Annotated in this window: 51 protein-coding genes and 1 pseudogene (1 of these 52 running past the window's edge); 44 read left to right on the top strand and 8 right to left on the bottom strand. The window is 67.1% G+C overall.

The annotated features are described in order from the left end of the window. The 11 genes and pseudogenes from ABZ827_RS26330 to map form a co-directional block, all read left to right on the top strand. A pseudogene (locus ABZ827_RS26330) lies at positions 1–1,273 on the top strand (MFS transporter) (its annotated part extends 137 nt beyond the left edge of the window); the annotation flags it as partial. Between the two features lie 24 nt (positions 1,274–1,297). Then, complete coding sequence (locus tag ABZ827_RS26325) at positions 1,298–2,353, top strand: carboxypeptidase-like regulatory domain-containing protein (RefSeq protein ID WP_357242047.1); 1,056 nt, start codon at positions 1,298–1,300, stop codon at positions 2,351–2,353. A 294-nt stretch (positions 2,354–2,647) separates the two neighbouring features. Further along, positions 2,648–3,046 (top strand): 30S ribosomal protein S8, encoded by a 399-nt coding sequence (gene rpsH / locus ABZ827_RS26320; protein WP_069161946.1) that lies wholly within the window; start codon positions 2,648–2,650, stop codon positions 3,044–3,046. Between the two features lie 15 nt (positions 3,047–3,061). After that, on the top strand, positions 3,062–3,598 hold the full coding sequence (rplF, locus tag ABZ827_RS26315) for a 50S ribosomal protein L6 (protein WP_357241927.1): 537 nt from the start codon (positions 3,062–3,064) through the stop codon (positions 3,596–3,598). 2 nt (positions 3,599–3,600) lie between these two features. After that, entirely contained in the window at positions 3,601–4,008 is a 408-nt protein-coding gene (rplR, locus tag ABZ827_RS26310) for a 50S ribosomal protein L18 (RefSeq protein ID WP_357241924.1), read from the top strand. Positions 4,009–4,054: 46 nt separating this feature from the next. Continuing rightward, complete coding sequence (rpsE, locus tag ABZ827_RS26305; RefSeq protein ID WP_357241921.1) at positions 4,055–4,699, top strand: 30S ribosomal protein S5; 645 nt, start codon at positions 4,055–4,057, stop codon at positions 4,697–4,699. Between the two features lies 1 nt (position 4,700). Continuing rightward, on the top strand, positions 4,701–4,880 hold the full coding sequence (gene rpmD, locus ABZ827_RS26300) for a 50S ribosomal protein L30 (protein ID WP_357241918.1): 180 nt from the start codon (positions 4,701–4,703) through the stop codon (positions 4,878–4,880). A 1-nt stretch (position 4,881) separates the two neighbouring features. Continuing rightward, the gene (gene rplO / locus ABZ827_RS26295) at positions 4,882–5,325 is read left to right on the top strand and encodes a 50S ribosomal protein L15 (protein WP_357241915.1); all 444 of its coding nucleotides are present in this window, start codon (positions 4,882–4,884) and stop codon (positions 5,323–5,325) included. Positions 5,326–5,489: 164 nt separating this feature from the next. After that, the gene (gene secY, locus ABZ827_RS26290) at positions 5,490–6,815 is read left to right on the top strand and encodes a preprotein translocase subunit SecY (protein WP_357241912.1); all 1,326 of its coding nucleotides are present in this window, start codon (positions 5,490–5,492) and stop codon (positions 6,813–6,815) included. Continuing rightward, positions 6,812–7,372 carry an adenylate kinase gene (locus ABZ827_RS26285; RefSeq protein ID WP_357241909.1) on the top strand — a complete coding sequence of 187 codons (561 nt, stop codon included), beginning with the start codon at positions 6,812–6,814 and terminating at the stop codon, positions 7,370–7,372. Before secY ends, ABZ827_RS26285 begins: the two co-directional genes overlap by 4 nt. Positions 7,373–7,416: 44 nt before the next feature. Next, positions 7,417–8,217 carry a type I methionyl aminopeptidase gene (gene map, locus ABZ827_RS26280; RefSeq protein ID WP_357241906.1) on the top strand — a complete coding sequence of 267 codons (801 nt, stop codon included), beginning with the start codon at positions 7,417–7,419 and terminating at the stop codon, positions 8,215–8,217. An 86-nt stretch (positions 8,218–8,303) separates the two neighbouring features. Here the strand turns inward: map and dtd are convergent, their stop codons facing one another. Continuing rightward, positions 8,304–8,747 (bottom strand): D-aminoacyl-tRNA deacylase, encoded by a 444-nt coding sequence (gene dtd / locus ABZ827_RS26275; RefSeq protein ID WP_357241903.1) that lies wholly within the window; start codon positions 8,745–8,747, stop codon positions 8,304–8,306. A 266-nt stretch (positions 8,748–9,013) separates the two neighbouring features. Here dtd and ABZ827_RS26270 point away from each other — a divergent pair, with 266 nt between their 5' ends. From ABZ827_RS26270 to ABZ827_RS26235, 8 genes are all read left to right on the top strand, one after another. After that, positions 9,014–9,343: a hypothetical protein gene (locus tag ABZ827_RS26270; protein WP_357241900.1), complete on the top strand. Its 330-nt coding sequence runs from the start codon at positions 9,014–9,016 to the stop codon at positions 9,341–9,343. A 37-nt stretch (positions 9,344–9,380) separates the two neighbouring features. Continuing rightward, positions 9,381–9,881 carry a YbaB/EbfC family nucleoid-associated protein gene (locus ABZ827_RS26265; protein WP_357241897.1) on the top strand — a complete coding sequence of 167 codons (501 nt, stop codon included), beginning with the start codon at positions 9,381–9,383 and terminating at the stop codon, positions 9,879–9,881. A 15-nt stretch (positions 9,882–9,896) separates the two neighbouring features. Continuing rightward, the gene (locus tag ABZ827_RS26260) at positions 9,897–19,124 is read left to right on the top strand and encodes a hypothetical protein (RefSeq protein WP_357241894.1); all 9,228 of its coding nucleotides are present in this window, start codon (positions 9,897–9,899) and stop codon (positions 19,122–19,124) included. Positions 19,125–19,235: 111 nt separating this feature from the next. Then, positions 19,236–19,727 (top strand): DUF6301 family protein, encoded by a 492-nt coding sequence (locus ABZ827_RS26255; protein WP_357241891.1) that lies wholly within the window; start codon positions 19,236–19,238, stop codon positions 19,725–19,727. Then, positions 19,724–20,164 (top strand): hypothetical protein, encoded by a 441-nt coding sequence (locus ABZ827_RS26250; protein WP_357241889.1) that lies wholly within the window; start codon positions 19,724–19,726, stop codon positions 20,162–20,164. Before ABZ827_RS26255 ends, ABZ827_RS26250 begins: the two co-directional genes overlap by 4 nt. 120 nt (positions 20,165–20,284) lie before the next feature. Next, positions 20,285–21,853, top strand: coding sequence for a hypothetical protein (locus ABZ827_RS26245; RefSeq protein ID WP_357241886.1), 1,569 nt, complete (start codon positions 20,285–20,287; stop codon positions 21,851–21,853). A 276-nt stretch (positions 21,854–22,129) separates the two neighbouring features. After that, positions 22,130–23,938 carry a hypothetical protein gene (locus ABZ827_RS26240; protein WP_357241884.1) on the top strand — a complete coding sequence of 603 codons (1,809 nt, stop codon included), beginning with the start codon at positions 22,130–22,132 and terminating at the stop codon, positions 23,936–23,938. Next, positions 23,935–24,732: an ESX secretion-associated protein EspG gene (locus tag ABZ827_RS26235; RefSeq protein WP_357241881.1), complete on the top strand. Its 798-nt coding sequence runs from the start codon at positions 23,935–23,937 to the stop codon at positions 24,730–24,732. Before ABZ827_RS26240 ends, ABZ827_RS26235 begins: the two co-directional genes overlap by 4 nt. A 19-nt stretch (positions 24,733–24,751) precedes the next feature. Here ABZ827_RS26235 and ABZ827_RS26230 read toward each other — a convergent pair whose 3' ends face one another. Next, positions 24,752–25,090 carry a hypothetical protein gene (locus tag ABZ827_RS26230; RefSeq protein ID WP_357241878.1) on the bottom strand — a complete coding sequence of 113 codons (339 nt, stop codon included), beginning with the start codon at positions 25,088–25,090 and terminating at the stop codon, positions 24,752–24,754. Positions 25,091–25,965: 875 nt separating this feature from the next. On the opposite strand from ABZ827_RS26230, the gene ABZ827_RS26225 reads away from it, so the two are divergent. The 9 genes from ABZ827_RS26225 (at position 25,966) to ABZ827_RS26185 (ending at position 31,435) form a co-directional block, all read left to right on the top strand. Beyond that, positions 25,966–26,319: a hypothetical protein gene (locus ABZ827_RS26225; RefSeq protein WP_357241875.1), complete on the top strand. Its 354-nt coding sequence runs from the start codon at positions 25,966–25,968 to the stop codon at positions 26,317–26,319. 38 nt (positions 26,320–26,357) lie between these two features. After that, a complete protein-coding gene (locus ABZ827_RS26220; RefSeq protein ID WP_357241872.1) occupies positions 26,358–26,645 on the top strand; it encodes a YbaB/EbfC family nucleoid-associated protein in 288 nt (95 codons plus the stop codon). A 97-nt stretch (positions 26,646–26,742) separates the two neighbouring features. Continuing rightward, positions 26,743–27,060 (top strand): type VII secretion target, encoded by a 318-nt coding sequence (locus ABZ827_RS26215; protein ID WP_357241869.1) that lies wholly within the window; start codon positions 26,743–26,745, stop codon positions 27,058–27,060. Next, a complete protein-coding gene (locus ABZ827_RS26210; RefSeq protein ID WP_357241866.1) occupies positions 27,057–28,496 on the top strand; it encodes a hypothetical protein in 1,440 nt (479 codons plus the stop codon). Before ABZ827_RS26215 ends, ABZ827_RS26210 begins: the two co-directional genes overlap by 4 nt. Before the next feature lie 36 nt (positions 28,497–28,532). Then, on the top strand, positions 28,533–28,865 hold the full coding sequence (locus ABZ827_RS26205) for a PE family protein (RefSeq protein ID WP_357241864.1): 333 nt from the start codon (positions 28,533–28,535) through the stop codon (positions 28,863–28,865). 34 nt (positions 28,866–28,899) lie between these two features. Beyond that, complete coding sequence (locus ABZ827_RS26200) at positions 28,900–29,892, top strand: PPE domain-containing protein (protein ID WP_357241861.1); 993 nt, start codon at positions 28,900–28,902, stop codon at positions 29,890–29,892. Between the two features lie 6 nt (positions 29,893–29,898). Beyond that, entirely contained in the window at positions 29,899–30,690 is a 792-nt protein-coding gene (locus ABZ827_RS26195; RefSeq protein WP_357241858.1) for an ESX secretion-associated protein EspG, read from the top strand. 84 nt (positions 30,691–30,774) lie between these two features. Further along, on the top strand, positions 30,775–31,083 hold the full coding sequence (locus ABZ827_RS26190) for a WXG100 family type VII secretion target (RefSeq protein WP_357241855.1): 309 nt from the start codon (positions 30,775–30,777) through the stop codon (positions 31,081–31,083). Between the two features lie 52 nt (positions 31,084–31,135). Next, entirely contained in the window at positions 31,136–31,435 is a 300-nt protein-coding gene (locus ABZ827_RS26185) for a type VII secretion protein EsxR (protein ID WP_357241852.1), read from the top strand. Between the two features lie 92 nt (positions 31,436–31,527). Here ABZ827_RS26185 and eccE read toward each other — a convergent pair whose 3' ends face one another. Further along, entirely contained in the window at positions 31,528–33,318 is a 1,791-nt protein-coding gene (gene eccE / locus ABZ827_RS26180) for a type VII secretion protein EccE (protein WP_357241848.1), read from the bottom strand. Between the two features lie 138 nt (positions 33,319–33,456). Here eccE and eccB point away from each other — a divergent pair, with 138 nt between their 5' ends. Continuing rightward, positions 33,457–34,959, top strand: a complete 1,503-nt coding sequence (eccB, locus tag ABZ827_RS26175) for a type VII secretion protein EccB (RefSeq protein WP_357241846.1) — start codon at positions 33,457–33,459, stop codon at positions 34,957–34,959. 45 nt (positions 34,960–35,004) lie between these two features. On the opposite strand, the gene eccA is transcribed toward eccB, so the two are convergent. Further along, complete coding sequence (gene eccA, locus ABZ827_RS26170; RefSeq protein ID WP_357241843.1) at positions 35,005–36,843, bottom strand: type VII secretion AAA-ATPase EccA; 1,839 nt, start codon at positions 36,841–36,843, stop codon at positions 35,005–35,007. Positions 36,844–37,122: 279 nt separating this feature from the next. Here eccA and eccD point away from each other — a divergent pair, with 279 nt between their 5' ends. The 3 genes from eccD to eccCa are packed head-to-tail and all read left to right on the top strand — an operon-like array spanning position 37,123 to position 44,129. After that, the gene (gene eccD, locus ABZ827_RS26165) at positions 37,123–38,610 is read left to right on the top strand and encodes a type VII secretion integral membrane protein EccD (RefSeq protein WP_357241840.1); all 1,488 of its coding nucleotides are present in this window, start codon (positions 37,123–37,125) and stop codon (positions 38,608–38,610) included. Beyond that, positions 38,607–40,016, top strand: a complete 1,410-nt coding sequence (gene mycP, locus ABZ827_RS26160) for a type VII secretion-associated serine protease mycosin (RefSeq protein WP_357241837.1) — start codon at positions 38,607–38,609, stop codon at positions 40,014–40,016. Before eccD ends, mycP begins: the two co-directional genes overlap by 4 nt. Before the next feature lie 45 nt (positions 40,017–40,061). Continuing rightward, positions 40,062–44,129, top strand: coding sequence for a type VII secretion protein EccCa (gene eccCa, locus ABZ827_RS26155; protein WP_357241835.1), 4,068 nt, complete (start codon positions 40,062–40,064; stop codon positions 44,127–44,129). 70 nt (positions 44,130–44,199) lie between these two features. On the opposite strand, the gene ABZ827_RS26150 is transcribed toward eccCa, so the two are convergent. Continuing rightward, positions 44,200–44,814 carry a GNAT family N-acetyltransferase gene (locus ABZ827_RS26150; protein WP_357241832.1) on the bottom strand — a complete coding sequence of 205 codons (615 nt, stop codon included), beginning with the start codon at positions 44,812–44,814 and terminating at the stop codon, positions 44,200–44,202. Positions 44,815–44,817: 3 nt separating this feature from the next. Next, a complete protein-coding gene (locus ABZ827_RS26145) occupies positions 44,818–45,624 on the bottom strand; it encodes a GntR family transcriptional regulator (RefSeq protein WP_357241829.1) in 807 nt (268 codons plus the stop codon). Between the two features lie 171 nt (positions 45,625–45,795). On the opposite strand from ABZ827_RS26145, the gene ABZ827_RS26140 reads away from it, so the two are divergent. Then, positions 45,796–46,296 carry a DUF4254 domain-containing protein gene (locus ABZ827_RS26140; RefSeq protein WP_357241826.1) on the top strand — a complete coding sequence of 167 codons (501 nt, stop codon included), beginning with the start codon at positions 45,796–45,798 and terminating at the stop codon, positions 46,294–46,296. A 58-nt stretch (positions 46,297–46,354) separates the two neighbouring features. Here ABZ827_RS26140 and ABZ827_RS26135 read toward each other — a convergent pair whose 3' ends face one another. After that, on the bottom strand, positions 46,355–49,054 hold the full coding sequence (locus ABZ827_RS26135; RefSeq protein ID WP_357241823.1) for an AAA family ATPase: 2,700 nt from the start codon (positions 49,052–49,054) through the stop codon (positions 46,355–46,357). A gap of 318 nt (positions 49,055–49,372) precedes the next feature. Between ABZ827_RS26135 and infA the strand changes: the two genes are divergently transcribed. The 9 genes from infA (at position 49,373) to ABZ827_RS26090 (ending at position 55,337) form a co-directional block, all read left to right on the top strand. Then, positions 49,373–49,594, top strand: a complete 222-nt coding sequence (infA, locus tag ABZ827_RS26130) for a translation initiation factor IF-1 (protein ID WP_003418601.1) — start codon at positions 49,373–49,375, stop codon at positions 49,592–49,594. Between the two features lie 105 nt (positions 49,595–49,699). Continuing rightward, positions 49,700–49,813, top strand: a complete 114-nt coding sequence (gene rpmJ / locus ABZ827_RS26125; RefSeq protein WP_025347279.1) for a 50S ribosomal protein L36 — start codon at positions 49,700–49,702, stop codon at positions 49,811–49,813. A 189-nt stretch (positions 49,814–50,002) separates the two neighbouring features. Further along, positions 50,003–50,374: a 30S ribosomal protein S13 gene (gene rpsM / locus ABZ827_RS26120; protein WP_030522614.1), complete on the top strand. Its 372-nt coding sequence runs from the start codon at positions 50,003–50,005 to the stop codon at positions 50,372–50,374. A 10-nt stretch (positions 50,375–50,384) separates the two neighbouring features. Next, positions 50,385–50,798 carry a 30S ribosomal protein S11 gene (gene rpsK, locus ABZ827_RS26115; protein ID WP_357241821.1) on the top strand — a complete coding sequence of 138 codons (414 nt, stop codon included), beginning with the start codon at positions 50,385–50,387 and terminating at the stop codon, positions 50,796–50,798. A 22-nt stretch (positions 50,799–50,820) separates the two neighbouring features. Then, positions 50,821–51,426 (top strand): 30S ribosomal protein S4, encoded by a 606-nt coding sequence (gene rpsD / locus ABZ827_RS26110; RefSeq protein ID WP_357241818.1) that lies wholly within the window; start codon positions 50,821–50,823, stop codon positions 51,424–51,426. A 96-nt stretch (positions 51,427–51,522) separates the two neighbouring features. After that, a complete protein-coding gene (locus tag ABZ827_RS26105; protein WP_033244293.1) occupies positions 51,523–52,581 on the top strand; it encodes a DNA-directed RNA polymerase subunit alpha in 1,059 nt (352 codons plus the stop codon). 50 nt (positions 52,582–52,631) lie between these two features. Beyond that, entirely contained in the window at positions 52,632–53,141 is a 510-nt protein-coding gene (rplQ, locus tag ABZ827_RS26100; protein ID WP_357241815.1) for a 50S ribosomal protein L17, read from the top strand. Positions 53,142–53,336: 195 nt separating this feature from the next. Continuing rightward, entirely contained in the window at positions 53,337–54,158 is an 822-nt protein-coding gene (truA, locus tag ABZ827_RS26095) for a tRNA pseudouridine(38-40) synthase TruA (RefSeq protein ID WP_357242044.1), read from the top strand. Positions 54,159–54,509: 351 nt separating this feature from the next. After that, positions 54,510–55,337 carry an LLM class F420-dependent oxidoreductase gene (locus tag ABZ827_RS26090; protein WP_357241812.1) on the top strand — a complete coding sequence of 276 codons (828 nt, stop codon included), beginning with the start codon at positions 54,510–54,512 and terminating at the stop codon, positions 55,335–55,337. A 30-nt stretch (positions 55,338–55,367) separates the two neighbouring features. Here the strand turns inward: ABZ827_RS26090 and ABZ827_RS26085 are convergent, their stop codons facing one another. After that, a complete protein-coding gene (locus ABZ827_RS26085; protein ID WP_357241809.1) occupies positions 55,368–55,709 on the bottom strand; it encodes a metal-sensitive transcriptional regulator in 342 nt (113 codons plus the stop codon). A gap of 119 nt (positions 55,710–55,828) precedes the next feature. Here ABZ827_RS26085 and ABZ827_RS26080 point away from each other — a divergent pair, with 119 nt between their 5' ends. Both ABZ827_RS26080 and ABZ827_RS26075 read left to right on the top strand, forming a co-directional pair. Beyond that, positions 55,829–56,638 (top strand): S-methyl-5'-thioadenosine phosphorylase, encoded by an 810-nt coding sequence (locus ABZ827_RS26080; RefSeq protein ID WP_357241806.1) that lies wholly within the window; start codon positions 55,829–55,831, stop codon positions 56,636–56,638. A gap of 89 nt (positions 56,639–56,727) precedes the next feature. Next, the gene (locus ABZ827_RS26075; RefSeq protein ID WP_357241803.1) at positions 56,728–57,294 is read left to right on the top strand and encodes an NAD(P)H-dependent oxidoreductase; all 567 of its coding nucleotides are present in this window, start codon (positions 56,728–56,730) and stop codon (positions 57,292–57,294) included. Positions 57,295–57,671: the final 377 nt, after the last annotated feature.

Below are 57,671 nucleotides of genomic sequence, written 5' to 3'. Positions count from 1 at the left end.
ATCGAATGCGACCTGGGTGGTGACCGCGAGCCTGCTGGCCAGCGCGGTGACGACGCCGGTCGCCGGCCGGCTCGGTGACCTCTACGGCAAACGCGTGGTCCTGGTGGGCTCGGTGGTTCCGCTCGTCATCGGTTCGGTGCTGTGCGCCCTGTCCTCGTCGTTGTGGCCGATGCTGGTCGGTCGCGGTCTGCAGGGGATGGGCGTGGGCCTGATCCCGGTCGGTATCGCCGCCCTGCGTGATCTGCTGCCGCCGGCGAAACTCGGCTCCGGTATCGCGCTGATCAGCTCCTCCCTCGGCGTCGGCGGCGCGCTCGGTATGCCGCTGGCCGCGGCGGTCGTCGAGTACAGCAGCTGGCAGTACCTGTTCTGGGGTATCGCCGTGCTCGGCGCGATCGCGGGCCTGTTGATCTTCCTGGTGGTACCGGCGACCCCGCCGCGTGCCGAACGCGGCCGATTCGATGTGCTGGGCGCGATCGGCCTCGGCGCCGCACTGGTCTGCTTGCTGCTCGCCGTATCCAAGGGTGCGTCCTGGGGCTGGACCAGCGTCACCACGATCTCGCTGTTCGCCGCCGCCGTGGTGGTGCTGCTGCTGTGGGGTTTCTGGGAGCTGCGCTCGCGTGATCCGCTGGTCGATCTGCGGGTGACCGCCCGGCCCCGGGTACTGCTGACCAACGCCGCCTCGATCGTCATCGGTATGTCGATGTTCGCGCAGGCGCTGATCTTCCCGCAGCTGCTCCAGCTGCCGGAAGCCACCGGCTACGGCCTGGGCCAATCGATGGTCGCGATGGGTCTGTGGATGGCACCCGGCGGTCTGACCATGATGCTCACCTCGCCGCTGAGCGCGAAGCTGTCCGCGCTCGCCGGTCCGAAGATCACTTTGACCGTCGGCTCGGTCATCATCGCCCTCGGCTACGGAGCGTCGGTGCTGATGATGGGGGAGCCCTGGGGTCTGATGCTCGGCGCCATCATCATCAGCCTGGGCGTCGGTTTCGCCTACGGCGCCATGCCCGCGCTGATCATGAGCTCGGTGCCGATCACCGAGACCTCGGCCGCCAACAGCTTCAACACCCTGATGCGCTCGATCGGCACCTCGGTGGCCTCGGCCGCCATCGGCGCTGTCCTCGCGCAGATGAGCGTCAGCTTCGCCGGCGGGACCAGCGTCCCGACCGAGGACGGGTTCCGGGTCGGCATCCTGATCGGCTGCGGTGTCGCGGTGGCGGCGGCGCTGGTCGCGCTGACCATTCCGACGGCCAAGCGCGCTGCCGCGGCGGCGGTCGCGGGCGCACGGTCCGACGAGGTGAAGGCCGAAGCGCATGCGGCGGCCGAAGCGGTTCCTGCCGCACCCGCGGGACTTTCGGCGGAAGCCGAGCAGGTGGTCGACGATGCCGTCGCGGTGCCGCCGGTCACCGGGGACGCTGTTCCCACCCCGGGTCCGCGGCACGCCGCTCCCGAGACCCCGGCCGTCGCTGCGGCGCATCGCAACGGTGCGAGCGAGCCCGCGGCGCAGCCGGCCGGTAGCGGATCGGTGCTGTTCGGGCGGGTATCCGATGCCCGGGGTACCGCGGTGGCGGGAGCGACCCTCACCCTGATATCGCCCACCGGCCAGCAGCTGAGCCGGGCGCGCTCGGGTGCGGACGGGTTCTACGAACTGGCCGCGCCCGAACCGGGGTCGTATGTGCTCATCGCTTCGGCCGAGGGGCGGCGGCCCGATGCGTCGACCGCGGTCCTCGGCAGCAACCCGGTGTCCTACGACGTCGAACTCAGCGCGCTGACCGGTTTGGAAGGCGCCGTCGTGCGGATGGGAGACGGCCACCCGGTGTCCGGTGCGATGATCACCGCGCTGGACCTGCGCGGCGAAGTGCTGGCCGCGGGAGTTTCCGACCACACCGGGCGTTTCGAACTGACCGGTCTGCCGGAAGGTGATTTCACGATCGCGGTGAGCGCGTTCGGTTACCACCCGACCGCGGTCTCGGCACAGGTCAACGGCCGGGACACGGCCCGCCTGGAGGTGCCGCTGCGCCCCGGTGTGCGGGTAACGGGTGTGGTCAACGGCGGCGGGCGTCCGCTGGCGGCGGCGCTGGTGACCCTGACCGATTCGCTGGGCAATGTGGTCGAGAGCCGGACCACGGACGCCGACGGCTCCTATGTCTTCGGCAACCTCGCCGAGGGCAGCTATACGGTCGTCGCCACCGGCTACGCGCCCTCGACCGCGCAGGTACGGGTGGGCGAGCACGATATCGAGGGGATCGATCTCGAACTGCACGCCGGCTCGGCCGAAACTCCCGCCGAGCCCGAGGACCGGGAAACCGAACAGTTCGGCGAACTCCCGGAGGTGCACAAGACCTCCTGGTGAGTAGGTCTCCTGTGCGCAGAACGGAACAGGGCCCCCGGAGCAGCTGCTCCGGGGGCCCTGCGTGTTCGATGTCCCGGGGCCCGATTTTGTTGTATCGGAGCCAGCTCCTACACTAAACCGGTTGCCAGGGCATATCTGTGTCCGTGGGTGGCCCCGCGAGGGCCCCCGGGCGATACGAACTCATCCGGCGGTGACTGCCGTCCGGACCAGCCGAATTGCTGTAGGCCCACGGGTCGCGTCTGTGACGCGGGTGTTGTATGGGAACCGCAGCGAGAAAGGTGTCGAGGTCGAACTATGACCATGACCGATCCGATCGCAGACTTTCTGACACGTCTGCGCAACGCCAACTCGGCGTACCACGATCAGGTGAAGGCTCCGCATTCGAAGCTCAAGGCGAATATCGCCGAGATCCTGAAGCGTGAGGGCTATATCGCCGATTACCGCACCGAGGACGCGACCGTGGGCAAGGCCCTCGTCGTCGACCTCAAGTACGGGCCCAGCCGGGAACGCAGCCTGCAGGGTCTGCGGCGCGTCTCGAAGCCGGGTCTGCGCGTGTACGCGAAATCCACCAACCTGCCCAAGGTCCTGGGCGGCCTCGGCGTGGCCATCATCTCCACGTCGACCGGTCTGCTCACCGACCGCCAGGCGGCCAAGCAGGGAGTAGGCGGGGAAGTCCTCGCCTACGTCTGGTAAGGGGAGGTACGGACAATGTCGCGTATCGGTAAAGATCCCGTCGTGATCCCCTCGGGTGTCGAGGTGACCATCAACGGCCAGGACGTCGCCGTGAAGGGCCCGAAGGGTCAGCTCGCGCTGACCATCTCCGAGCCGATCACCGTCGCGCAGGAAGACGGCCGCCTGGTGGTCTCCCGCCCGGACGACGAGCGCCGCAATCGCTCCCTGCACGGCCTGACCCGGACCCTGATCGACAATATGGTCGTCGGTGTCACCAAGGGTTACGAGAAGAAGATGGAAATCTTCGGCGTCGGCTACCGCGTGCAGCAGAAGGGCAGCAACCTCGAGTTCGCCCTCGGCTACAGCCACCCGGTGCCGATCGAAGCGCCGGAAGGCATCACTTTCGCGGTGGAGTCGCCCACCAAATTCTCTGTATCCGGGATCGACAAGCAGAAGGTCGGCCAGATTTCGGCGGTTATCCACGGCCTGCGCAAGCCCGACCCGTACAAGGGTAAGGGCATCCGCTACGCCGGTGAGGTCGTTCGCCGCAAGGTCGGAAAGACGGGTAAGTGATCATGGCGCAAACCGAGAACCAGAAGGCCAAGCGTATTCCGCTGGGCAAGGATGCTTCGACTCGCCGCCGGCTGTCCAAGACGCGGCGTCATTTCCGCCTGCGCAAGAAGATCGAGGGCACCAGCGTTCGGCCGCGGCTGATCGTGCACCGCTCCTCGCGGCATCTGCATGTGCAGCTCATCGACGATTCGGCCGGTCACACCCTGGCCTCGGCCTCGACCATCGAGGCCGATGTGCGGGCGGTGGACGGCGACAAGACCGCCAAGGGCAAGAAGGTCGGCGAGCTGATCGCCGCGCGTGCCAAGGCCGCCGGTGTGGAGGCCGTGGTGTTCGACCGCGGTGGCCACGACTACCACGGCCGGATCGCGGCGCTCGCCGACGCCGCTCGGGAAGGCGGGCTGAAGTTCTGATGATCAACATGACTGCACACACCAGCGTGAACGGAAGGAACGTCTGATGCCGGGACGTCAACGGCGTGACGGCGGAAACGGACCCGCCGGACAGAACCCCAATGCCCCCGAGGGCGGCCGCGACAACCGTCGTGGCGGCGGCGACCGCCGCGGCGATCGTCGTAACGATCCCGCCGAGAAGAACCAGCTCGAGCGGGTCGTAGCGATCAACCGTGTCTCCAAGGTGGTCAAGGGTGGCCGGCGCTTCAGCTTCACCGCCCTGGTCATCGTGGGCGACGGCAACGGCCTGGTCGGTGTCGGCTACGGCAAGGCCAAGGAAGTTCCCGCGGCCATCCAGAAGGGCGTCGAGGAAGCGCGTAAGGGCTTCTTCCGGGTCCCGATGATCGGCTCCACCATCACCCACCCGGTGCAGGGCGAAGCGGCGGCCGGTGTGGTCATGCTGCGTCCGGCTTCCCCGGGTACCGGTGTGATCGCCGGTGGTGCCGCGCGTGCCGTTCTGGAATGCGCGGGCATCCACGACATCCTGGCCAAATCGCTCGGTAGCGATAACGCGATCAATGTCGTCCACGCGACCGTGGCCGCGCTGAAGATGCTGCAGCGGCCCGAAGAGGTCGCCGCGCGTCGCGGTCTGCCGCTCGAGGACGTCGCTCCCGCGGGCATGCTGCGTGCCCGTGCCGGACAAGGAGTCTGATATGGCAGATCTCAAGGTGACCCAGATCAAGAGCTCGATCGGCGCCAAGCAGAATCAGCGGGAGAGCCTGCGGACCCTCGGTCTGCGGGGGATCCGCAAGACGGTTATCCGGGAAGACACCCCGCAGAACCGCGGTCTGATCAATGTCGTGCGCCACCTCGTAACTGTTGAGGAGGTCTGACATGACCATCAAACTGCACCATCTGCGCCCGGCCCCGGGCTCCAAGACCGATAAGACCCGCGTGGGTCGCGGTGAGGGCTCCAAGGGTAAAACCGCCGGCCGCGGCACCAAGGGCACCAAGGCCCGCAAGAACGTGCCTGCCGCGTTCGAGGGCGGCCAGATGCCCATCCACATGCGCCTGCCGAAGCTGAAGGGCTTCACCAACCCGTTCCGGGTGGAGTACCAGGTCGTCAACGTGGGCGCCATCGCCGAGCTGTTCCCCGAGGGCGGCACTATCGGCAAGGACGAATTGGTCGCCAAGGGCGCGGTTCGTAAGAACCAGCTGGTCAAGGTGCTCGGCGAAGGGGATATCTCCGTTGCCGTGCAGGTCAGCGCGGACAAGTTCTCCGGCTCCGCCAAGGAGAAGATCACAGCCGCCGGTGGCACCGCCACCGAACTGGGCTGACGTCCGCCATTTCGAAGACAGGACGCCGGACGAGTGCAGGCTCGTCCGGCGTCACTGTTAGAGTTCAAGTGTTGTCTGCCAAGACCCGTCATGGGTTCGGCGATTCCGACCGGGACACGCTGAAAATTTCCATGGCCTGACCATGTCGTTCGCCAGGAGGATCTGTGCTTTCCGCCTTCGTTACGGCCTTCCGGACCTCGGACTTGCGGCGGAAGATTCTCTTCACGCTGGGGCTGGTCGCGTTGTACCGGCTCGGTGCCGCGCTGCCCTCGCCGGGCGTCGACTACAAGGCGGTCCAGGAGTGTATCGACCTGGTCTCCGGCGGTGATTCCGCCGGGATCTACCAGCTCATCAACCTGTTCTCGGGTGGTGCGCTACTCCAGCTGTCGGTGTTCGCGATCGGCATCATGCCGTACATCACCGCGAGCATCATCGTTCAGCTGCTGACCGTCGTCATCCCGCGGTTCGAGGAACTGCGCAAGGAAGGCCAGGCCGGCCAGACCAAGATGACGCAGTACACCCGCTACCTATCGGTCGCGCTGGCGATTCTGCAGGCTTCGGGCCTGGTGGCGCTGGCCGCCCAGGGCAAGCTGTTGCAGGGCTGCCAGCAGGATATTCTCGCCGACACCAGTGTCTTCGGCATGATCATCATCGTCCTGGTGATGACCGCGGGTGCGGCCCTGGTGATGTGGTTCGGTGAGCAGATCACCGAGCGCGGTGTCGGTAACGGTATGTCGCTGCTGATCTTCGCCGGTATCGCCGCCCGTATCCCGAGCGAGGGTAAGAACATCCTCGACAGCCGCGGCAACCTGGTGTTCGCGCTCGTCTGCGTGGCCGCGTTCGCCATCATCATGGCGGTCATCTTCGTCGAGCAGGGGCAGCGCCGGATCCCGGTCCAGTACGCCAAACGCGTCGTCGGCCGCAAGATGTACGGCGGTTCGTCGACCTATCTGCCGCTGAAGGTGAACCAGGCCGGCGTCATCCCGGTGATCTTCGCCTCGTCCCTGCTGTATCTGCCGAACCTGATTGCCCAGCTCACCGGGTCCAGTACCGCCGAAGACCCCAGCTGGTGGCAGGAGATCATCCAGAAGTACCTGGTGAACCCCGGTAACCCGGTGTACATCGCGATCTACTTCGGCCTTATTGTCTTCTTCACCTACTTCTATGTCGCGATCACCTTCAACCCGGAGGAACGCGCGGACGAAATGAAGAAGTTCGGCGGCTTCATCCCGGGCTACCGCCCCGGTAAGCCGACGGCCGACCATCTGACCTATGTGCTGAGCCGTATCACCCTGCCGGGCTCCATCTATCTCGGTATGGTCGCCGTCCTGCCGAACCTGTTCCTGGATATGGGTGGCTCCGGCGGCGGTACGCAGAATCTGCCGTTCGGTGGCACCGCGGTGCTCATCATGGTGAGCGTCGGCCTGGACACCGTGAAGCAGATCGAAAGCCAACTCATGAATCGCAATTACGAAGGGTTCCTCAAGTGAGAGTCGTACTACTCGGGCCGCCGGGAGCGGGCAAGGGCACCCAAGCCGTGCTGCTATCGGAAAAGCTGGGGGTACCGCATATCTCTACGGGGGATCTGTTCCGCGCGAACATCAGCGAGCAGACTCCGCTCGGTGTCGAGGCCAAGCGCTATATGGACGCCGGTGAGCTGGTGCCCAGCGATGTGACCAACCGGATGGTGCGGTCGCGAGTGGGTGAACCCGATGCTTCGCGCGGTTTCGTTCTCGACGGCTATCCGCGCACCGTGGACCAGGCCGACGCGCTCGCCAAGATCCTCGACGAACTCGGTAGCGAACTCGACGCGGTGCTCTGCTTCGTGGTGTCCGAGGACACGGTGGTCGAGCGGATGCTCTCCCGGGGCCGTTCCGACGACAACGAGGAGACCATCCGGACCCGGCTGCGCGTCTACCGCGACGAGACCCAGCCGTTGCTGAACTACTACGACGGTCTGGTGGTCTCGGTGGACGGAGTCGGCGAGGTCGAGGAGGTCAACTCCCGGGCCCTCGAGGCGTTGGGCCGTAATGCCACGACCGGATAACTCGGTTCGCGGTGCCGGCATCGATCCTTCGATGAAGGAGAGCTGTGGTCTTCGGTCGCAAGAATAAGAAGGTCGTCCCGTTCCGGACCGCCGGCGAGCTGGATGCCATGGCGGCGGCCGGGGCGATCGTCGGTCGCGCGCTGGTGGCGGTTCGCGCCGCGGCCGCACCCGGAGTCTCCACTCTCGAACTGGACCGGGTCGCCGAACAGGTGATCCGGGACGCCGGTGCGGTTCCTTCCTTCAAGGGCTACCACGGGTTCCCGGCGTCGATCTGCGCATCGGTGAACGATCGCGTGGTGCACGGTATCCCGGCCGAATCGGAGCTACTGGCTCCGGGCGATCTGGTGTCCATCGATTGCGGAGCGATCCTGGACGGCTGGCACGGTGATTCGGCCTGGACGTTCGGGGTGGGCGAACTGTCCGAGGCCGATCGGCTGCTCAGCGAGGCGACCGAGAAATCGATGTTGGCGGGAATCGCCGCGATGGTTCCCGAGAATCGGCTCACCGATATCTCGCATGCGATCGAGCTCGGCACCCGGGCCGCGGAATCCGAGCACGCTCGCCCGTACGGCATCGTCGACGGGTACGGCGGTCACGGCATCGGCCGCGAAATGCATCTGGATCCATTCCTGCCGAACGAGGGGGAGCCGGGTAAGGGGCCGCGTCTGGTGATCGGTTCGGTGCTGGCGATCGAGCCGATGCTCACGCTGGGTACCTCCGATACCAAGGTGCTCGACGACGATTGGACCGTGGTGACCACCGATGGTTCGCGGGCGGCGCATTGGGAGCATACGGTCGCGGTGACCGAGGACGGGCCACGTATCCTCACGCTGCGCCCTGAATAGGCCTCCCCGAGATCGGTCCGGTTCCGGTACCGCGGTGACGGGGCACCGGCGATAGTCACACTGTTCCGGTTGTTCTCGTGTGGATCTCAGAGTTCCACCATGAGAGTGACGGGACCGTCGTTGGTCAGCTCCACACGCATATGCGCTCCGAAACGACCCTGCGCGACGGATGCTCCGAACGTGCGGAGAGCCTCGGTGAAAATCGCTACCAGCGGTTCGGCCACCGGGCCCGGGGCGGCCGCGGACCAGGACGGGCGTCTGCCTTTCCGGGTTTCGGCGTACAGGGTGAACTGGCTGACCACCAAGATGGGTGCGCCCAGATCGGCGGCGCTGCGTTCGCCCTCGAGAATGCGCAGGCGCCAGATCTTGTCGGCCAAGGCGCGGGCGGTATCCGCGGTATCGCTGTGGGTCGCACCGACCAGCGCTACAAGACCGTGGGGGACATCGTGTTCGGCGGGATCGATATGCCCCACGATCTCGTCGCCGACGAGCACGCGGGCCGAGGTCACTCGTTGCAGTAGTACACGCACAGCCTCGATCATGCCGCGAGCCCGCCGATGGGCGGCCCGGGGCCGGTCGTTCTCAATTGTGGGAATTCGGTGGGGGTGGGCCGCCGCGGAGGTGCGGTATCTTCGACGGAAGCCGTGTTCTCCCGGTTCGGTTGTGAAATGTGCACGACCACAGGAGAGAAGCCCAAGTTAATCTTCGCGTCACGTCCAGTTGGTTCTCGACTGTCATTGTCGGACCAAATACACTCGTGGTGCGATGATTCGCGCCACCGGGAGGAGTGGACGCCATGGGCGACGGACAGAATGTCGAGTACAACGAACAAGCCTTTCGCCGTGCCGGAGCGAAAACCGGTGCTGTTCGGGACAAGATCCAAGGGGTGATCGACACCCTGGAAAGCTCGATCGCGTCACGCGGGGCGCCCTGGGGGACAGACACTCTCGGCGATACCTTCGCCAACGGGCAGAACGGTAACCCCGGCTACACCACGGCCCGCGACAACCTGGTCGAAGGCGCGGGGAACGTGGCGGGGACGTTCGGGAGCTTCCACGACGGTCAGATCGAGAGCGCGGATCTACTGCGCGATATGGAAGACGGCAACCGCGACGGTCTGCGCTGATCGAGTCCGGTGAGGCACTGAGGGGGCAGAGGCGACGATGACCAACGAACAAGCCAAGGCCGAGCTGGCGGCAATCCTGGACGGTGTGCAGGAGCAGATGCGCACTATCGCCGAACTCCAGCAGCGACGGGCCGAACTCACCGCGACCGCTGCCGCCCGCGGTAAGAAGGTCAAGGTCACCGTCAACGCCGACAACAAGGTGATCGACGTCAAATTCGCCTCGAATGTAGACGAATTGAGCTACTCCGAGATCGCCAAAGCCGTTATCGAAGCGGCCCAGCGGGCGTGTACGGAGGTAGCCCGGCAGACCGCCGGGCTGATGGCCCCACTGGAGAACCAGCGGGCCCAGCTGCCGAAGCTCTCGGACCTGGTCGAGGATCTGGCAGGAGTCGAGATTCCGGGTTCGGTAGAGGCGCCCACCACCCGGCCGAACAGCCTCGGTAGCCAGATGGTTTCCGATGGCAGTGCCGCGCCGCGCACCAGCATGCGGGATCTTCCGCGCGGTCGAGGCGGTTCGGCCACCGACTCCAGCTGGTGAGCCGGGTAACTCGAGATGATCGAACTGCCGGGGTGGGCCCAGAGTCTCTCCCTCATCGCCGGCGTGGAATGGCCCACCGGCGACGAAGACCAGATGTGGGGACTGGGCGAGGATTGGCGTACCGCGGCATCCGCACTCGAGGATATCGTTCCCGACATCATCGAAGCCAAGGACGCCTCGATGGAGGCGTATCCGCAGGGTGACGGTGTCGAGGAGATGATCAAGGCTTTCGACAGCCTCATCTCCGGTGACGGTTCCGACAAGGATCAGTCTCTCCCCAAACTGGCCGAATACTTCAAGAACATAGGCGATTCCGCCTACAACACCGGCACCGAGATCGAATACACGAAACTGATGTACATCTCGTCGCTGGCGTTGCTGGCGGCGGAGCTCGCGGCGGCACTGATCTGGCCGCCGACCGCGCCCCTGGTCCAGGGGGCGGCGATCGCCATGACCAGGGTCGCCGTCCGGATCCTCGGGCGGCGCGTGGTTCAGGCCATCGCGCGAGCCCTGACCAAGCTGGTCGCGAACCGGCTGGTGAACTTCCTGCTTCGGCACGTCGCGATAGACACGATCATCGGCACGCTGCAGGAACTGGGTATCCAGCAGTACCAGGTGGATTCCGGACACCGGAAAGAAATCAACTGGGATCAGGTCGCGGTCACCGCCGTGAGTTCGGCTGCCGGCGGTGCCGCCGCGGGTCCGTTCGCGGATATGCTCGGCCGCCGCCTGGACAATCTCCTCGGCGGATTGGACGGCAACGGGAACCCGCTGCCGCTGACGATGCCTCAGCAATACCTCAAAGCGGGTATCACCGGAACCGGTGCGGGCCTGGTCGGCGCGTTCGCGGGGCTCGGTGCCGCGATCCCGGCTCAGATCGTGGCCAGTGCCACGGGGGAGAACGCGGTGAGCTGGGGGGAGGCGGCGAGTCAGGCCTACTCCTCGCTACCCAGCCAGTTCGGGCCGCTGATGTTCAGTGCCGGCGCGTCCAACGGATTGATGACCGGCCTGGGCAAGTTCGGTGCGAACCATGCCTACAGTTCGCTCGGCGTCGGTACGTTCAACTCGGATCACCAGTCGTTCACGTCTCGGTTCAACGATGTCCTCACCGGTCCGGGGCCGGGAATCGGTGGTCTCCCACCGGGAGCGGGTGGTCCCGGTATCGGTAACGGGCCCGGCGCGAGTCCGGACGGCTCCGGGGCTTCAGATGGTTCCGGGGCGGCCGGTAACTCGTCGGGATCGAGATCGACGACGCCGGCCGCTACGGGACAACCGGGCGATTCGGCTCCGGCAACCGACTCCGCAACAGATACCGATGGGCAGAACGGCGGAGGCGACCGCTCATCGACCGGCGGGAACGATCCCGGGGCCGCCGGACCCGCGGATAGATCGGTAACCGGTGGTCACCATGACGTCTCGACCACCGGTGACGCCGGGCAGACCGGTGACTCGCAGCAACCGAGCCGATCGGAAACGGAAACTTCGAGCGCGGCCCGCGAATCTGCCGGTGAGAGCGAGGGAACCTGGAACGAGACTCGTGCGGGCCTGCCCGAGGAATCCCTGGAGAGCCGACCGCAGCCGGCGGAGGATCCGGGTATCGCGGCCGGCCGGCAGGACAGCGTGGTGGATGAGAGTACGGCCGCGCCACGCGCCGACGAGGGGCCGTCCGAGCTGAGCGACCGGACTGCGGAATCCTCCAGGGCCGGAACCGATCCGGCTGCCGGCGCGCCCCTCACGAACACGACCGGTGCGGTGGTGGCCCCGACGGCCCCGGGAGCGCCGGCAGCCACCGGCGTGCCGCCCGGTGGTCCGGCCGCCGCCGGCGCCGCCCCGGCGACCGGCTCCGGACCGGCGGCTTCCGGACCGGCGAATTCATCTGCGGCCCCGGCCGATACGAGGAGTTCGCCCGCTCCGCCACCTGGTGATCATCGGCCGCAGACAGGGGGCGCCGATGGGAACTCGGGCCGTCCGAGGTCCGGTATGGGTGAGCGTGCGGGCCTTTCACCTCGTACCCCGTACCCCGGTACCGACGGGGGGCTCCGTGCAGGACGGACGGACCCCGGGCTGCCCGGGTCCGATGGTGCCGATCGAACCGGCGAGGGACGGCAGCCGGATGCTCCGCAGCAGGAATCCCGGGCGGGTGATCGTGACGCCGGGATCGGTCCCGAGGATGTGGTGCCGGTACCCGTTGCGGTCGGCGAACCGGCGGCGGCGACCTCCGATCGAGGTACCGGGCCTCGCGATACATCCACGCCCGGTGAATCTCGCGGCACCCGTCCCGAAGGAGAGCAGCAGCGTAACCCGGCCCGCGACGAGGAGATTTCGCGCGACGATCCGGTTCGGAGCCCGGATGAGCCGGAAACCGCCCCGGATCTGCGCAACCGCGGAGAATGTGGGCGGCTGACTCTCGAGGAGATCCAGAGCGAGTCCGGCAGCGACCGGATCACACCTCCCCGGGATCCGGTCGGTCCCGGTGGTATGACCCGTTCCGAGTTGGAGGCGGCCGCTGGTGGACGCCTGTACGACTATCCGGGGGTGGGCGAGGATCACCCACGACACCAGGGCGTGGCGGACGAACTGCTGCGGATGGCCGCGCGGATGGATCCCGACGACGTCGCTGAAGGGCGCGGTCCCCGGGCGCTGGTCGTGGATGAATACGCGAGCCCGGTGGACGAGCACGGGGTCGGCGCGCATGCCTATTCGCTCACGGTGCGAATGGATCCGGAGACCGGCGAATACCGGATCGAGGTGTCGGACCCGGCAGCGGGCCAGCGCAAAGGGTTTCCGCCGGATATCCCGGCCGACCTCCGGTCGGTGTCGGCGATCCTGTTCGACGGTGCGGGTCATGCGGTACGCCCGGGACCGGCCGACGTTCGTGTGCGCCCCGCCAATGAACGCTACCTGCACGCCGGAGACCAAGACTACGGCGACAACCGCCGGCCGCATGAAACCCCCGACGAGTTCGTGGCCCGGACGCGTGCCGAACGAGCCGATATCCGGGCCCAGCTGGAGACCAACCGGGCGCAGTACCTGCGCGGGCGCGCCGACGGTCTCGACGCCGCCGGTCGGACGAACGATGCGGCGGTCTACCGGGATCGTGCCGAAGTGGCCGAATCGAGCGCGGGACGGTACCGGGGCGAGGCCGACCGTCTGTGGGAGGCCGTGGGCGGGCGCCCGGAGGGCGATGCCGGGCATCGCTACCCGTTCGGCGAATCCAGGTTGCCGTCCGACGAGTCCGGTCCACGGATCGGGCGGCTGACTCCGGAGGAGATGTTCCGCGGCGAAGACGGCGAGCTACACGGTGAAGATGATCCCCCGGGGACGTTCCGCAGTGCAGACGGTGCGCTGCACAAGCCGGGAGACCCGACAGGGACCTACCGCGACGAGTCCGAGGGCTTGCTGCACCGGCCAGGTGATCCCGAGGGGACCTACCGGGACGACGATCCGCCGCACAAAATGCACCGGCCGGGCGACCCGCCGGATACCTCCCGGGACCGGAACAACGACCTGCACGGCCCGGACGGGTTGTATGCCACGCAGGGTAAGACGGCCGGAAACAGGTTCGAAGCCGATCGGGGACCCTGGGCTCCCTACAATATCGACGATACGAACTCCACGGCCGAGCGGAGACAGGCGTGGGAGGAGGCGCTGCAAGCCCGCGACGCGGCGATCCGCGATCGGAATACTGCGAGAAACAACGCCAGGGCCCATGCTGACGAGTTCCTGAGGCTGGCCCGGCAGTACGGTATCGATACCCCTCAGCGGTCCGACGGCTCGCCGGGTAATCGGTATCACTCCGCTGACGACGTCATCAATCTCTCGACGAGCCGGCTCAGGAACGAAATCGACCGCATGCTCGCGGAAACCGAGCGTCGCTCACCCCAGGATCTCGCGCAGCGAGATGACTTTCTCGACGAACTTCGCCAGCTGTCGGGGGAATTCCACGATCTGGCGCCCAGACTGAACAAGACGTCGGAAGACATGGGCGAAGCGGCGGCGATAGCGTACGCAGTCGATACCGACCAGCGGCCCGAGGCGGTCCTGCTCGTCCCGTTCAAGGATGCCTCCCATGGGAGAGACACTGTCGACGTCGCGTCCTTGGTGCCGGGAACCGGCGGGCGTCCGCCGAAACTGGTTGTGGTCGAAGCCAAAGGCGGATCGGGCTGGCCTCTCAAATCGGCGGATGTGTACGACCCGCGAACCAGTTCGATCGAACGGGCACAGCAGGGTTCTCCCGAATATCTGCGGAGAACCCTGAACCTCGATCAGAATCTGCGGCGGCTGCTCACCGAAACGCCGGAAGATATGCGTGCGCGCGGTGTTGTTCCCGAGAGCCCTGAAGGTCAGGCGCTGATCCGGGCTCGGGAAGAACTTCTGAAAGCGCACCGAGATGGCACCCTGGAGATCGAATACCACCTGGTACACGCGAACGAGAAGGGAGAGATCCGGGCCGCCCGGTTCGACCTGAATCCATCCGATCCGCCCGGTCGCGCGCCGGTCGCGATGGACCGTATCGGCGGAATCGCCAGGGACACACGTATCGGCAGCCGGCCGGCAGATCCACCGCCTACCGGACCGTCGCCGGACCGGGACGGAGTGGCGCCCGAGAGGGCGGCCCGGGACGAGTCGCGTTCGCCGGAACCGCTACCGGACGATACCGGCGACCGGCACCGAACCGGATCAGCGAACGAACAGGGTCCATCGGAGCGCGAACAGATAACGGGCGAGTCGCCGTCCGATGTCGCGAATCGCGCGGACGAGCGAGTCGAAAACGCGGACAACTCGGACGATTCGCCATCGGAGGGTTCCGATTCCGCTCCTGGGCCTGGTCCCCGGCGGGAGGATTCTTCGCTGCCGCTCGGTGAGGCACTGGCCGATGCCATCGCATACCGCGACGAATTGTCGGGCCGGATAGCCGAAATCGCGCGCGGTCTGCGCACCGAGGCAGGCCAGGACGCATGGGAACCGGGCCGGATCGAGGCGACTGTCCGGGATCTCATGGGCCGTGATCTCGATGCCGAGGACAGCCGCCGGGTGGAAGAACTCGCCGAACTCATGCCCCAGCTGATTCGGGCCGACGAACAAGCGCGGCTGTTCGCCGACCGAGTCGAATACGACCGATTGCTGCACGAACGGCAGACTCTCACCCGGGAGCGGGAATTCCTTCGCGCGAAACTCACCGACCGCGCGCGCAACCTCGGTCTGGAGGAGCCGGGCAGCTGGGCCGGCCGGGATCCGGACGCGCGGGAGGAGGCGATTCTGGGGCTCGAGGTGCAGACCCGTATCGAAACCGTCCAGCACGCCGGCGGTATGGACGAAGCGCCCCATAGTGATCGCCACCCGGTGCGCGGTCAGGAACAGGAAGTCCGCCGGACACTGCTCGAAAAGCTTATCGCCGACAGCGAACGATTCGACGATCTCACGAACGAGCTTCGCGAGACCGATGAGCGCATCGCGACTATGGACCGGGCCGCCGAGGTGCTGGGCCGGCCGCAACCCGAGGATGCCGTCGCGGAGCTGGAACGGCTGGCGCGCGACCGTGCCGCCGAACTACACCGGATAAAACCCCGGCGGTCGATGCGTGACGATCTGGCCGGACGACTGGACGTGGGTGATCCGGACGAATCACTGGCTCCGGACCGGTTGGACGATACGGTGGCCGGTTTGCGGGAGCGGGCCGAGCGGGCACACGCCGAAGGCCGTCTCTCCGCGGGCGATCTCGCGGCCACGCTCCGCGACCTCGAGGGATTGACGGATGCCGCACGCGATGTGAACGCCGCGCACAACCGGATCGGCCGGATTCAGGACGATATGACCCGGGTGGCAGGCGTGTGGCGGGCACTGGCCGAGGCCGAGGGCGGCCGGATGGTGACCGACCGGGTGGGCCTGGTGGAGGGCGACGAACCCCGCATAATCGTGTACGGCCCGCGTCCGGATCCGGCCGATCCACGGGGGGATCACGACGCGGCGCTGGCCGACGCGCTGCGTCGCGATTCCGCCGCCGCGCAGGCCATGGTGCGTCCCGAGACGACGGTCGAATACCGGCGGGTACTGGCCGACCGCTCGGACGACTGGCGGGTCGAGGAAATGGATCCGCCGGAGGTCGAGCATCTGAGCACCGGCTGGGTGGCCGGCCGCCGGCTCGATATCACCACCTGGCGTGACAGTCACGGCACCGTGCACACCGTGGATCCGACCCGGCCCGACTGGAGTACCGGGCGCGACGACTCCCCGCCCCCGAAGAAATTCACGCCCAAAGACCCTCCCGACGGTGTCAGCGGCTGGGCGATGGAGGACGTCGTCAACGACATCACCCTTCCTACCGATGATGTTCCGGCGGGGCAGATTCCGGAAAGCACCCTGCCGGTCAACGCCCCCCAGGCGCCGCAGCAGTACGACACTTCCGGCGTCGACCCGAAGGATATCTTCAGCCAGCACTGGGGGACGGACTCGTACAACATCGTGCGGCTACTGCTGATGGCGGCGCTGGTGCCGAAACACCCGGCGGTCAAGAGCTGGATCCAGCGGCACCCCGAGATCGGCCGGTGGGTACAGGAGCGTCCGTGGTTGCAGAAGCTTCCGCCCTTCGGCACGGTCTTCCGCGACTACGAATGGTTCGCGCCACCGGAACGCGATGTCCAGCCGCTGCACCGCGGCTGGGAGATGAGCGACCACGCGCCGCCGCAGGCCGGCGCGGAAATCCCGGAAGGTTTGCGCCGCCAGTGGGAGCGGGATATCGAGTCGTGGCGCGAAGTCCAGCAATGGGCCGATACCGAATACGATCGTTTCCGCGGCGACGACAGCGATATCGACCGTATCGCCGAGGGGATCGACCGGCACCGGCGGGCCGAGCGGGAGGCGGCGGCCCGGGAGGTCGTCGATACGGTCCGTGAGCGCTTGGTCCGTGAACTCGGCGGAATCGATCCGAACGGTGACGTGCCCGCACAATTGGCGCGTATCGAAACCGCGATCGATCGGGTGGCCGGCGATCTGGCGGACCGGTTCGAGTCCGCGGATTCCGGCGCGATCCGCGATACCGTCGAGCAGATCCGGGAAATGCTGCTGGGCGTGGTCGATCCCGCCGAGATCGGGCCGGGCGCGGATCCGGACGAGATCGTCCGGCCGGTCGACCCCGACGCGATCGTCGATCAATTGGCCCCGCATATGCGAGTCGAGGTCCCCGAGTTCTCCCGGGACGATCTGCTGCGGATCAAGAACCACCTGATGCGCGACGAGCACCGGGTTCGTGACTACACCGACCCCGCAGCGGGTTTCGTGATGCGGCCGATGGATCAGCTCGCCGATGTCGCCGAGGCATGGAACCGGCTGCAGGCCGGTGAGCCGCTGCCGCAGGACTTCGTACTGCTGCGAGATGCGTCGATCGAAGCCCAGTACCTGGCCGACCATCCGCTGGCCACCTGGAAACAGGCCAATGCCCACGCGATCCGGCGCGGCTACCACTGGGACGCGGACCGCCCGCCGCTGACCGATTGGCGGGCCGGTCGCCGGTACGCCCCGGAACCGGTACAGCGGCAACCGCTACTTCCCCCGGAACCGGGACCGGCTCCGCCGCCCGGCCCTGATCCGGCCACCGGACGGCCTCCCGCGGCAGGCTCGGCAGGCGACGGCACACCCCCGGAGCCACTCGGGCCCGCCGGACCTCCGTTATCGCCGGCCCCGGAAGAGTCCGGAGAGTCCCCCGGGGACGGGGGCGGCGAATCCGCGCACAGCAGCGTCCGGCCCGAGCCACGCCCGGCCGACGACCTCGACGATCCGGACGGTCAGGACGCGGCCTCGTCCGACCGGATGGATCGGACGCTGCCGGCCGACGAGGACGACCCGCGAGTGGACTCGGACAACCGTGTGGAGCCGCCGCTGCCGGACCGCGCCGAAGTCGCGTCCGGGGGCGATGCGGGATCGCGAGTCGATCGTGGTGGTACGGCACCGCCGGACGGCTCAGACCCGGCGCGGGGTGCCGGCGGTTCGGCCCCACCGCTGCGGGGTTCGTCACTGCGCTCGCACATCCCGCATCCACCGCACGACTACGAAGCGGAAATGCCGACTGCGTACCGGTACGAACGGAAACCGTGGCCGGTTCCGCCGATTGCGGCGCCCGACCGTCCGGAGCCGCCTGACCAGCCCCAGCCGCAGCCGCCGCAGCCGCAGCCGCAGCCGCCGCAGCCTCCTGTTCCGCCGGAGCCTCCTGTTCCGCCGGAGCCGCCTGTTCCGCCGGAGCCGCCTGTTCCGCCGGAGCCGCCTGTTCCGCCGGAGCCTCCTGTTCCGCCGGAGCCTCCTGTTCCGCCGGAGCCTCCTGTTCCGCCGGAGCCGCCTGTTCCGCCGGAGCCTCCTGTTCCGCCGGAGCCTCCTGTTCCGCCGCAGCCGCCTGTTCCGCCGGAGCCCCCGGTTCCGCCGCAGCCGCCTGTTCCGCCGGAGCCCCCGGTTCCGCCGGTGCCGCCCGTTCAGCCGGTGCCGGAGCGGCCGCAGCCGCCGGAGTTGCCGCAGCCTCCCGTACCACCTGGGCCGGGCCTGCCCGATATGCCCGGGTTGCCCCCTTATTCGGCCCCAGAGAGGACACCACCTGGGTATCCGGAGCCTCCGGCATCGCCCTACCCTGTCGCGCCCGGTGCCTCACCGGTTCCGCCGTCGCACTGGTCCCCGGGTCCACCGTGGCCACCGAGCGGGCCCGGATCGCCTCAGTGGCCGGCTCAGGATCCCGGCGGCTCGATGCTTCCACCACCTGTGCTTCCACCGCCGGTGCTGCCCGGCCCAGGGCCACAGCAGCAGGGAAGTCGGCACAACCGCGTCGGTTCGAACGGCGGAGCCATCGGAAACGGTCATGCGGGCGGGCCCGCCGACAATCCGGGATTGGTCGTAGGACCCTTCTCCGGACCGGGTGTACCGGCCGAATTCGATCCGGAAACCGGGGCACTGCGGGCGGGCCACGGTCTGGGCGGTGCCCGCAGCGGTGTTTACGGCGACCTCGGCGGAGTATCTGTCGTGTTCTACCGAGGGCACGACGGGCGGCTGGGGTTGCGAGTCGGTGAGCGCAGCGTTGTGTTCGAGGGCCCGGTCGAGGTGGATTGGGGCCAGGTCGCGTGGCGGACCATCCGGTTCGCGGTTACCGTCGGCGGCGAGACACTGGCGGAGCTGACGTACCGCGCATTGCCGCCCGAGATGGATCTCGGCGCGTATATCCGCGATGTGCTCATGGACGGCGAGCATCGCGAAAGGGTCTTCACGTGATTCGAATATCCGCCGAGACCCCGGCGCCGACCCGGCAGATCGCGGAAATCCGCCGTGAGCGATGCGGCATATGATCCCGGCTGGACAGGCAACGAACTGCAGGGAGGACTCATGACGGAGTGGCGTACTTTGAGCAGCCCCGAACTCGTCGAGCTGGTGGGCAGGCTGCGTGCGCTCGAATGGTCCTGGCGGCTGGCGGACGCGGACCAGGTGGCGACCGAGCTGGGCTGGCAGATCGAACGCGCCAGACCGGTCGCGGTTGTCCTCGATACCGGATTCGGCCCGGGGAGCGGCCGGATCCGCGGTTATGACGGTGTGGCTACCGAGATCGAGGCCAGGGTTACGTCTTACACCACCGACGATGATGCGGGCCGCGATCGTACCCGTGCGGCTTTCGCCGAGATGACGGCGGCGCTCAGCGCGGAGTTCGGAGCACCCACCAAGCGGATCCCGGGCGCTGCTCCGCGGGTGCGATGGGCCGGACCGGCGACGACAACGGTTCTCCGTGACTCCGGGGTCTCGGTGGCGCTGCACCTGATGACGAATGAGGCGCTCGCCCGCGAAGACCGGGCCGAAGAGCTGGAGCAACAGGAGCTGTTGTGACCGAATGGCCGGAATTCTCCGCGGGGTTGTCCAGGCATCTCGCCGGTCTGCCCGCGGGCGCGATATTGACGCTGGTGGAAGCCGGAGGATCCAGGTACGCGCAGTTCCGGCAGTTCGACGACCGGCTGTATGCCGAACTCGTCGGAGATGAGTGGCTCGGCCCGGGGAAGCGGGCCGGTGATTCGGGTGCCCGGCTGCTGGTCGAAGCCGGATGGCAGCGTCCTGATCCAGATCACACCGACAACTGGTGGATCGAATATCCGTGGCCGTTGACTCCGCTGCGGTACCGGGAGTTGGTGTCCATGGTGTTGATCGGATTGCGCGACGTTTTCGCGGTCGCCGAGCCGGCCGATCTCGTCTACAACGCATGGAATGTCGAGGACGGGGACCGGGAGTTGGTGCTACCCGGACTCGGTCTCCGCCGGGCCCCCACATGAGGGGCCGCGCACGAAGTCTCCGCAGGAATCGGCCATGAGTAAATCCGAGTATCACGAAGCCGGTGCCGACTCTGCTGCCCCGAGGGGCATTCGGTGCGCGGAAGAGGGGAGTTCCACGAAGTGAGCAGACCAGGCGACGAACCGCTGGACCGGCGATCCGAAGATCCGCAACAGTCGCAGCCCGCGGGATCGTCCGAGGCCACACCCGACGACGCGCCGCCGTCCGCCGCCCCTGAGAATCCACCGGAACCCGACGAGGACGCACCCGACGTGAGCTTTACGCCGGATGCGTCCTCGAATATCACGGAGCAAGCCAGGTCTCTCATGCACCAGGTCGCCCGCAAATTGGTCGCCGAGGGGCCGCCCGGCTGGCAACGGGTGGACGTGGCGTTCGCGGCGACCGTGGTCGCGAGCACCGGCACCGCCTTCTATACCGACGAAAACCAGCAGCTGGTGGCGCGTACGACCCCGTCGCAGGAGATCATGACGTTGGTCCGCGACCATCGGCGCCTGTCTTCCGGATTCGGCGACGGGCCCTGGTGGCGCCTGCTTTTCACGCTCACCGGTGAAGGCCGTATCGAGGTCGACTACGACTTCGGCGCCGAACCGTTCCCCGAAGACCAGCTCTTCGGTCCCGAGGCGTACCGAGCCGACCTCGATGCCTATCCGCGCGAGAAATTGCCGATCTGGCTGGCTGCCCATATTCGTCACGCGGGCCGGCAGCTCCGCCCACCGGAGGTGGCCGCCGCCCGGGCCCGAGCGGATCGGGAAGCCGGTATCAGCCCGGTGACGGACGACCACGCGCTTCCGCCGCTACCGCTGATGGTGGCGCGCTGGGCGGTGCTTTCCGCGGCATTCGTCGCGGTTCGCTCGCAGTGGGGCCCGCGCCTGATGCCGGCGATGCGCTGGTTCGAGGGCGCCACCCGCAGTGGTTGCTCGCTGTACGAGCTGCCCGGTGGCCGTGCGGTGCTGTCGGGCGGGAAATGGGACGCGCCGGAACTGGACGCCGTCTACAACCGGGGCGAGTCTCTGCCCGAACTGTATCGGGGCGCACCTTATTGGGTTGCCGATCCGGTGCTCAACCACCGCGCGAGCAGGGGCCTGTTGACCTTTTGCTATTGGTGGGACAACGGCCGGTGGTATAGCGGCGATTCAGCCGACCCCGACGATTTCGCCGAGGCGATACCCGGCCTGCGGACCGCCGACAGTGTCGCCCGGATAGTGACCGGATTGCTCGGCGAGCAGCCCACCGAGCGGCAGCGCGAGGCGGTCGGCACCCTGATCGCGGCGGCAGAGACCGGGACGGCTACACGCGACATGCTGGTGGAGATCTTCGGCGAGGACGGGACTTTCGATATCGATAACGCGTTCTATCAGCTCCTCATGGGTGCGGTGTTATCGCCCGAGCCGATCGCCGCGGCGGACGCGGTCGCCCGGGTCGCGCGGTATCTGAACGAGAGTGGCGCCGATACCGCCTCCTACGATGTGGAGGCGCTCCGTGCCGACCGGGTATCCGTCGGATGGATGGTGTATGTCCCGGTGGAGCCGGGGGAGATAGCGATCGGACGAGCTATCTTCTATGTGGCGGACGACGGAGCGCTGGAGCGATCTTCGTCGTCGGTGGCGCCGTCGCAGTATCTCCCCGAATTCGAGCGGCGGTTCCGCGACCGGAATCGTGTCAGCGTGTAGGTGGGCCGTGTCCGGAGTCGGCGAGCTGCGCGTAGCGGCATTCCGGCACCGAAACTTCGACGCCCGTTAAACAAGAGGCCGACCGGGTCTCGAGGTCCAGCGGGTACCCTTGGAGGTCCGTGCTGCGTTGGGGTGTTGACGATGAGGAGGCGCGCAAGGGAATGAGCTATGGAAATCATATCGGCAGATGAGATCCCGCCTGCTTGCCATTATACCCGTTGTCGGGAATAAAAGGCCGCCGTACCTTCGAGTTTCGAATCCGCAGGAGCGTTAACTATGGCACCGGAACCTGCCAATCCATGGTCGGGCCTGTCGTCCCAGGCCGAGGGCGGAGCGCTGGAACTCCAGCCCGGTGTAGTCGAGGGTCTCGCCGATAAATGCAACGAGGTCCTCGGCCGGGTACTGGCCGTGCGGGGCAAGGTGGAGCTGGTCGACAGTCTGGCGCCGTTCTCGACCCTGGGGTCGGGTGCGGCGCTGACGGAGCGCTTCAACCAGAAAGGCCGGGAGCTGCGCGAGATCCTCGACGACCACGAGAAGATCCTCAACGACATGATGGATACGTTCATCGCGGCCGGGAAGGCGTATTCGGCCACCGATGACGATTCCGCCCTGGATATCGATCGGGTGGACAAACCGGGAACATTGAGCGACCGGCCGAACCCCCGCCTCAACGACACCACCCGGGTCCCCGATTACGTGTACCCCGGTTTGCGAGAGAACGGTGGCGGTCTACCGGGGAGTCTCCACGAACCCACCGAGGGTGTGGAATTCGAGAGTCCGCAGGTACATCCGGAGAATCCGCACAACATCTCTTACGAAGCCTATAAGGAGATGCAGCGGGCGCTGGGAAACGAGGGCGGGCAGATGATGCCGGTCACGGTGGCGCAGGCGGCGGCTGATTGGCGTTGGCTGGCAGGCCAATTGGATGAGAAGTTCGATGACCTCGTCAACAAGATGGTCTCGGTGCAGAACTCCTGGCGCAGTCCCGGTGTTGAGGGCGGCGCCGACGCCGCTCGCGCGGCTGTCGACGCATACGGTAAGGACACCGACAAGCTGGTCGCCAATATGAATCTGATCGGCGACAATCTCGAGTACGCCTCGCAATGGCTTTCCGCGACCTGGTACGAGATGGGGCAGTGGGATGCCCCGCCCCTGGACGATGGCGAGCAGACGAGCGACGCGTCGTATGTGCAGAAGCAGAAGGAAGCCGAGCGCGATGCCGCTATCAGGGCGATGGACGAGGCGTATGTTCCGGGTCTGAAGAACACCGACGGCAAGATTGCGATACTCCCCGAGCCGGTACCCCCGACAACCGACGACCCGGGTCAGAACGGTGGCAACAACGGCGGTGGCAACAACGGCGGTGGCAACAACGGCGGTGGCAACAACGGCGGCGGTGGTACCCCGCCCGGTGCGAGTCAGCAGCAGGCCGCTCTCAAACAGATCGATCAGCAGCGTGCCGAGTTGCTGGCAGCCCAACGGGACCTGGAGGAACAGGCGCAGCAGCAGGAGGCCGCCCTGCAGCAGCAACAGCAGTCGTTGCAGCAGCAACAGGGTGCGCAGCCTCTTCTGCAGGCCGCCCAGCAGGGACTGCAGAGTCTGGGGCAGATGGGGCAGCAGTTGTCCACCGCGGCGCAGCAGGCGCTGCAACAGGCGGGTATCACCGGGTTACCGGGTATGCCCGGACTACAAGATGCCGTGAAGAACTATCAGTCGGCGCTGCAGAAGGCGGGCAAGCTGCCCGCCGGTCTCGGCGGAGGCGCCGGCCCCGCCGGCAGTTCGGGGGCACCGGGTGGTATGCCCAAAGGCGCCCCGGCACCGAATGTGGAGAAGGCGGCGAAGCTCTTCCCCCGGGCGGCGTTGGCCACGACTGCCTCCGGGCAGACGGCCGGTATGGTTTCCGCGTCGGCGAACCCTGCCGGTGCGCCCATGGGAGGTATGCCCATGGGCGGTGGCGCCGGTGGCGGCGCACAAGGGGGCCAGCAGAAAGATCACAAACGCGCCGACTATCTCGACTCCACCGAATGGCTCGAGGAAGGGATCGGGGACCCCGCGGTGGTAGCGAAACCGGTGGTGGATCAGTGAACCGCAGTTGGGTGTTCACCGATATCGAGTTCGTGGCGGCCTGGGAGGCAATGAAGGAGAAAGATCTACCCGCGCCCTTCGTCTATACCAGCGCTACGGAACGATACGACGACCATCAACTGGAGAAGATCGAGGCCTGGGAGCGGGTGCGTTCGCGGTGGGGCCGGGAGGTGGAAGAGATCCTGGCTTGCGTGATCGAGCCGGATATCCGCATCGTCGTGCGAGGATTCGACGGGAGTGATGCGCAGAACTCCCAGCGGTCGATCCGGCTCCTGGCTGCGCGAAAACGCGACAGCGGATGTCTGATCGTCCAGAAGCCGGGAAAAACTCTGTGGCATGCCGAGGGGTTCACTGTCACCGAGCACGAGGTCGTGGGGCTCGGCGATGCCGTGGTCGCGGCGCTGCCGCAAGCGGCACGGGGCCGAAACGCGGATTTCGTGCTCGTCTCGGGGGAGCGCAGTGATCCCACGGACCGGTCGCGCGGACGCTCATCCGTACTCGACCGTGGCGGCGACGACCCAGCCGCGCGGGCCCGCTCGTTCGGCGATGCGCCCGTAGATCTATCCGGGACGATCGCGATAGCCCAGGGGTATTCTCGCTTCGGCCCACGCGGGATCCGGCGCAGAAGTATCGGCTGGCGCGATATTGCCGGCGATGGACGGTATGCGATAGTCCCGGGAAACCCGGCCAGGGTTGTGCCGGTCGACCGGAAGCGGCTGGTCGGCCTGGTGAACCGGCAGATCGCGGAGATTGTCCGGGCGATCAAGGACGAACGGGCGAACGTGCCGAGTTGATCGGAACTTTCGGCGACACTCAGCTTCGGCTACCGTGCCGGTCCCATTTCTTTACGGCCGATAGTTCGCCGTTCTCGTCGAATAGGCTCATGGTGTCCGGCCGCCCGTCCGGGTGCCAGCGCCGAAGCACGCCCCGCGGTTTGCCGCGGTAGTTCTCGCCTTCGGATTTCAGGTGCCCGTCGGGCCACCATTCCCGGGTGCTGCCGTGCGGGAGACCGTCGACGTAGAACTCCTGGGACAGCAGCTGGCCCGGTACGAGTTCCTCGACCACTTCGCCGGTGAACGGTTGCCCGTTGTGTTCCAGCCGGAGATCTCCGTCGACCGAGGTGGCGTCCAGGTTGAGGTCGATACGCTTCATCGCGGATCTTCCGCCCATTTGTGCACGTAGATCAGATTATCGGGATCGGCGCACGAATACGGTCCGCCGCGCTCGATCCGGTGGCCGGCGTTCCGCGATCCGCCACTCTGTGCCGGTCGCCGACGCAGCACTCGCGACGACGTGGCGAAATATTTTTCGACACAGCCCATCCGACCGGGCACACTGTTAACAGAAGTGTCGTCGGGCAAGAAGACTCGATCGAGAAGCGCTGAGTACCGCATCGCTGTGGGAAGCGCTGACGATCAGGAGGTTCTGCGGGGATGGGGTATTCGTCAGCCGAGGCAACGTGGCACGATAGGCAGCCGCGATCTGTCCGGCCCACTACGTGGTGGCTGGTCGGCCACCGGCGCGCCGGTCGGTTCACGATGATTCACTTGTGGGGTCCGGGGGTGGGAGTCCCGGGATTGGACCGTGCCAGCGTATATCCGAACCCGATGTTCACCCGCCGGACATATTCCCACCCTTGGCAACCCATCCCCGTCGCCAGCAGTTTCCGCAGTATGCACCGGCTTTCACCGATCCCCACGCCGATTGATAACCCCCAGTTCACCTCCCTGATTCATGCTGCGTCCGGCAGCCGGTCCGCCGCCGGTCCGCCCCCGACCGCAACCGAAGATGCCGCAAACCGACACCGTCGGCACAAACCGACGCAGCTCGGGCCACATGGAACTCGACCGGCACCACCGAAGGCGCCGCAAACCAACACGGTCGGGGCCCGCCCCGCGTCTGCAGCGACAGAGCGAAGGAGCGCAGCGACTGAGCGGCGGAGTGAAGACGCGGGGTTAATAGGGCCCCGACCTCGAGACGCGGAGCGTCTCCAAAGTTACCGAGCGGCTCCAACGATACGGAGGACGATGAGCGCAACTGTCCAGGGGGACGAGGAGTTCCCCACCGAGTTCACCGCCCATTCGCTCACCGGTTCCATCCGTGTGCGCACCTCGGAAACCGGTCTGCCGTTGGCAGTATCTGTGGATCCCGACCAACTCCGCCGCGATCCGGACGCCCTGGCCGGCGAGATCCTGCGCCTGTGCAAACAAGCAGCGGGCCGAGCCGGGATCCAGCGCCGGAAGCAGCTGGAAGAGGTGGGTTTCACGCCCGAGATGTTGCGATTGACCGGGCTGCCGACCGAGGCGGAGGTCGCGCGCCAGGAGATCGTGGACGAGCAGGAATACGCCACCGAACCGCAGAGCTGGCTGCGTTCGGTATGAGGTGGGAAGCGTCCGGGAGGTAGCCGATGGTCGAAACAATGGATGAACTCATTGCCCAGGTGCAGCAGCAGATCTACCGCCTCACCGATCTGCACGAGGAGATGACCGGGATCATGGTCACCGAGACCTCGCCGGACGGCTCGATGACCGTGGAGGTCGATGGGAACGCCGCGTTGGCCGGGTTGAGTTTCACCTCGGCGATCACGCGGCTCTCGCCGGAAGCGTTCGAGAAGACGCTCGTCGAGACCGCGCAGGCGGCCGCCCATCAGGCGATTTCGCGACGAGCGGAGATGATCAACACCTTCAACTCGCAAAGCACGAGGTAGTCACCGATTGTTAACCGGCTCGCGATCGCGGGCGCTGGTATCAGCTGGGTACCGTTGTTGACGAAACATTGTGGGATGTTTCGGGATTGGACACCAAATGAATCACGTACATGCATTTCCGGAAGCGATTCGGCAATACGGCAACGCGTCCGCGGCGATGGCCACCGGAGTAGCGGCCGCTGCCGAGGTCGATCAGGTCGCGACGATCGCGGCGGCCACCCCGGTCTTCGGTTTGATCGGTCAAGAAATGCTCATCGCGTTCGCGTACGCGCAGGCCAATCATCTTGCCTCGGTCGCCGAGCTGGCGGGTGTACACGCCGGCACCGCGCTCACCGCGTATCAAGCCGCGGCGAGTTACGAGGGCGCCGACGCGGGTAGCGCGGCGAATATCGGCACGGTGAACCTCCTGCCATGACGACGCCGCCGGCTTCCCCGCCGCCGGGCCAGCAGCCACCACCCGGCGCCGACCCGCTGGATCCGACCGTTCTGGAACTGCTGCGGGGCAGTGCGCTGGCACCCATGCTGGATATGCCGGTGAACGACATTCTCGGCAGTATGGGGCTGCCGCCGCTGCCGGAGTTTCCGGCATTCGGCCAACTGCCGGGAATGCCGCCGCTGCCGACGATCGATCTGAGCGCGCTGATGCGCCCGCTCACCGATCTGGGATCCGCATTCGGGACGGGGCAGTTCGCCCCGGCTCCGCCGCCCGCGCCCTCCGGCGATCCGGCGGCGGCCCCCGCGCCGCCCGCGCCGGATCCGATGCAGATGCTCTCCCAGGTCAGCAGCGTGATGCAGACGGTTATGCAGGTCGCTCCGCAGGCATTGCAGGCGGTGATGTCGCTGTGGCAGGGCATGGGGGCGACGGAGGCCGCGACGAAGTCGGCCGAGGCCCAGGCCGATGCCGGCAAGCTCGAGGCGCAAAGCGTCCAGGAGAAGCAGCATCTCGGTGAGGGTGCGGTGTCGGTCGGTACCGGCGCGGCCGCGATGATGGCCGTGATCAGTGCCTTCGCCGTAAAACTGGGCCTCGCGCCGCTGTATTGCAGTACTCCGGGCGGCCAGGCCTATCTGGTGGTGTCGGCGGTGGAGGCGGCCACCGAGGGTATGGCGATCACGGCCAAGACCAAGGCCGAACTGGCCGTGGAAAGCGGCTTCATGGCGCAGGCCGGGCAGAAGGTCGGTGTCACCAGCGCGCCGACCGGGGTGAAATCCGGGGAGCAGCTCAACCAGTTGATGAAAGTGATGGGGATGATCACCCCGCTGATAAGCAGCGCGGGCCAGGTCGCCACATCGATCGGTCAGGGTATGGGCCAGGCAGGGCAGTCGCTCAGCCAGCTGGCCGCGCAGAACAACTCATCGGGTGGGCCGAAACCTCCGGGCGCTGACGGGCCCGGTGAACCCGGTAAGCCGGGGGAGAAGGCGGGCGGCCCCGGTGGCAGCCCGGTGGGTGCCGGCGGTGGTATCGGAATGGCCGGCGCCGTGCCCGCGCCGTTGAACGCCTTCCCCGGATCGAAGCTCGCCACGCCCGGCCCGCTGGGTGCGGTCGGCGCGCCCGGAGGTTTGGGAAACAGCTCGTCGAGTTCGGCTGTGGGCGGCTCGTCGGCCGCGAATACGGCCGGAACCAGTTCGGGTACCAGCACCGGCCAAGGCGGCATGATGCCGATGGGTGCGGGAATGGGTGCCGCGGGGATGGCCCGCGACGGGGAGTCGACCACGGACGGTTCGGCGCGTGGCGCGGTTTCGGCCGATTACGGCGACGAAGTGGTCGGGCAGATCGACGGCATCGCGGTGCCGGTGGTCGGGGCGGCGGAATCGGATACCGAACCACCGCCGGATAAAGAACTCACGCTCTAGGCAGATGCCGGTGATCGGCGCACAGGAGGGTTTCCCATGGAAAACGAGATCGGTGAGGTGTACAACGGCGTCCGGTTCGCCCCCGACGCAGCCGGAAAGGCGTCGTCCGGGCTGGACAAACTGGCCGACCGGCTGGCCGCGGATATCGCGGCGGTCCAGGACGCGCTGACAGTGCTCCCGGCGGGCGTGGACGAGGTGTCCGGCCGGGCCGCGCAGACGCAGAACGATGTGGCCACCTCATACCTGACCAGCGCTCAGGACAGTGTGTACGAAATCCGCAAACTGGCTGCCACGCTGCGGCTGAGCACCACTCAGTTCGGCGGTATGGAATCCGATAACGCCGTGAACTTCGGCGGGCCGGCGGCCTGACCACCGGCCTCGAACAGGGAGGGGATTCCCAGCGATGATCGAACCACCACAGCCCGGCTTCACCGGTGTGGTGTGGCCCGCGCGGCCGGCCGACCGGCTGGCCCGCGACCTCGCCGCCGGACCAGGAGGGGTCCCGATGGCCGAAGCCGCCCAGGCGTGGGCGCGGTTGGCCGCGTCCTTCGGTGCGGCCGTGGTGGAGTACGAGAAAGCGGTGAGCGAAGTACGCGGAGCATGGGGCTCCGACCGGAGCAATGTTGTGCTGCAGCGTATTTCGAGTTTGCGGGATTGGCTGGTCGAGGCGACCGGCGCGGCGACGGCGAATGCCGCGCGCTTCCAGGTCCAGGTCGCTGCCTACGAGGTCGCCCGGCTGGCCATGCCCGCCATCACCGATATCGAGCAGATCCAGCAGGTCCAGCAGATACTCGAATCCGTCGGTGGTTCCATGGGGGCGGCTATCAAGGCCGTGGCCGCCGATGCGGACAAGGATTCGGATATGGCCAAGGCAGTGGCCAGCCGCGTGATGGAGAACTACGAAAAGGCGACCGAACCACTGGCTCTCGCGTGGCAGCAGACCCAGCCTCCGGTGATCGCGCCGGAGACGGCCCTGGCCGCGGAGAACGCCGCCGCCGTCACACCCGGACCGCCACCGCCGGGCGCCTCGGCACCGGTCGGCGGCCTGGGGGGAATACCGGCCGGGTTCTCGGTACCGACGGCGGCGCGGGCGCTGTCCGCTTATACCGCTCCGGCATTCGCCAAATCCACCGCGGTGCAGGAAGTATTGCCGCAGCCGACCGGTTCCGGAAATGCGAGTTCCGCCGCACGGTCGCCGATCGCGCCCGGCATGATGGGGGCCGCGGGGGGTGGCGGTGCCCAGGAACCGTCGCGCTTTCCCCGTGCTTCCCTGCCCGGCGACGACGAAGAGTTCACCGGCCCCGGCGATATCCAGGCAGCACCCGCCGTTTTGGGTGGGGTGGAAGCGGCGGCGACGCCGCCCGGAGCTCGCGCGCACGGAAACCCGGGTGGGTGATCCGATATGACGACTCTGACCAACGACGCGCTGCTGGCCGTCGCCGAACGGCTCGACGTGCAGACGTTGCCCCTGGTGTTATCGGTGGGACCGCAGCAGGATTCGTACGACGCGTGGCTCGCGGCACGGGATCGGGCACTCGCCGATCTCGACGCGGCGGGTGTGTTCGATTCGGACGGCGATGTCGAGATCGGCCTGGCCGAGGCCCTCTTCGTGCTGGCCCAGCCGGAGCGCGAACTGGTCGCCCGGAACTACTCGCCGGACGGTGTCGTCCGGGTATGCGTGGCGTACCGGAACGACAAGCACGCGGTGGCGGTACGCAACGGTGACGACTTCGAACTCGGTCTGTGGTGGTGCGACGGTTCACCGGAAGAACTCGCCCGGGCGATCCTGGGTGCCCTCGAACCGTGCGTACCCGCGGAAGTCTCCGGATTCAGCGCACCGGCCGTGGACCTCGCCGAGCGTCTGGACCGCGCACAGGACACCAGTGCGTACATCGACGCGATGTACGCACTGGGGGTGCCGGCCCGGGATGCCTCGATATTCGGCGCGGCCTTCGGTTCCTGCCGAGCCTTCACCGAGATCGTGGCCTACAGCCACGAGGACGGACAGTCCACCCGCGCCGCCGGTGCGGTCGCGGTGTACGACACCGAACGCGGGCGGCTGGTCGCCGCCCCCACAGTTTCACCGGATCAACAGATCTGGTCGACGGTCACAACGGGTAGCGACTATCGGGTCGCCCAGGCGATTGCCGCCTTGCTCGAAGGCCTGCCCGGGGGGAGGTGGCTGACACCGTAATTCCCCTGGTGATAACCACCGCTCTCTTCGGCGCGAGATCGTCCGATCTCGGCGGAAATACAACCTCACGAAAGGATCCCGATAATGACGACACAGGGTGTTGATCTCGATCACGAGCTGGTCAAGAAGGCGACCGGCGAGATGTACCAGGCCATCGAGAATCTGCGGCTGTCGGTGAAGGCCGTGGACTCGGCCGGCGATGCGGCTCGCGCGGGCTGGAAGGGCGACGCGAACGCGTCGTTCGTCACCACCTCGCAGGCGTGGAGCGACGAGTCCGACAAGCTCAACCAGACGCTGGACGAGCTGACCAAGGCCACCGAGGATGCCACCCAGTCGATCCTGGGAATGGATGAGGACGCCTTCATCCCCGGCGGCGGCTACACCAGCCTCTGACCCGGCCCAGCCGTATTTCTACCTATCTGCTCGACCGAGAAGGAATGGGAACATGAGCGATATTTTGTACGACAAGCCCACGATGGAAGCGCTGTTCGACGCGCTGAAGACCGAGGGCGGCAAGATCCAGGGTGAGATCGAGGCCCTCGGTACCGCCAAGGACAACTTCCTCGCCGCCATGGCCAGCCAGGGCGCGCAGGACGGTTTCACCGCGGCGCACGCCAAGGTGAACACCGAGCTGGAGGACACCCTCCACAAGCTCGACCAGCTCGCCATCGCGGTGGAGAACGCGCTGCACCGCGCGTTGGAGACCGATAAGAAAATCGGCGACGGGTTCGCTGCCTTCGCCTGATCGGTTCTCCGCACCGTTCGACAGACGGTACGAAAACGGCCGGTTGGATCGGATGAGGATCCAACCGGCCGTTTCGTATGTCCGGCGCCGGTTCAGCGTGCGGCGAGGGATTCGCCGATGTAGTGCATTTCCTCCCGGGTGGTCACCATGTTCACCGTCGTCGTGACGGCCGGGGTGCGTACCGTGACCCGGTTCGGCGCGGCGGGGTCCTGGATCAGCGAAACATCGGCATCGATCGACCCGGCCGGTTCGTGTGGTTGCCGGACGTGCACGATCGTCGCGCCGCCGGCATGGGAAACCGGTGGGACACCGTCGAATACCAGGACTGTGGTGCTCGGATAAGGGGCTGTCGGCAACGGGGGCGGGCCGGGTGGATGGAAGGTCGCTCCCGCGGCGCGCGGCGCGATGGTGAGGACCTGTGGGGTATCGAGGTTGCGCACCATCGTCTGCCACGCTTCCGGGCGGGAGGTGTGCACAATCGCGTGGGCGCCGAGACCGGTGGCCCGCAGGATGACCTGTTGCGCGAGGTCCAGCGAGCCGATCACCTCGAGCTGCCGGGTTCCCTCACCGATCAGGGGTACGGCGATACCCTGGCCCATATCGTCGGCGCCGATGAGTTGCCCGCAACCCGCTGTGGGAACGGTGAATTCGCTCAGTGCGGTCAGCGTGCCCCGGTAGGCCACTTCTCGTCCCCAGCGTCCGGTGTAGCCGACCGGCAGCGTATCGAGCAGGATGCGCAGCTGATTGCCGTAGAGCTCGCGCAGACCGGGCAGCGGTGGCTGCTCGGGCGGTTCGACCGTATCGAACCGGACCACGGCGTTGAGGACCACGGTATCCGCCAGTTCGGTATGCGGATCGTTGCGATTGATACCCGGGCGCAGCCGCAGCGTCACCGTGGTGGACAGGCTGGGTACCGCCCAGATATCGGCCAGGCCCCGCGGGCCCACCATATCCGCGCTGATCTGGTATTGCGCGAGGTGGCGGCCTTGGGATTCCAGCCATTTCGGCGATTCGGTGATCTGGTCCACCGCGAAACCGTGGGTGAGTGCGCGGACCGCGGCATTCATCTCTGTCGCCGTGAGTACCGATGCGGCGATATCGTGGGCCGCCAGCCGGTTCGCGACCCGCCGGGTCGCGATGATGGCCGCGCGCAGTGCCCCGGTTCCGCCGCCGCCGCGGTTGTCCACGGCTTCGGCGTTGGCCAGCGGATCCAGCCGCAGCACCAGCCAGCAGGTGCGGTGCGCGATGGCCGGCAGGGGGCCGAGGATCCGGTCGTAGAGGTGTGCGGCGATGCTCGTTCCGGCGGTGCGGGCGCCGGTGCTCACCACGTCGATACTGGCCAGTGTCAGATCGAATTGGTCGAGGCAGCGGGCGATTTCGGGTAACGGAAGCAGTTGTTCGGTGCTGAGCGATCCCGGCCGCAGCAGTGTCAGGGTGTCCGGGGGCGGATCGATACGCAGCATGGCCAGCAGCAGATCCCCGTCCCACCGGACCCCGTACCCGCCGCCTTCGGGCAGCGGGACATCGAACGCGGCGGCTTGTTCCAAACGTTCGGCGGAGATTCGCCCACGCCGGGCCGCGAGCCCGCCCAAGCGGCCGATGAGGGTGCGACCGCCGATGGGGGTGAGTCCGATGAGCCCCGTGGCGATCCCGGCGCCGAGCGAATACCAGACCGAATCGGTGAAGGCCAGCACGATCCACGCGATAGCCGCGGCGAACAGAACACCGGGAACGACTATTCGGAGTGGAAAGATACGGAACAGCCAGAATTCCGGGTCCCGCAAGGTGTCGTAGGCCGACGGGCGACTATTGACCGAATCCGGGGAAACCATTGATTCCGGAGTTACGGATTGTGGTTCCCCGGTGTTCATCGTTTCGTTCACAGTTGTTTGTTCCTGCCTCGGCCGCATTCGCGTACCGGTGCGTCATCAGCGATTCCACCGATTCGGGCCGACGTAACCATCGGGGATTACGGTACCGTGTCGAAAGAGATTGCGGTCGAGAGCGCGATGGAGTCCCCAGTGCCAGCACAGCTGACCACCCGTGCCCAGGTGAACGGGTACCGTTTCCTGCTACGCCGTATCGACCACGCGCTGGTGCGTCGCGATGTGCGGATGCTGCACGATCCGATGCGTTCGCAGATCCGTTCGCTGCTGGTCGGTCTGGTGCTCGGGATCCTCATCGTCGCGGGTGCGGCGATCCTCGCCCTCCTACGCCCCCAGGGTTCGATCGGCGACGCTCTCATCGTCTCCGGTAAATCCAGCGGGGCACTGTATGTGGTGGTCAAGAAGGAAGACGGCAGCCAGACTCTGCATCCGGTCCTCAATCTGGCGTCCGCGCGGCTGATCACGGGCAGTAACGCCGAGCCGCATGCGGTCAAGGACGACAAACTGGGTGATCTGCCACGCGGCCCACTGCTGGGAATACCCGGCGCCCCCGCCGCGCTCCCGGGCTCGGCACAAGACGGTGATTCGCATTGGTCGCTGTGCGAGTCCATCGAATTGTCCGCGGGCGGTAGTGCGGCATCGGCGGCGGGAGCGACCACGACGGTCGTATCCGGCGCTCCCGCGCTCACCGACCGGATCCGCGCCGCCGGACCCGCCGAATCGCTGCTGGTGACCCGCGACGATAAGACCTACCTGGTCTACGACGGCAAACGCGCCGAGGTCGATCCGAATGATTCGGTGCTCGACCGCGCCCTGGACCTACCGGCTCATCGCCCGCGCCCGGTCGGCACCGGCTTTCTCGGTGCCACCACGCAGGTGCCGGCGTTGAAGGCGCCGGTGATCGATCGTGCGGGTGAGCCCGGTCCGGGACGGCTGTCCGAGGTGCCGATCGGCGGGATCATCTCCGTCGCGGGTGTCGGCGGTCATGCCGGCCCGGAAATGTATGTCGTACTCGCCGACGGGGTCCAGCCGGTGTCACCCTTCACCGCCGAGGTGATCCGGTACGCCGATTCGCACGGGATGAGCGATGTCGCGGTCATGCCGCCCGATGCGCTCGACGATGTGGCGGTGGTGCACCGGCTGCCGGTGGACGATTTTCCCGGGCAGATCCCTGAGATAGTCGACGCCGAGGACGGCCCGGTCGCCTGCGTCGCCTGGGCGAAATCGCCGGGGACCACGCCGGTGGAGGCGGGTGCCGGTGAGGGGCCAGGGGAGCGTGCGTCGGTGGGTCTGCTGATCGGGAACAGGCTACCGATCGCGGAATCGGCGCAACCGGTTGCGCTGGCGACGGCGGACAGCAGCGGTGACCGGGTGGACCAGGTGTATGTCGAACCGGCGCACGGCGAATACGTTCAGATCACCGGCCTGGAACCGGGAAGCCCCCGGCGCGGGAGCCTGTTCTATGTCGCCGACAACGGAATCCGCTACGGCGTACCCGATCCGGCCACCGCGAACGTACTCGGTTTGGGGGATACGCCGCACCTGGCGCCCTGGGCCATCATCAGCCAGCTCGTTCCCGGTGCCACCCTCAATCCGCGAGAGGCTCTGGTCAGCCACGATTCGCTGACCGAAGGCTGATCCGCCGGCGCGGTATCGCGCCGGCCGGCGGCTTCGTGGACGGCCTCAGCCGGGGTCTGTCCAGCCGATGTTCAGCGATTCCAGGATGGTTGCCAGCGCCAGCCGCATATCCGGTTCCTCGATACGCCGCAGGACCGCCTCGTCGATCTCGGTGAGATCCAGGGATTCGTCGTTGGCCAGCCGGAACTCGCGTTCCTCCTCGGCCGCCTCGATCACATTGCGGATGAACCGGCCGTTACCGGCGAGATCCACACCGCGGCGGGGCTGCCCACTCTGATCGGTGCTCTCCATCGCGTACAGCCGGTCGCAGGTCCGGATCAGCACCTTGAGCGCTTCGTCGGACAGATCCGAATCCCGCTTCTTCGCGATGACCTCACCGATCTGGCCGAGTTCGGTCGCGCTGTAGGACGGGAACTGCAGGCGTTTGGCGAAACGTGAGGCCAGACCGTCGTTCGCGGCGAGCAGCCGATTGATCTCGCCGTCGTAGCCGGCGATGATGACGACCAGGCGGTCGCGGTCGTTCTCCATCCGGGCCAGCAGCGTATCCACGGCCTCGCGGCCGAACGCGTCACCGCCGGACAGGCCCGTCTGGATCAGGGTGTAGGCCTCGTCGATGAAGAGAACACCGTCCATCGCGCTGTCGATCAGCTTGCCGGTTTTGATGGCGGTGCTGCCCAGATGTTCGCCGACGAAATCCGCGCGCTTGGCCTCGACCATTTTCTCCGTCTGCAGCAACCCGAGGCCGCAGTAGATCTTGGCGACCACCCGGGCGATGGTGGTCTTACCGGTACCGGGTGGCCCGGTGAACGCCAGGTGCTGGCCGCGCGGCGCACTGGCCATCCCCTTCTCGGCCCGGATCTTGGCCAGCTGGGCGGTCGACTGCAGTTTGGCGACCTGGGTTTTCACCGAGGCCAGGCCGATCTGGGAGTCCAGTTCGGCCCGCGCCTCGGCCAGCGTCTCCTTGGCCCGGTCCTGTACCTCGGCCCGGTTCATCTGCTCCATCGTGGGCGAGGAGGCCGGATCCCATTTATCGGTACGGGCTTCGATGACCTCCCGGTTGGTGATGGTGATCCGGTAGGTGCGGTCGCGCATGGCGGAAGCGTTGGCGTCGAAGTCGGGTGCCTGGGAGTACACCTTCTCGAACAGGGCCTGTGCTTCCTCCTCGTTACCGGTTTCGCGTAGGCACAGCCCCCGGCAGAACATGGCCGTGGAACGTGCGGCGGGGATCGGCCCCTGTTCGGCTGCCTGCATCCGGCGGATCGATTCGGCGAACAAACCCAGCTGGGCACAGGCTGTTCCGGTCATGACGTGCGCGCCGGCCGCCAGGTACGGGTCGTCCCATTCCGCCGACCCGGCCAGCACGCTCATGACATCGGGCCAGCGTTGCGTGGTGTAGTGCAATATCCCGCGGACATAGGCGGCGATCCGGTCGTCGGCCGTGCGTTCGGCGTCGTTGAGCCGGCCCCGGCGATAGGTGTCGAGCTGATCCAGGGCCCGCTCGGCCTCGTCGAAATCTTTGTCCGCGATGAGCTGCGCGGCCCATGCCAGCGATATCTCCGTTTTGCTGGACAGCGGGTAGTCGATGTAGAGGCCCGGCTGGAAGCGGCCCGCGAGTTCCCGCGGACGCAGACCCACGCGTCGCTGCTCGCGGTACAGCGTGCTGTCACAGGTCTTCTGGAGGTTGAACAGCACATCTTTGGTGAGTTCCCCGGCGGCCGCCCGGCCCAGCCAGGCGTCGCACATGCCCGGATCCCATTCGGTCGCGCGCTGGAACGCCAGCTTGGCGTACTCGAGGTCGCGCGTGGATTCCTGGCCTTCGATGGACAATCCGAGCGACAGAACCCCGGCGTCGAATGCGCGTTGAGCTTGGCGGTTGCCGGTCATTGCAGGCGCTCCCCGAATTCTTGATAGGCGTAAAGAGAACGTTTATCTGGATACCAGACTACCGATCGCGCGCACCCCGGCGCTCCGTTACATTAGGTTCGGTTGCCGGGAGAAGGCAGCGTGTGACCAACCAGCTGAGAGCGCTTGACAATTGCCGAAGTTGCTGCTACGGACCGTGTTCCGCGGTGCGGTGTCGGCCGGGATCATAATTATGAATTGCGAGAAAATGAATTGGCAACGGCCGAGGCGTGAATTGTTGATCGGGACGTTGGTGGGGGAATGAGTACAGTGGTCGAAACGCCCAGTGGCATCCGCACGCAGGAACCGGAACTGAGCCGGGTTTCGGTCATCGGAGGCAATACGCAGGTCGATGTGGGACTGCCCGCGACGGTGCCCATCGCGAGCTTCATCGGCGATCTGGTGGCCCTGATCGATTCGCGTAACCCCGGCCTGCCGGACTCCGACGACGATACGGGCCCGCTCGATGCCCAGCACTGGACCCTGGCGAGACTGGGGCGTGAGGCCATCGCGCCGAGCCGGACGCTCACCGAGGCCGAGGTCTACGACGGTGAACTTCTGGTGTTGCGCTCGGTCGGCGCGAAAGAGGCGCCCGCACTGTTCGATGATGTGATCGACGCGGTATCCCGCCTGACCGCTGAGGAATTCACCGGTTGGTCGGGATCCTCGGCCCGCTGGATGGGACTGGTCGTATCGGCGATCACCGTGCTCACGACGCTGGTCGTACTGGTCCTCTCGCGGGGCAGCGGAGATCCGATCGCGCCGGCTCTGGTTCTCCTCGGTTCGGGACTGGCCGCACTGGTCGCCGCGGGGATCACCGCGCGCAGATACGGCGACGAACTCACCGGCTCGTGGTTGTCCGCCGACGGGCTGATGCTGCTGTTCGGGGGCGCCGCGCTGGTCGTCCCGGGCACCCTGGGCAGCCCCCACCTGCTGCTGGGGAGTTCGGTGCTGCTGGTGGCCGCCGTCCTCGGCTACCGGCTGACCGGGGTCGGCGCCACGCTGTTCTCCTGCGCGGCGGCTGTCGCGGTGATCGCGCTGGTAACCGCCGGGATCTATCTCATCTGGCATCCGGCATTGCCGAAGGTGGGTGCCGGACTGCTGGTCGCCGGGATCATGATTCTCTCCATGGTGCCCCGGCTTGCGGCACTGCTGGCGCGGCTGCCGGTACCACCAGTGCCGACCGCCGGTGCCGCGATCGACCCGGCCGATCACGAACCACGGCCGACCATCGAGGGTATCGGCGCCATCGGAGCCACCGCGCTGCCCTCCGCCGCCGGACTCGGCGAGCGGGCCCGGGCGGCGAATCGATTCCAGACCGGCCTCATCGTCGCGTGCACGGCCAGTGCCGTGATCGGGGCGTTCGGGGTCGCCGATCCACTGGGGCCCTACCGGTGGCAGGGCATCACCCTCGCGGTGATCACCGCGATCATTCTGTCGTTGCGCGGGCGGTCGTTCGCCGATATCACCCAGGCGGCCACGCTGATCGGTGGCGCCTGCGTCGTCTTCGTGGCATTGATCGTCGGGCTTTCCTTCGGCGACAGCGATCTCATCCTGCTCTGTGCCGCGATCCTGCTGGCGTTCACTCTCGCCGTGGTCGCTTTCGGGGTGATCGGTCCGCATATCGAGGTGACCCCGGTGGTCCGGCGCATGATCGAACTCTTCGAATACGGGCTGATCATGGCGGTGATCCCGCTGGTGCTCTGGATGATGGGCATCTACGGTATGGCGCGGAACCTGAGCATATGAGTGCTGGCCCGCTCCGCCGGCTGGTACGCCTGGGGTGTGCCGCTGCCGTGCTGGGCGCGGCGGTGGCACTGCCCGGTTCGTACGCCGCGGCGGTACCGCAGCCCGCGATAGACCCGGGTGCGCTCGGCGCGGCGCAGGCGATCAGTGGCCGGCCCGCACCCCTGGAACCGACCGAGCAGAGTGCGGTATGCGCCGAACCGCTGCTCACCGGTGCCCCGCCGACCGCCCCCCCGATGTCTCAGCATGTGCTGAACCTGCCGGCCGCCTGGCAGTTCAGCCGGGGCGCGGGTCAGAAGGTGGCGGTGATCGATACCGGCGTGAACCGGCATCCCCGGTTGCCGAGGCTGCAGCCCGGCGGTGACTACGTATCCGATTCCGACGGCACGGTCGACTGCGACGGCCACGGCACCCTCGTCGCCGGGATCATCGGCGCCCAGCCCAGCGCGGAGGACGGGTTCGCCGGTGTCGCACCCGATGCGGAGATCCTGAGTATCCGTCAGCTGAGCTTGGCCTACGAGAAGAAGGACAACAACAACCGCGACGCGCCGGGAAAGATCAGCACCGACGGTTACGGTACTGTGCTGACCCTCGCGGGCGCCGTGGTGCGCGCCGTGGACCTGGGCGCCACGGTGATAAATATCTCCGAAGTCGCCTGTACCCAGGCCGGACTCGATACCGCCGACGGTGCGCTGGGTGCCGCCGTGAAGTATGCCTTCGAGCGCAATGTGGTGGTGGTCGCCGCGGCCGGGAACCTGCAGAGCGACGGTGCCTGCAAGAATCAGAACACCGGTTCCGGCTGGCAGTCGGTGGCTACGGTGGCCAGCCCGGCCTGGTTCTCTCCGTACGTGCTCGCGGTCGGTTCGGTGGATCCGAACGGGCAGGTTTCCGAGCTTTCGCTGAACGGGCCGTGGGTGCAGGTGGCCGCGATCGGCCGCGGCATCGTGTCATTGGACAGCAAACCCGGCGGTACCGGCCTGGTCGACGGTGTGCAGACGTCCGAGGGCGTCCGTTCGGTGGAGGGGACGAGTTTCGCCGCGCCCTATGTCGCAGGTCTCGCGGCCCTGGTGCGCGCGCGTTTCCCGGAGCTCACCGCCGCTCAGGTTATGGACCGGATCACCCGCACCGCGCACGGGCCGGGCGCCGGCCGCGACGACAAGATCGGTCACGGCCTGATCGACCCGCTCGCCGCCCTCACCGCCGAACTGCCGGTCGAACCGGTGGGTGTCGGTGCCGCGGCCGGTGTACCCATTGCCGCACCGGCTCATCCGCCGGGGCCCGACCCCAGACAACGCTGGATCGCGATCATCGGTTCGGTGGTCTGTCTGTCCGGGCTGGCCATCGGGGCGGCGGTGGCGTATCCATTCCGCCGCCGACAAAGTGATCTGGACCTGGAATTGGATCCCTGACACGGCTCGTTATCGACCCGCCGGCTGCCGATCGAAGAAGGAATCATGGCTACCGAAGGCTTTGTGCGCCGCCCCCGTATCGCCCCACCCCGGGCTCCGGGCGGTGAGGTCGCGCTGACGGCGCCCCCGGAGGTCCCGCGCGCCATCCCGGCCCCGTTGATGATGAAACTCATGCCGGTGATCATGGTGATCGCGGTGATCGGCATGATCGGCATGATGGCGATGATGGGCCGCAATCTGCTCGCCAATCCGATGATGATGATGTTCCCGATGATGATGATCATGTCGATGGTCGGCATGATGGCCGGGTTCCGGGGCGGTGGCGGCAAACGCGCGGTCGAGCTGAACGAGGAACGCAAGGACTATTTCCGGTACCTGGACCAGATCCGCAAGGATGTCCGCCGCACCGGCGTCAAACAGCTCGAATCACTCGGTTGGAGCCATCCCGAACCCGCCGATCTGCTCTCGCTGGTGGGTACGCGGCGGATGTGGGAGCGCCGCCCCAACGATCCGGATTTCGGACATGTGCGCGTCGGGCTGGGCAGCCATCGCCTGGCCACCAAACTCGCCCGCCCGGAAACGGGTCCGCTCGAGGACCTCGAACCGGTATCGACCGTGGCGTTACGTCGGTTCGTGCGTACACATTCGGTGGTGCACCGGTTGCCGACCGCCGTCTCGTTGCGCGCCTTTCCCGCGGTCAATATCGGCGGCGATGCCCGCGAGTCACGCAACCTCGTGTGTTCGATGCTCATGGAGCTGGCGACTTTTCACGGCCCTGACCACCTGGCCATCGCAGTGGTCTGCAGCGATCCCGACGGCCCGGTCTGGTCGTGGGCGAAATGGCTGCCGCATCTCCAGCATCCGGTCCAGCGCGACGGTATGGGATCGGTGCGGATGATGTACCAGTCGCTGGGTGAACTGGAGACCGCGCTGTCGGCCGAGTTGATCGAGCGCGGCCGGTTCATGCGCAACCCGCAGCCCACCCAGGGCCGGCTGCATCTGATCGTGGTCATCGATGACGGCTATGTGAGCGGTAACGAGCGGCTGGTCGCCGAGTCCGGTCTGGACTCGGTGACGGTTCTGGACCTCACCGCTCCCGAAGGCGGGCTCGCCGCCCGCCGCGGGCTGCAGTTGGTGTGTTCGAACGGCGAGGTCGCGGCGAAGAGCGCCGCGGGTACCGAGCGGTTCGCCGACGCCGATGCGGTGAGTATCGCGGAGGCCGAGGCGTTTTCGCGGGCATTGGCCCGATACCGGCTCGCGACCGCGGCACAGATCGTCAGCCTCGGCGAGGGCACCACTTCCGACCCCGGTCTGATGGCGCTTTTGAAGATCTCCGATGCCGCTCAGATCGATGCCGCGCGAGTATGGCGGCCACGGACCGCCCGGGAACGGCTGCGGGTCCCGATCGGCATCACCCCGGACGGGACACCGGTGGAGATCGATATCAAGGAATCCGCCGAGAACGGTATGGGCCCGCACGGTCTGTGCATCGGCGCGACCGGTTCGGGTAAATCGGAATTCCTGCGTACCCTGGTCCTTTCGCTGGTCACCACGCATTCACCCGATGCGCTGAACCTCGTACTGGTCGACTTCAAGGGCGGTGCGACCTTCCTGGGCCTGGACCCACTGCCCCATGTCGCGGCGGTGATCACCAACCTGGAAGACGAACTGTCCCTGGTCGACCGGATGAAAGACGCGCTGGCCGGTGAGATGAACCGGCGCCAGGAACTGCTGCGATCGTCCGGTAACTACGCCAATGTCAACGACTACGAGAAGGCGCGTGCCGCCGGCGTACCGCTGGATCCGTTGCCCGCGCTGTTCGTAGTGGTCGACGAATTCTCCGAATTGCTTTCGCAGAAACCGGATTTCGCGGAGCTGTTCGTGATGATCGGCCGCCTCGGCCGCTCCCTGCATGTCCATCTGCTGCTGGCCTCGCAGCGCCTCGAGGAGAACAAACTGCGCGGCCTCGAATCGCATCTGTCGTATCGGATCGGCCTGCGTACCTTCTCCGCGAACGAATCCCGGGCGGTCCTGGGCATCACCGATGCCTACCATCTGCCCAGTGTTCCCGGCTCCGGCTATCTGAAGAGCGACGCCTCCGACCCATTGCGTTTCAACGCCAGTTATGTGTCCGGCCCCTACGAGGCGCCCCAGGGCACCGCCACCGAAGACGGCAGCCCGGTCGCCCGGCAGCGCCCGGCCGTATTCACCGCGGCGCCCGTCGAGGCGCCCGAGACAGTGGAGTCCGAGGACGGGCCGGAGGGCGCTGCCGCCGCGTTCAACCCGCTGCTCGAACTTCCGCCGCCGCCGTCGGAAGTAGCTGGCGCTGGGGCCAATCTCGATGGCGAGGGCGTCCCGGACTCGCTGCTGGATGTGGTGGTCAATCGCCTCACCGGCCACGGCCGGCCCGCTCACGAGGTGTGGTTGCCGCCGCTGGACGAGTCGCCGACGGTGGATATGTTGCTGCCGGATCCGGATTGGCGGTCGCCGGTCAACCGGCACGGGCAGCTGTGGATGCCGATCGGTGTGATCGACAAACCGTACGAACAGCGCCGCGATGTCCTGACCATCAATCTGGCGGGTGCCCAGGGCAACGTCGCGGTTGTCGGCGGCCCGCAATCGGGTAAGTCGACGACCCTGCGCGCCATCATCATGGCCACCGCCGCAACCCATACGCCCGAGCAGGTGCAGATCTACTGTCTGGATTTCGGTGGCGGCAGTATGGCCGGTCTGGTGGGCGTTCCCCATGTCGGTTCGGTCGCGGGGCGGCTCGACGGCAACCGGGTGCGCCGGACAATCGCCGAGCTGACCTCGCTCATGCGCCAGCGGGAAGAGCGGTTCGCCGCGCAGGGGATCGAATCGATGGCCGAGTACCGCCGGCGCAAATTCGCCGCCCTGCAGCAGGGCATCGCCGACCCGTTCCCCGAGGACGCGTTCGGTGATGTGTTCCTGGTGATCGACGGCTGGGCCGCGGTCCGCGAGGAGTTCGATGTCCTGGAACCGCAGATACACGCTATTGCCGGACAGGGACTGTCGTTCGGTATCCACCTGCTGATCGGCGCTTCGCGCTGGGCGGAGATCCGCCCGGTGGTCAAGGATCAGATCGGTACCCGTATCGAACTGCGTCTCGGCGACCCCACCGATTCGGAAATGGGTCGCCGGGTCGCCCACCAGGTTCCGATGGGGCGTCCGGGTCGCGGCCTGACGGCCGACCATCTGCATATGCTCATCGCGCTGCCGCGGTTGGATTCGAACTCGGATCCGTCCGACCTGGCCGAAGGGGTGACGCGGGCGCGTACCGAGCTGGCTGCGCTGTATCCGAACCGCCTCGCGCCCCAGGTGCGGATGCTGCCGTTGCAGTTCGAGCGCGCCGAGCTGATCGAACAGGCACGGGCCCTCGGTATGGAGAACGGCCCGACCAAGATCGTGGTCGGGCTCGGCGAATCCGAATTGCAGCCGCTGGTCATGGATTTCAACGCCGAGCCGCATTTCATGGCCTTCGCCGATGTGGAATGTGGAAAGACCACCCTGCTGCGCAATATCGTCATGGGAATCACCGAGAATTCGACCGCCGAACAAGCCCGGGTGATCATGATCGACTACCGCCGCACCATGCTCGGGGTGCTCGAGGGCGATCAGCTGGCCGGATATTCGACCTCATCGCAGACCTGCGCTCCGATGATCAAGGAAGTGGCTGCCTACCTGGCCAAACGCATTCCCGGGTCGGATATCACGCCGCAGCAGCTGCGGGAACGCAGCTGGTGGTCCGGTCCGGAGATCTACATCGTGGTCGACGATTACGATATGGTCGCCGCCGGCAGTGCCAACCCGTTCCAGCCGCTGATCGAATTCCTCCCGCAGGCACGCGATCTCGGAATGCATCTCATTATTGCCCGGCGGATCGGTGGTGTGTCGCGGGCGCTCTTCGACCCGATCCTGGGCACCATGAAGAACATGTCGGTGGAAACGTTGATCATGAGTGGGTCCAAGGACGAAGGCAAACTCGTCGGCGATGTCCGCCCGACCAAACTGCCCCCCGGTCGCGGCACCCTCGTATCCCGCAGTCGCGGTATCGAAATGGTGCATATCGCGCATCTCGACCCGCTCGGATGACCCGGACGGTGTAACGCGCTTCAGTGTCGGATGTCCGGCCGCCGCGGTGTCGCGGCGGCCGGACATGTGTTCAGCCGAAGGCCGGCGAAACGGTCGGATAGTGGCCCAGCGGTGTCATCGGGAAGATGTCGGTCCGGGAGTCGATGAAGCTCTCGTCCATGAGCCAGTCGTCGATATGCCGTTCGAAGAGGGCACACGACGGGCTCGGACGGTCCGGCCCGGCGACCCTGGCCAATCGGAACCCGGCGCGCCGGTAGTAGGTGTGCAGGTCGGTATTGCTGGTCCAGGCGTCGAGTCGCACCCAGTTGCGTCCGCGGGTCTGGGTGAGTGCGGCGGCATGGGCGAGCAGCCGCCGCCCGACGCCCTGCCCCGCGTAACGCAGATCCACGATGAGGTAGTGCACGATCAGCGAATCCGCGAGTTCGGCCTCGGTCCACAATTGTGTATCGGCGCGATCATTGACCGTTATCGTCCCGGCAGGTTCGCCGTGTACCTCGGCGATCCAGGTTTCCCCGGCCGCCATGGCCCGGTCGACCACACGAGCGAAGAAGTCGATCGGTAACCCGGATGCCTCGGCGGACCATTGATCGGATCCGCGGGCTGCTAGCCATGAGGCGCGTTGTTGCCGCAAGCGACAGATCAGGTTCAGATCATCGAGGGCGGCCGGCCGAATCTGCACGGTCATGGGCTAGAACCATATCTCGGACCGATCGGTCTGTTCCAGCGCGCCACGAATTACCGTGGTGCCGGGGGCGTCACCGAGTTCGTAGGCCAGTCGATTGCTGGTGGCGATGGACCGGTGCCGGGTGACGCGGGTGACCCGGTCGTGGTTGGCGCCGATTCGCAGATGGTCCAGCAGTACCGTGCCACTGGCGACGCCGAGTACCGAGGCTTCCTCGGCGCTGGCCGGCCGGGCGACGATGGTATCGCGGTGCGCGGTTTCGCCGTACCCCCGGTCGGCAAGGCGCCTTGTCGTTCCCTCCGCGATATCGTGAGGCGAATCGATACCCGTGGCCTCTGCCAGATCTCGCGGATAGAAGGTCACCTCCCACGACCACGGCTCGTTGTCCAAGTACTGGACGACGGTGCGGGCGAGAACCCACGAATCCACCGGCACCCCCAGCAGATGCGCGATCGTCTGACCCGCGGGCTCCATCCGGGCGCTGAATTCCTTGGTCGGCGCGCGACCCGCGGCGCGCGCGATCTCTTCGAAGATATCGTGGGTCGCGCGCGGCCGATCCGGGCGGATATGGTCGGTGACCAGGGATTCCAGCACTTCTCTGTTGCGCACGATCGTGCCTCTGGAAGTGGCGGTATAGACAAGATTCTCGGTGACCAGGACCTGTATCGCATTACGTGCGGTGGTGAGCGAAACCTGCATCTGCTCGGCAAGTTCCGTGTGGCTGGGCAGGCGGTCCCCGGGCCCCCACGTGCCTGCTCGAATTTCCTCGCGGAGGTGGTCCGCGATCCGTCGATACGTCGGACCGTCCGCCATCGTGCTCCTCGGGTGGTCTCCAGGTAACGAAGTGTACGCTTTTCGTGTCCGGGGTGGTCTGTATCGCTTGACAGTACGCTTTCGCGGTTTATTGTAATGAACGTACTGACCCGGTGTTGTGCGGCGATGAACGGCGAGGCAACCGTGACAGGTTCGGATACAACAGTCGTAATGGCTCTTCCCAGCGCCCAGCGCGGCGCTGATCCATTGGCGCGGAACGGGACTGCCGGTCCGCTGCCCAACTCTGACCTACTGGTGCGCGCCGCGCGCGGGCACCGGGTGGTCGGTGGGCAGCTCCTCTGGTATGCCCGCGATCTCGCCGTACTCCACGAGCGCAGACTGGTGGGGCGCGGGGGGTCGATCGTCACCGACCCCGACCGTCTGGTCGAGATCGACAGGCGCCGGATGGAATTGGTACTGGCGATCGACGATTGGGTGGGACGCAATGTCCCGCAGCATCGGCTCGGCGTCACCCTGCATACCGAGACCGTCGGCGCGATCATCGATCGGCTGGCGGAATCGGCGGTCCGGGCGCACCACGCGCTGATGACCCTGGACGCCGATGACGACCTACTGCACGGCGCCTGGCATCACCTGGCCGAACTCGCCGACGCCTACGACGCGCTGGTGGGCGATATCGTGGCCGGAAGGCGTCGGCTGCCCGAGTGGTGAGCCCGCCGCGCCGGCCGGTTGTCCGGCCGGCCGCGCGGGTTCGCGCCGCGGGATGGCTTCAGCCGCCCTGCGGCATTCGGTAGCTCTGGGTGAAATCGTCGGCCACGGTCGCCGCCAGTTCCACATACGCGCGCTTGGTTTCCTTCTTCAAGCGTGGCAGGTCGATCTCCGCGCCTTCCGACATATGCGGGTCGAACGGAATCATGTGCACGGCCCGGCAGCGGGACAGGAAGTACTGCCGCAGCTGCTGGACATCGATATTCGGGGTGCCGTCGCGGGGTGAATTGATCACCACGACGGCGTTCTGCACCAGATGGTGATAGCCGTGCAGCGACAACCAGTCCAGTGTGGCCGACGCGCTCTGCGCGCCGTCGATGGCGGTCGGGGAGATCAGCACCAGCGAATGCGCCAGCTGTAGAACACCGCCCATCGCCGAATGCATCAGGCCGGTACCGCAGTCGGTGAGGATGATGTTGTAGAAACGCTGCAGGATCCGGGCCACCGCGCGGTACTCGCCCTCGTTGAATGCCTCGGACGCGGCCGGATCCCGTTCGCTGGCCAGAACCTCCAGCCGGCTGGTCGCCTGCGAAGTATGCCGACGCACATCCGAATACCGCTGGATCGCCGGGTCGAGCAGCAGATCGCGCACCGTGGACCGAGTTTGCAACGGCACCCGTTGCGAGAGCGTGCCGAAGTCGGGGTTGGCGTCCACCGCGATGACCCGGTCGCCGCGGATGGAGGCGAAGGTCGATCCCAGGCCGATGGTGGTGGTGGTCTTACCGACACCACCTTTCAGGGAGAGCACCGCGATGCGGTAGTCCCCGCGAACCGGCTGGCGGATCCGCGCCACCAACTCGAGCATCCGGCGTTCTTCGGCGGACATTCCGGGGTTGATCTTCCCGCCGGACGCGTGATGCACCACCTTGCGCCAGCCGCTGCCGGCGGGTTTCTTCGCGCGCCGCACCGCGACATCGTCCAGGGAAGGCCCGCCCGGCCCCCCGTACTGCTGGGGAAACTGCTGTTGTCCACCCTGCGGGCCCTGCTGCTGCCACGCGGCGGGCCCGGGGCCGCCGTGCTGAGGCGGCGCCGGATTCGCGGGCGGTGCCTGGTTCTGCCACTGCTGGCCGGGTGGCTGATTCGGCTGCTGATTCGGCCCGGGGGCGTGATAGCCGGCCGGTGGACCGCTGTGCGGCGGAGGCGTGGGCGCCGGGCCGGGATCCTGAGGACCGGCTTGCCAGGTCGTCGGCTGTTCCGGCGCGCGTGGCGGTCCGGGCGCGTTCTGTGGCGGTGGGCTCTCGGGCGCGCGCCACTGCGGTGCGCCGCCGTCGGGCGGCGCGGGAGCCACCGGATGGCCGGGGGTACTGGCCGGCCGGCCGGACGCGGGGGAGGTGCCGGGGGTTGAGAACCCTTGCTCGGACGGGGCCTGGTTCCTGTCGGACGGATCCGAGTTTCCGGTCCACGACCCGCTGTCCGATGCCGCCGAACTACCGGCGGCGGGACCCGGCTGGTCGGGATGATCGGCGACCGGGTGCGCGCCGCTGCCGTGCGCGGCCGGCTCGTCGTCCATCGAATCACGCCGCTGCCGAGGGTCCGGCTGTTCGGCATCTGGGGTGTCCACCGGCTCCGCCGAGACCGCTGGGGACTCGGCACGCGTATCCGCACGCGCCGGTTCTTCTCCCGGCGGAGGCGGCAGATCGGGCAGGCGCCGCAGCGGCTGCTGCTCCGCCGGGCCGGCGTCGGGTGCGATACCGGTCGGCGCATCGGGGAGCGGCGGAGGAGGGGGTACGAAGGCAGGCTCGCCGCCGGTGGACGGATTCGCGGCCGGGTTCGACCCGCTCGCCGGGCCGGCGGCGGAATCGTCCGCCGAGCCGGGCTGCGGCGGGATCGGATGATGCGGCCGGAGCCGGTCGAACTCGGCGGCCGGTTCGCTCGGGTGGCGTACCGGCAGGCTGGGCTGTTCCGGTGCCGGGGGCATGCCCTGCGCGGCGCCGCCGGATTCGCCGAAACCCGGGCCCTCGGGATGGGCGGTCGGCATACCCGGGCCGGGATGCTGCGGCGGTGCGGGGGCGCCGGCCTGCTGGGTGGGCGGAGGGAACTGCTGTGTACGGGGTGGCGCCGGCGGCAGACCGGTGCCCGGCCCCGCCTGCTGAGCATCGGGTGGCGGGCCCCACTGTGGGCCCTGCTGACCGGGCCCCCACTGTGGCCGGCCGTCCGGAGCGTGCGTGGCGGGCGCCTGATTCGGCGGGGCCGGGACACCCGGCGGTCCTGCCTGCGGGAACTGTTCGGGTGCGTCGCCCCGGGCGGGCTGATGCTGGAAGGGGTCCGGGTTCGCGACGGGGTCGGGTTGCCGGGGCTGCTCGGCGGCCCGGGGATCGCCCGGCGGCTGCGGGGCGGGCTGGGTCGACCACTGCGAGGTTCCCTCGGCCCAGTTGTTGCGCTGCGACGGCCGTGGACCGTTGCTGCTGGGCAGTAGTTCCCCGACGCGGTCCTCGAGGGAGGGCTCTTCCTTGTTCTTGTTCCGGAACCAGCCCTTGCCCTTTTTCTTCTCCCCGTCCGACTCGGCATGCTCGTCCCCGCGTCCACGGCGGTTGAAGTAGCCGTTGGGCGGCTCGGGGGCTTCCGGGATGACCTGGTCCTGCGGGAGGTTCTCGACCGGCGGCGGCTCGTAGTTGCGGAAATTCGTCTGCCCGACCCCGGTGACCTCGGTATCGGCCAGCCATGGCGGCAGCATGGGGAGGCCGTCGTTGCTCCGGCTCACCGGTTCCCCTCCTGGAATGGTCGACCCTCGGACACCGGTCAGTTTACGCGACAAGTCCCGTTCCACTCCGCGCCGGGGAGTCACCTCGCGGGACCTGTGACGCAGCCGTGGTGTACCCCTTTTTGCCCGATTGCATACCTACCGGTAAGCTGACCAGGCGGTGTATCAAAGCGCCGCCTGTTCGTGTGCGATCGGTTGTGGTTATCCGCGGTGTGCGGTGTGAGCCGTTCCGTGGTGGGCACTGAGGTGTTCCGGCCGGTACATCGGGCAGTACCAGGTAATCAGACCAGGTTGAGTGTAACCGGGATCGCGGAGGATATGGCGAAGAAAGACGGGGCCATCGAGGTCGAGGGGCGGGTTGTCGAGCCATTGCCCAATGCGATGTTCCGGATCGAGCTCGAGAACGGGCACAAGGTCCTCGCGCATATCAGCGGCAAGATGCGGCAGCACTACATCCGTATCCTGCCGGAGGACCGGGTCGTCGTCGAGCTGTCACCGTACGACCTGTCCCGCGGTCGGATCGTCTACCGATACAAGTGAACGAGTGAGCCACCGCTCGCTCATCCGAGATTTCCCCGGTCGTGCCCGACCGGGGTCAACTGTGTTCACACCCAGGTGTGGACCGCAACGAAAGATTGGACGGACGTGAAGGTTCAGCCGAGCGTCAAGAAGATCTGCGAGAAGTGCAAGGTGATCCGGCGTAACGGCCGGGTCATGGTGATCTGCGACAACCTGCGGCACAAGCAGCGGCAGGGCTGACACCGCGCCGAGCACCGAACGTAGTTCGGATTGGCACAAGAAGAACTCCCAGCGCCAGCCGCACACTGAGGATTTTTCCGGGTTTCACCCGGAGGGTGTGCGTGCCTACCCCCGGTACGGAGGCCGGGGCCCCACCAGACGAGGGGACGGACAGGGAGCAGACCTCCGCAACAGTGAAGGAACTGCCAGATGGCACGTCTCATGGGCGTCGATCTCCCGCGCGAGAAGCGCATGGAGATCGCACTGACCTACATCTACGGCGTCGGTCGTACCCGCTCCAAGGAGATCTTGGCCGCGACGGGCGTCAGCCCGGATCTGCGCTCCAAGGATCTCACCGATGAGCAGGTCACGCAGCTGCGTGACTACATCGAGGGCTCGTCCCTCAAGGTCGAAGGTGATCTCCGCCGTGAGGTCCAGGCCGATATCCGTCGCAAGATCGAGATCGGCTGCTACCAGGGTCTGCGCCACCGTCGTGGCCTCCCTGTCCACGGCCAGCGCACCAAGACCAACGCGCGCACCCGCAAGGGCCCGAAGCGCACCGTCGCCGGCAAGAAGAAGTAGGGGATAACAGATGCCTCCGAAGTCCCGGACCTCCGGTCCGAAGAAGAGCCAGAAGTCGCGCCGCAGGGAAAAGAAGAACGTTCCGCACGGCCACGCGCATATCAAGAGCACGTTCAACAACACGATCGTGTCCATCACCGACCCCACGGGCAACGTCATCTCCTGGGCGTCCTCCGGCCACGTCGGGTTCAAGGGTTCGCGCAAGTCGACCCCGTTCGCCGCGCAGCTGGCCGCCGAGAACGCGGCCCGCAAGGCGCAGGAGAACGGCGTCAAGAAGGTCGATGTCTTCGTCAAGGGCCCCGGGTCCGGCCGCGAGACCGCGATTCGTTCCCTCCAGGCCGCCGGCCTGGAGGTCGGCACGATCTCCGATGTCACTCCGCAGCCGCACAACGGTTGCCGTCCGCCCAAGCGGCGTCGCGTCTAAGCGGGAAGGAAGGTAGAGCACAATGGCCCGTTACACCGGACCCATCACCCGCAAATCGCGTCGCCTGCGCGTCGACCTGGTAGGCGGTGACCAGGCTTTCGAGCGTCGCCCCTACCCGCCCGGCCAGCACGGCCGCGCGCGGATCAAGGAGAGCGAGTACCTGCTCCAGCTCCAGGAGAAGCAGAAGGCCCGATTCTCCTACGGCGTTATGGAAAAGCAGTTCCGCCGCTACTACGAAGAGGCCAACCGGCTCAAGGGCAAAACGGGTGACAACCTGCTGCGCCTGCTGGAGACCCGGCTGGACAACGTCGTGTACCGGGCCGGTCTGGCCCGTACCCGCCGCCAGGCCCGCCAGCTGGTGAGCCACGGCCACTTCCTGGTGAACAACAAGAAGGTGAACGTTCCTTCGTTCCAGGTGACCCAGTACGACATCATCGATGTCAAGGAGAAGTCGCGGAACACGCTGCCGTTCGAGGTGGCGCGGGAAACCCAGGGCGATCGCCCCGTACCGGGCTGGCTGCAGGTCATCCCGGGCCGGCTGCGCATCCTGGTGCACTCGCTGCCGGAACGCGCGCAGATCGATGTGCCACTGCAGGAACAGCTGATCGTCGAGTACTACTCGAAGTAACAGTTGCGCCGCTGGTGCGGGCCGTCGCGAGGATGGCCCGCACACCACTGAACGAGGCGTCAAATAGCGGGCGCCCAACACAGGAGGATTGATCCCATGCTGATTTCCCAGCGTCCGACCCTCACCGAAGAGGTCATCGCCGACAACCGGTCGAAGTTCACGATCGAACCGCTCGAGCCGGGTTTCGGTTACACCCTCGGTAACTCGCTGCGGCGCACGCTGCTGTCCTCGATCCCGGGGGCCGCGGTGACCAGCATTCGCATCGACGGTGTTCTGCACGAGTTCACCACCGTCCCCGGGGTGAAGGAAGATGTCACCGATATCATCCTGAACCTCAAGGGCCTGGTCGTGTCCTCGGAGGAGGACGAGCCGGTCACCATGTACCTGCGCAAGCAGGGCCCGGGGACCGTCACCGCCGATGACATCGTGCCGCCGTCGGGTGTGGTCGTGCACAACCCGGATATGCATATCGCCACCCTGAACGACAAGGGCAAGCTCGAGATCGAGCTGGTCGTCGAACGTGGTCGCGGCTATGTCCCGGCGGTGCAGAACAAGGCGACCGGTGCGGAAATCGGCCGGATCCCGGTGGATTCGATCTACTCGCCGGTGCTCAAGGTGACCTACAAGGTCGAGGCCACCCGTGTCGAGCAGCGCACCGACTTCGACCGGCTCATCCTCGACGTGGAGACCAAGAACTCCATCAGCGCGCGGGACGCGCTCGCCTCGGCGGGCAAGACCCTGGTCGAACTGTTCGGCCTGGCCCGTGAACTGAACGTCGAAGCCGAAGGTATCGAGATCGGCCCCTCCCCGGCCGAGGCGGATCACATCGCCTCCTTCGGGCTGCCGATCGAGGATCTGGACCTCACGGTCCGCTCCTACAACTGCCTGAAGCGCGAGGGTGTGCACACCGTCGGCGAGCTGGTGGCGCGTACCGAATCGGATCTGCTGGATATCCGCAACTTCGGCCAGAAGTCCATCGACGAGGTCAAGGTCAAGCTGCACGCGCTGGGCCTCTCGCTCAAGGACAGCCCGGCGTCCTTCGACCCGTCCAGCGTGGTCGGCTACGACGCGGCCACCGGCACCTGGTCCGACAGCGGCACTTTCAGTGACGACAACGGCGGCGAGCAGGACTACGCCGAAACCGAACAGCTCTAGGCCGCTCGGGGCGGGCGCCCCGCAACGGTCTTTACCAAGGAGAACCCACAATGCCCAAGCCCAAGAAGGGTGCTCGCTTCGGCGGGTCGGCGTCGCACCAGAAGGCGATCTTCGCCAATCTGGCCACGGCGCTCTTCGAGCACGGTCGGATCACGACCACCGAGGCCAAGGCCAAGGCGCTGCGCCCCTACGCCGAGAAACTGGTCACCAAGGCCAAGGCCGGTACGCTGGCCGACCGCCGCGAGGTGCTCAAGGTGATCCGGAACAAGGACGTCGTGCACGATCTCTTCGCGGAGATCGGCCCGTCGTTCGAGGGCCGCAGCGGCGGCTACACCCGGATCATCAAGACCCTGCCGCGTAAGGGCGACAACGCCCCGATGGCGATCATCGAGCTGGTCCGGGAACAGACCGTGACCAACGAGGCCGATCGCGCTCGCCGGGTCGCCGCCTCTCAGAAGGTCGAGGAGAAGGCCCCCGAGGCCGAAACCGAGGCCGAAGAAGCTGCCGAGGCTCCGGCCGAGGAAGCCGCGGCCGAGGAAAAGGCCGACGACAAGGCGTAATTCGTCTGCCCCGGACGCGTTCCCTATGCCTCCGGGGTTCGTCGACGAGCCCGCCGCCCGTTACGGGTGTGCGGGCTCGTCCCGTATCCGGAGGATGGTCTGGTGAGCGAAAACGACCCGGAACCCGTGACAGGGTCCCGTTCGGGGGAATCCCCGGATACCGCACCGGCGGGGTCGGCAGGGGAACCCGGGGCGGTGCCGATCGGGCGGCGGTGGCGGCTGGATATCTCCTACGACGGCACCGATTTCGTGGGCTGGGCGCGCCAGCCCGGTCTGCGGACCGTTCAGGGCGTGCTGGAGGAATCGCTGGGCAAGGTTTTGCGGGGGCCCGTCCAGCTGACGGTGGCGGGGCGCACCGATGCCGGGGTACACGCCGAAGGGCAGGTCGCGCATTTCGATACCGCGGCCGAGCTCGACGCGGGCAAACTGGTCCACCGGATGGCGAAATTCCTGCCCAAGGATGTCCGGATCACCGGAATCCGCACGGTCCCAGCCGAATTCGACGCACGGTTCTCCGCGATTCGCCGCCACTACGTCTACCGCCTGACTACCGCGCCGTATGGTGCGGACCCGCTGTCCGCGCGCAGCGTGGTGGGGTGCCGGCCGGTCGATCTCGAGGCCATGCGGGCCGCGTCGCACGCGTTGCTCGGGTTGCACGATTTCGCCGCCTTCTGCCGGCGTCGTGAGGGGGCGACCACCATCCGGGAGTTGCAGCGCTACGACTGGGTGCGCGAGGGCGACCGGCTCGACGCCTACGTGAGCGCGGACGCATTCTGCTGGTCGATGGTGCGCAGCCTGGTGGGCGCGGTGCTCGCGGTGGGGGAGGGTCGGCGCACGCCGGAATGGGTGGCCGGGCTGCTCGGCGAACGGCAGCGTTCGAGCGCGGTCACGGTGGCGCCGGCACACGGGCTCAGCCTGGTCGCGGTCGACTATCCGGCGGAATCCGAACTGGCCGCTCGCAACGCGCAGACCCGGGAGACTCGGTCGATAGGCTCCGGCGGGTGCTGCGGGGGGTGAACAGGCGTCCCCCGCCTCCGCAGCGGCTGTGCGCTCTGTCCGTACTTCCGCACGTACGGCCCTGCTCCGCACTGCCGCAGCGGCGGCGGCGAGTACCTCGCAGGACAACCCGTGGGACGCCGTTTCCGCTCTGACCAGCAGATCTCCGGCCCTTCGTTCCGGCCGGTTCTTTGCGTACCTCAGCCGCGTTCCTGCCGTCCGCATAGGAATACCGCCCTGCCGCAGAGGGTTTCGATGACCCGTCGAGGCTGCCGCTGCTGGAATGTGGGCGCGGGGTCCCGTACGTGGTGGTGACGCGGCGATAGGGTCGGTGGCGGAATTGTCCGACGGGCGACAGGGGTTGAAGTAGCTATGACTATTGATCTCGGGCGTTACGGCGTATGGCGTTACTACAAGTTGTTCACTCCGGAAGCAGCCGCTGAGCTGGAAGGTCTCGGTTACGGGGCGCTCTGGCTGGGCGGTTCCCCCACTCCCGACCTCCCGGTCGTGGAGGATCTGCTGGCGGCCACCGAAACCTTGAAGGTGGGGACCAGCATCGTCAACATCTGGACGGCACCGGCCGGTGAGATCGCCGAGTCCTACCACCGGATCGAGCAGCGGTTCCCGGGTCGATTCGTTCTCGGTATCGGTGCCGGTCACCCCGAAGCGAACAAACCGTACCGCTCGCCGTACGAGGCGCTGGGCGAGTACCTCGACGAACTGGACGCCGCGAAGGTCCCGGTATCCGGTCGGATGCTCGCCGCCCTCGGCCCCAAAGTGCTGAAATTGGCCGCGGACCGCACTGCGGGCGCGTTGCCCTACCTCACCACCCCGGAGCACACGGCGACGGCACGCAAGACTGTCGGCGACGCACTCCTGGTTCCAGAGCAGAAACTGGTTGTCGATACCGACCCGGAACGTGCCCGCGCCACCGGTCGCGAGGTGGTCGAGATGTATCTGGGGCTGCGGAACTACACCACCAACCTCCGCCGGCTGGGCTACACCGACGACGATATCGCGAAGCCGGGTAGCGATCGCCTGCTCGACGTGCTCGCCGTGCACGGGTCGGCCGAACAGGTCGCCGAGCAGGTCCGCGGGCATATCGCGGCCGGCGCCGATCATCTGGCTCTGCAGGCGCTCGGTGAGGACTACCTCGCAACCCTGCGCGCCTTGGCGCCGCTGCTCACCCAGAACGCATAGGCCGACGGGCCCGGCGGCACCGGCGGAGTTTCAGGAGCGTACGAGACGCGCGATCGCGTCCGTCGCCTCCTTGATCTTGGCCTGGGCCTCCGGGCCGCCGGCGACCGCGGCGTCGACCACGCAGTGGCTGAGATGGTCCTCGAGCAGCCCCATCGCGACAGCCTGCAGCGCCTTGGTCATGGCGGAGACCTGCGTGAGGATATCGATGCAGTACTTCTCCTCCTCGACCATCCGCTGCAGGCCCCGCGACTGGCCCTCGATCCGGCGCAGCCGTTTCAGATAGTCGTCCTTGCTGGTGATGTACCCGTGACCGGCGTGCTCATGGCCCGCCGCGCCGGACGCGGGGTTCGCTGGGGTGGGGTCGGAAGTCACCGAATGTCTCCTCTGCACCGGTCGGAAGACCGTAAATACCCCCACAGGGTACATTCGCCGGCGGTTCCTGTCAGGTGCCCGCTGTGCGCCGGCAGGCTGGGCGCGCGAGAATCGATACCATGACTTCCCACGATCGGCCCGAACTGGCGGTTATCGGCGGTAGCGGATTCTACGACTTCTTCGACGGCGCCGTGGACGCGGTCGCGGTACGCACACCGTACGGCGATCCGAGCGCCCCGATCGCGGTCGGCGAGGTCGAAGGTCGTTCCGTCGCCTTCCTGCCCCGCCACGGCAGCCGGCACGAATACTCCCCGCATACCGTGCCCTATCAGGCGAATATGTGGGCGCTACGATCGCTCGGGGTGCGGCGGATCTTCGCCCCGTGCGCCGTCGGCAGCCTCCGCCCCGATTGGGGGCCGGGCACGGTGGTCATCCCGGACCAACTGGTGGACCGGACTTCCGGCCGCGCGCAGACCTACTTCGACGCCAGCGGAATCCACGTCTCCTTCGCCGACCCGTACTGCCCCGACCTGCGCGCGGTCGCGGTGAAATCCGCGGACAGCGCGGTGCACGTACAACCGCACGGCACCATGGCGGTGATCCAGGGCCCGCGTTTCTCCACCCGGGCGGAGAGCCGCTGGTATGCCGCACAGGGCTGGGACCTGGTCAATATGACCGGCTATCCCGAGGCCGTCCTCGCCCGTGAGCTGGAAATGTGTTACGCCGCCCTCGCCCTGGTCACCGACCTCGACGCCGGCCTCAGCGAAGGCGAGGGGGTGCGGGCAGCGGATGTGTTCGCCGAATTCGAACGCAATATCGGCCCGTTCAAACAACTTGTGCACAATGCCGTCGCCGCGGTCGCCGAGACGGATACCTGCGAGCACTGCCGGGTCCACGCCGGGGTCGCGCTGCCGTTCGAACTGCCATGAGCCGGTCGGCCGGGACCGCTCCGCTCATGCCGAGCCGCCGGGCGCCGCTCCGCTCGTGCTGAGCCGCCGGGCGCCGCTACGCTCGTGCCGTGGACACGCCGCTCCGACTCGAGGTGATCGTCGCCAGTATCCGGCCGGAACGGTTCGCGCCGGTGGTCGCGGACTGGTTCGTCCGGACCGCCGCTGACCGGCCGGAATTCGACACCGGGGTGATGGACCTCCTGGACATACCGCTACCACCGGACCTCAGCGAAACTCCGGAGACTGCAGTGTTCCGGCAGCGCCTGGCCGCCGCCGACGCATTTGTCGCGGTGACCTCGGAGTACAACCACGGCTACCCGGCCTCCCTGAAAACGGCACTGGACAGCGCCAAACACGAATGGCGGGCCAAACCGATCGGATTCGTCTCCTACGGCGGCCTATCCGGTGGCCTGCGGGCGGTGGAACAGCTGCGCCAGGTGGTGGCCGAGATCCATATGGTGTCGGTCCGCGAATCGGTGAGCTTCCATCGTGCCCGCAAGCGGTTCGACGCGGCGGGGAACACGACGGACGGGGCCGCGGTCGACGCCGCGGACCGCATGCTGACTCAACTGGCCTGGTGGGGCCGGGCACTTGCGACGGCGCGTAATGCCGATCCCTACCCGGGCTCCGCCTGATCGCGGAGCTGTAGGGCGGGGCCGGCCGCCAAGTGAATAGGTGGGTTGGACCGTGAAGGTGGGAAGCGGGCAGTTCGCGAAGGTGACAAGGCGGGCAGTCCGACCGCCGTCCTCGGCGCCGCCCCTGGGCGCGATTGATCCAGTACGCGCCGCAACATCCACACACCTCGCCGAACCCAGCGCCATAACTGAACCCGCCGCCGCCCCCCGGGGCGCGCTTGTTTCCCCTACCCCGTCTGTCCACATCCGTCCCCACCCCGTTTCCCGCATGCGACCGGCTCACCTTGGTGGTTCGGGGCCCGTCTCGTTCTGGAGCGACAGAGCGGGGGAGCGAAGCGGAGGAGCGGCGGAGTGAAGAACGAGACCAAGGGGGCCCC

The sequence above is a fragment of the Nocardia sp. NPDC019395 genome (assembly GCF_040632335.1).
Lineage (GTDB): Bacteria > Actinomycetota > Actinomycetes > Mycobacteriales > Mycobacteriaceae > Nocardia.
This window is presented reverse-complemented; position numbering and strand designations above follow the sequence as displayed.

Excerpts from the sequence above, each read along its gene's own strand:
- rpsH (WP_069161946.1), top strand. The coding sequence starts at position 2,648 with ATGACCATGACCGATCCGATCGCAGACTTTCTGACACGTCTGCGCAAC.
- rplF (WP_357241927.1), top strand. The coding sequence starts at position 3,062 with ATGTCGCGTATCGGTAAAGATCCCGTCGTGATCCCCTCGGGTGTCGAG.
- rplR (WP_357241924.1), top strand. The coding sequence starts at position 3,601 with ATGGCGCAAACCGAGAACCAGAAGGCCAAGCGTATTCCGCTGGGCAAG.
- rpsE (WP_357241921.1), top strand. The coding sequence starts at position 4,055 with ATGCCGGGACGTCAACGGCGTGACGGCGGAAACGGACCCGCCGGACAG.
- rpmD (WP_357241918.1), top strand. The coding sequence starts at position 4,701 with ATGGCAGATCTCAAGGTGACCCAGATCAAGAGCTCGATCGGCGCCAAG.
- rplO (WP_357241915.1), top strand. The coding sequence starts at position 4,882 with ATGACCATCAAACTGCACCATCTGCGCCCGGCCCCGGGCTCCAAGACC.
- ABZ827_RS26270 (WP_357241900.1), top strand. The coding sequence starts at position 9,014 with ATGGGCGACGGACAGAATGTCGAGTACAACGAACAAGCCTTTCGCCGT.
- ABZ827_RS26265 (WP_357241897.1), top strand. The coding sequence starts at position 9,381 with ATGACCAACGAACAAGCCAAGGCCGAGCTGGCGGCAATCCTGGACGGT.
- ABZ827_RS26260 (WP_357241894.1), top strand. The coding sequence starts at position 9,897 with ATGATCGAACTGCCGGGGTGGGCCCAGAGTCTCTCCCTCATCGCCGGC.
- ABZ827_RS26255 (WP_357241891.1), top strand. The coding sequence starts at position 19,236 with ATGACGGAGTGGCGTACTTTGAGCAGCCCCGAACTCGTCGAGCTGGTG.
- ABZ827_RS26240 (WP_357241884.1), top strand. The coding sequence starts at position 22,130 with ATGGCACCGGAACCTGCCAATCCATGGTCGGGCCTGTCGTCCCAGGCC.
- ABZ827_RS26230 (WP_357241878.1), bottom strand. The coding sequence starts at position 25,090 with ATGAAGCGTATCGACCTCAACCTGGACGCCACCTCGGTCGACGGAGAT.
- ABZ827_RS26225 (WP_357241875.1), top strand. The coding sequence starts at position 25,966 with ATGAGCGCAACTGTCCAGGGGGACGAGGAGTTCCCCACCGAGTTCACC.
- ABZ827_RS26220 (WP_357241872.1), top strand. The coding sequence starts at position 26,358 with ATGGATGAACTCATTGCCCAGGTGCAGCAGCAGATCTACCGCCTCACC.
- ABZ827_RS26215 (WP_357241869.1), top strand. The coding sequence starts at position 26,743 with ATGAATCACGTACATGCATTTCCGGAAGCGATTCGGCAATACGGCAAC.
- ABZ827_RS26210 (WP_357241866.1), top strand. The coding sequence starts at position 27,057 with ATGACGACGCCGCCGGCTTCCCCGCCGCCGGGCCAGCAGCCACCACCC.
- ABZ827_RS26205 (WP_357241864.1), top strand. The coding sequence starts at position 28,533 with ATGGAAAACGAGATCGGTGAGGTGTACAACGGCGTCCGGTTCGCCCCC.
- ABZ827_RS26200 (WP_357241861.1), top strand. The coding sequence starts at position 28,900 with ATGATCGAACCACCACAGCCCGGCTTCACCGGTGTGGTGTGGCCCGCG.
- ABZ827_RS26195 (WP_357241858.1), top strand. The coding sequence starts at position 29,899 with ATGACGACTCTGACCAACGACGCGCTGCTGGCCGTCGCCGAACGGCTC.
- ABZ827_RS26190 (WP_357241855.1), top strand. The coding sequence starts at position 30,775 with ATGACGACACAGGGTGTTGATCTCGATCACGAGCTGGTCAAGAAGGCG.
- ABZ827_RS26185 (WP_357241852.1), top strand. The coding sequence starts at position 31,136 with ATGAGCGATATTTTGTACGACAAGCCCACGATGGAAGCGCTGTTCGAC.
- eccA (WP_357241843.1), bottom strand. The coding sequence starts at position 36,843 with ATGACCGGCAACCGCCAAGCTCAACGCGCATTCGACGCCGGGGTTCTG.
- eccD (WP_357241840.1), top strand. The coding sequence starts at position 37,123 with ATGAGTACAGTGGTCGAAACGCCCAGTGGCATCCGCACGCAGGAACCG.
- mycP (WP_357241837.1), top strand. The coding sequence starts at position 38,607 with ATGAGTGCTGGCCCGCTCCGCCGGCTGGTACGCCTGGGGTGTGCCGCT.
- eccCa (WP_357241835.1), top strand. The coding sequence starts at position 40,062 with ATGGCTACCGAAGGCTTTGTGCGCCGCCCCCGTATCGCCCCACCCCGG.
- ABZ827_RS26150 (WP_357241832.1), bottom strand. The coding sequence starts at position 44,814 with ATGACCGTGCAGATTCGGCCGGCCGCCCTCGATGATCTGAACCTGATC.
- ABZ827_RS26145 (WP_357241829.1), bottom strand. The coding sequence starts at position 45,624 with ATGGCGGACGGTCCGACGTATCGACGGATCGCGGACCACCTCCGCGAG.
- ABZ827_RS26140 (WP_357241826.1), top strand. The coding sequence starts at position 45,796 with ATGGCTCTTCCCAGCGCCCAGCGCGGCGCTGATCCATTGGCGCGGAAC.
- infA (WP_003418601.1), top strand. The coding sequence starts at position 49,373 with ATGGCGAAGAAAGACGGGGCCATCGAGGTCGAGGGGCGGGTTGTCGAG.
- rpsM (WP_030522614.1), top strand. The coding sequence starts at position 50,003 with ATGGCACGTCTCATGGGCGTCGATCTCCCGCGCGAGAAGCGCATGGAG.
- rpsK (WP_357241821.1), top strand. The coding sequence starts at position 50,385 with ATGCCTCCGAAGTCCCGGACCTCCGGTCCGAAGAAGAGCCAGAAGTCG.
- rpsD (WP_357241818.1), top strand. The coding sequence starts at position 50,821 with ATGGCCCGTTACACCGGACCCATCACCCGCAAATCGCGTCGCCTGCGC.
- ABZ827_RS26105 (WP_033244293.1), top strand. The coding sequence starts at position 51,523 with ATGCTGATTTCCCAGCGTCCGACCCTCACCGAAGAGGTCATCGCCGAC.
- rplQ (WP_357241815.1), top strand. The coding sequence starts at position 52,632 with ATGCCCAAGCCCAAGAAGGGTGCTCGCTTCGGCGGGTCGGCGTCGCAC.
- ABZ827_RS26090 (WP_357241812.1), top strand. The coding sequence starts at position 54,510 with ATGACTATTGATCTCGGGCGTTACGGCGTATGGCGTTACTACAAGTTG.
- ABZ827_RS26080 (WP_357241806.1), top strand. The coding sequence starts at position 55,829 with ATGACTTCCCACGATCGGCCCGAACTGGCGGTTATCGGCGGTAGCGGA.